52 protein-coding genes and 1 pseudogene (1 of these 53 only partly in view) are annotated in these 56,174 nt (G+C 69.3%); 20 read left to right on the forward strand and 33 right to left on the reverse strand.

Annotation, left to right across the window (positions count from 1 at the left end):
• Positions 1 to 65: 65 nt before the first annotated feature.
• From LCL61_RS32490 to LCL61_RS32515, 6 genes are all read right to left on the reverse strand, one after another.
• On the reverse strand, positions 66 to 1,388 hold the full coding sequence (locus LCL61_RS32490; protein WP_340688734.1) for an MCE family protein: 1,323 nt from the start codon (positions 1,386 to 1,388) through the stop codon (positions 66 to 68).
• Positions 1,389 to 1,396: 8 nt separating this feature from the next.
• The gene (locus LCL61_RS32495) at positions 1,397 to 2,245 is read right to left on the reverse strand and encodes an ABC transporter permease (protein WP_340683278.1); all 849 of its coding nucleotides are present in this window, start codon (positions 2,243 to 2,245) and stop codon (positions 1,397 to 1,399) included.
• 1 nt (position 2,246) lies between these two features.
• Positions 2,247 to 3,032 carry an MlaE family ABC transporter permease gene (locus LCL61_RS32500; protein ID WP_125688226.1) on the reverse strand — a complete coding sequence of 262 codons (786 nt, stop codon included), beginning with the start codon at positions 3,030 to 3,032 and terminating at the stop codon, positions 2,247 to 2,249.
• 92 nt (positions 3,033 to 3,124) lie between these two features.
• Positions 3,125 to 3,886 carry a glucose 1-dehydrogenase gene (locus LCL61_RS32505; RefSeq protein WP_340683279.1) on the reverse strand — a complete coding sequence of 254 codons (762 nt, stop codon included), beginning with the start codon at positions 3,884 to 3,886 and terminating at the stop codon, positions 3,125 to 3,127.
• A gap of 16 nt (positions 3,887 to 3,902) precedes the next feature.
• Entirely contained in the window at positions 3,903 to 4,787 is an 885-nt protein-coding gene (locus LCL61_RS32510; RefSeq protein ID WP_340683280.1) for a 3-oxoacyl-ACP reductase, read from the reverse strand.
• Positions 4,788 to 4,858: 71 nt separating this feature from the next.
• Complete coding sequence (locus LCL61_RS32515; RefSeq protein WP_340683281.1) at positions 4,859 to 5,050, reverse strand: ferredoxin; 192 nt, start codon at positions 5,048 to 5,050, stop codon at positions 4,859 to 4,861.
• A 103-nt stretch (positions 5,051 to 5,153) separates the two neighbouring features.
• Between LCL61_RS32515 and LCL61_RS32520 the strand changes: the two genes are divergently transcribed.
• From LCL61_RS32520 to LCL61_RS32535, 4 genes are all read left to right on the forward strand, one after another.
• Positions 5,154 to 6,335, forward strand: coding sequence for an acyl-CoA dehydrogenase family protein (locus LCL61_RS32520; protein ID WP_340683282.1), 1,182 nt, complete (start codon positions 5,154 to 5,156; stop codon positions 6,333 to 6,335).
• A gap of 9 nt (positions 6,336 to 6,344) precedes the next feature.
• The gene (locus LCL61_RS32525) at positions 6,345 to 7,418 is read left to right on the forward strand and encodes an acyl-CoA dehydrogenase family protein (RefSeq protein ID WP_340683283.1); all 1,074 of its coding nucleotides are present in this window, start codon (positions 6,345 to 6,347) and stop codon (positions 7,416 to 7,418) included.
• A complete protein-coding gene (locus LCL61_RS32530) occupies positions 7,415 to 8,977 on the forward strand; it encodes a long-chain-fatty-acid--CoA ligase (RefSeq protein ID WP_340683284.1) in 1,563 nt (520 codons plus the stop codon). The genes LCL61_RS32525 and LCL61_RS32530 overlap by 4 nt, the downstream gene beginning before the upstream one ends.
• 89 nt (positions 8,978 to 9,066) lie before the next feature.
• Positions 9,067 to 10,164 (forward strand): alpha/beta hydrolase, encoded by a 1,098-nt coding sequence (locus LCL61_RS32535; RefSeq protein ID WP_340683285.1) that lies wholly within the window; start codon positions 9,067 to 9,069, stop codon positions 10,162 to 10,164.
• Here LCL61_RS32535 and LCL61_RS32540 read toward each other — a convergent pair.
• Positions 10,116 to 10,721 (reverse strand): helix-turn-helix domain-containing protein, encoded by a 606-nt coding sequence (locus tag LCL61_RS32540; RefSeq protein ID WP_340683286.1) that lies wholly within the window; start codon positions 10,719 to 10,721, stop codon positions 10,116 to 10,118. The genes LCL61_RS32535 and LCL61_RS32540 overlap by 49 nt on opposite strands.
• Before the next feature lie 65 nt (positions 10,722 to 10,786).
• On the opposite strand from LCL61_RS32540, the gene LCL61_RS32545 reads away from it, so the two are divergent.
• Positions 10,787 to 11,212 carry an SgcJ/EcaC family oxidoreductase gene (locus tag LCL61_RS32545; protein WP_340683287.1) on the forward strand — a complete coding sequence of 142 codons (426 nt, stop codon included), beginning with the start codon at positions 10,787 to 10,789 and terminating at the stop codon, positions 11,210 to 11,212.
• 6 nt (positions 11,213 to 11,218) lie between these two features.
• On the opposite strand, the gene LCL61_RS32550 is transcribed toward LCL61_RS32545, so the two are convergent.
• From LCL61_RS32550 to LCL61_RS32560, 3 genes are read right to left on the reverse strand one after another with little or no spacing between them, the layout of a single operon-like run.
• Complete coding sequence (locus LCL61_RS32550) at positions 11,219 to 13,912, reverse strand: GNAT family N-acetyltransferase (protein ID WP_340683288.1); 2,694 nt, start codon at positions 13,910 to 13,912, stop codon at positions 11,219 to 11,221.
• A 1-nt stretch (position 13,913) separates the two neighbouring features.
• A complete protein-coding gene (locus LCL61_RS32555) occupies positions 13,914 to 15,086 on the reverse strand; it encodes an acetoin utilization protein AcuC (RefSeq protein WP_340683289.1) in 1,173 nt (390 codons plus the stop codon).
• Between the two features lie 55 nt (positions 15,087 to 15,141).
• Positions 15,142 to 15,990 carry a sulfurtransferase gene (locus LCL61_RS32560; RefSeq protein WP_340683290.1) on the reverse strand — a complete coding sequence of 283 codons (849 nt, stop codon included), beginning with the start codon at positions 15,988 to 15,990 and terminating at the stop codon, positions 15,142 to 15,144.
• Positions 15,991 to 16,098: 108 nt separating this feature from the next.
• Here LCL61_RS32560 and LCL61_RS32565 point away from each other — a divergent pair, with 108 nt between their 5' ends.
• The 3 genes from LCL61_RS32565 to galE all read left to right on the forward strand — a co-directional run bounded on the left by LCL61_RS32565 (position 16,099) and on the right by galE (position 19,160).
• On the forward strand, positions 16,099 to 16,818 hold the full coding sequence (locus LCL61_RS32565) for a metal-dependent transcriptional regulator (RefSeq protein ID WP_016332755.1): 720 nt from the start codon (positions 16,099 to 16,101) through the stop codon (positions 16,816 to 16,818).
• Positions 16,815 to 17,996, forward strand: a complete 1,182-nt coding sequence (gene galK, locus LCL61_RS32570) for a galactokinase (protein ID WP_340683291.1) — start codon at positions 16,815 to 16,817, stop codon at positions 17,994 to 17,996. Before LCL61_RS32565 ends, galK begins: the two co-directional genes overlap by 4 nt.
• Positions 17,997 to 18,206: 210 nt before the next feature.
• Complete coding sequence (gene galE, locus LCL61_RS32575) at positions 18,207 to 19,160, forward strand: UDP-glucose 4-epimerase GalE (RefSeq protein ID WP_425342074.1); 954 nt, start codon at positions 18,207 to 18,209, stop codon at positions 19,158 to 19,160.
• Here galE and LCL61_RS32580 read toward each other — a convergent pair.
• From LCL61_RS32580 to LCL61_RS32590, 3 genes are all read right to left on the reverse strand, one after another.
• Entirely contained in the window at positions 19,135 to 20,199 is a 1,065-nt protein-coding gene (locus LCL61_RS32580; RefSeq protein ID WP_340683293.1) for a DUF4192 domain-containing protein, read from the reverse strand. The genes galE and LCL61_RS32580 overlap by 26 nt on opposite strands.
• 150 nt (positions 20,200 to 20,349) lie before the next feature.
• Positions 20,350 to 21,204, reverse strand: coding sequence for a M23 family metallopeptidase (locus tag LCL61_RS32585; protein WP_340683294.1), 855 nt, complete (start codon positions 21,202 to 21,204; stop codon positions 20,350 to 20,352).
• Positions 21,205 to 21,778: 574 nt separating this feature from the next.
• Positions 21,779 to 23,590, reverse strand: coding sequence for a Xaa-Pro dipeptidyl-peptidase (locus LCL61_RS32590; RefSeq protein ID WP_340683295.1), 1,812 nt, complete (start codon positions 23,588 to 23,590; stop codon positions 21,779 to 21,781).
• 82 nt (positions 23,591 to 23,672) lie between these two features.
• Between LCL61_RS32590 and LCL61_RS32595 the strand changes: the two genes are divergently transcribed.
• Complete coding sequence (locus tag LCL61_RS32595; protein WP_340683296.1) at positions 23,673 to 25,238, forward strand: DUF4139 domain-containing protein; 1,566 nt, start codon at positions 23,673 to 23,675, stop codon at positions 25,236 to 25,238.
• 31 nt (positions 25,239 to 25,269) lie between these two features.
• Here LCL61_RS32595 and LCL61_RS32600 read toward each other — a convergent pair whose 3' ends face one another.
• Positions 25,270 to 27,933, reverse strand: a complete 2,664-nt coding sequence (locus LCL61_RS32600) for a LuxR C-terminal-related transcriptional regulator (protein WP_340683297.1) — start codon at positions 27,931 to 27,933, stop codon at positions 25,270 to 25,272.
• Positions 27,934 to 28,699: 766 nt separating this feature from the next.
• Here LCL61_RS32600 and LCL61_RS32605 point away from each other — a divergent pair.
• A pseudogene (locus LCL61_RS32605) lies at positions 28,700 to 29,221 on the forward strand (GAP family protein); the annotation flags it as partial.
• On the opposite strand, the gene LCL61_RS32610 reads toward LCL61_RS32605, so the two are convergent.
• From LCL61_RS32610 to LCL61_RS32620, 3 genes are read right to left on the reverse strand one after another with little or no spacing between them, the layout of a single operon-like run.
• On the reverse strand, positions 29,164 to 30,339 hold the full coding sequence (locus tag LCL61_RS32610; protein WP_340683298.1) for an AI-2E family transporter: 1,176 nt from the start codon (positions 30,337 to 30,339) through the stop codon (positions 29,164 to 29,166). The pseudogene LCL61_RS32605 and the gene LCL61_RS32610 sit on opposite strands and share 58 nt — an antisense overlap.
• Complete coding sequence (locus LCL61_RS32615; protein WP_340683299.1) at positions 30,336 to 30,794, reverse strand: DUF7144 family membrane protein; 459 nt, start codon at positions 30,792 to 30,794, stop codon at positions 30,336 to 30,338. The genes LCL61_RS32610 and LCL61_RS32615 overlap by 4 nt, the downstream gene beginning before the upstream one ends.
• Complete coding sequence (locus LCL61_RS32620; protein ID WP_340683300.1) at positions 30,791 to 31,324, reverse strand: DUF1269 domain-containing protein; 534 nt, start codon at positions 31,322 to 31,324, stop codon at positions 30,791 to 30,793. The genes LCL61_RS32615 and LCL61_RS32620 overlap by 4 nt, the downstream gene beginning before the upstream one ends.
• Before the next feature lie 196 nt (positions 31,325 to 31,520).
• On the opposite strand from LCL61_RS32620, the gene LCL61_RS32625 reads away from it, so the two are divergent.
• Positions 31,521 to 33,374: a glycoside hydrolase family 15 protein gene (locus LCL61_RS32625; RefSeq protein ID WP_340683301.1), complete on the forward strand. Its 1,854-nt coding sequence runs from the start codon at positions 31,521 to 31,523 to the stop codon at positions 33,372 to 33,374.
• 122 nt (positions 33,375 to 33,496) lie between these two features.
• Here LCL61_RS32625 and LCL61_RS32630 read toward each other — a convergent pair whose 3' ends face one another.
• Genes LCL61_RS32630 through LCL61_RS32640 form a run of 3 tightly spaced genes read right to left on the reverse strand, consistent with a single transcriptional unit; the run spans position 33,497 to position 35,375 of the window.
• Entirely contained in the window at positions 33,497 to 33,928 is a 432-nt protein-coding gene (locus tag LCL61_RS32630) for a CBS domain-containing protein (protein WP_340683302.1), read from the reverse strand.
• A 29-nt stretch (positions 33,929 to 33,957) separates the two neighbouring features.
• On the reverse strand, positions 33,958 to 34,458 hold the full coding sequence (locus LCL61_RS32635; protein WP_340683303.1) for a hypothetical protein: 501 nt from the start codon (positions 34,456 to 34,458) through the stop codon (positions 33,958 to 33,960).
• Positions 34,455 to 35,375 (reverse strand): neutral zinc metallopeptidase, encoded by a 921-nt coding sequence (locus LCL61_RS32640; RefSeq protein ID WP_340683304.1) that lies wholly within the window; start codon positions 35,373 to 35,375, stop codon positions 34,455 to 34,457. The genes LCL61_RS32635 and LCL61_RS32640 overlap by 4 nt, the downstream gene beginning before the upstream one ends.
• Positions 35,376 to 35,481: 106 nt before the next feature.
• Here LCL61_RS32640 and LCL61_RS32645 point away from each other — a divergent pair, with 106 nt between their 5' ends.
• Positions 35,482 to 37,488 (forward strand): prolyl oligopeptidase family serine peptidase, encoded by a 2,007-nt coding sequence (locus tag LCL61_RS32645; protein WP_340683305.1) that lies wholly within the window; start codon positions 35,482 to 35,484, stop codon positions 37,486 to 37,488.
• Positions 37,489 to 37,551: 63 nt separating this feature from the next.
• Here the strand turns inward: LCL61_RS32645 and LCL61_RS32650 are convergent, their stop codons facing one another.
• Positions 37,552 to 37,866 (reverse strand): multidrug efflux SMR transporter, encoded by a 315-nt coding sequence (locus LCL61_RS32650; RefSeq protein ID WP_340683306.1) that lies wholly within the window; start codon positions 37,864 to 37,866, stop codon positions 37,552 to 37,554.
• Positions 37,866 to 38,522 carry an FMN-dependent NADH-azoreductase gene (locus tag LCL61_RS32655; protein WP_340683307.1) on the reverse strand — a complete coding sequence of 219 codons (657 nt, stop codon included), beginning with the start codon at positions 38,520 to 38,522 and terminating at the stop codon, positions 37,866 to 37,868. Before LCL61_RS32655 ends, LCL61_RS32650 begins: the two co-directional genes overlap by 1 nt.
• A 93-nt stretch (positions 38,523 to 38,615) precedes the next feature.
• Here LCL61_RS32655 and LCL61_RS32660 point away from each other — a divergent pair, with 93 nt between their 5' ends.
• Positions 38,616 to 39,203 carry a helix-turn-helix domain-containing protein gene (locus LCL61_RS32660; RefSeq protein WP_340683308.1) on the forward strand — a complete coding sequence of 196 codons (588 nt, stop codon included), beginning with the start codon at positions 38,616 to 38,618 and terminating at the stop codon, positions 39,201 to 39,203.
• Here the strand turns inward: LCL61_RS32660 and LCL61_RS32665 are convergent, their stop codons facing one another.
• A complete protein-coding gene (locus LCL61_RS32665) occupies positions 39,204 to 39,602 on the reverse strand; it encodes an SRPBCC domain-containing protein (RefSeq protein WP_340683309.1) in 399 nt (132 codons plus the stop codon).
• Between the two features lie 55 nt (positions 39,603 to 39,657).
• Here LCL61_RS32665 and LCL61_RS32670 point away from each other — a divergent pair, with 55 nt between their 5' ends.
• The 3 genes from LCL61_RS32670 to LCL61_RS32680 are packed head-to-tail and all read left to right on the forward strand — an operon-like array spanning position 39,658 to position 41,721.
• Complete coding sequence (locus LCL61_RS32670) at positions 39,658 to 40,257, forward strand: CGNR zinc finger domain-containing protein (protein ID WP_340683310.1); 600 nt, start codon at positions 39,658 to 39,660, stop codon at positions 40,255 to 40,257.
• Positions 40,258 to 40,275: 18 nt separating this feature from the next.
• A complete protein-coding gene (locus LCL61_RS32675; protein WP_340683311.1) occupies positions 40,276 to 41,325 on the forward strand; it encodes a DUF2293 domain-containing protein in 1,050 nt (349 codons plus the stop codon).
• 39 nt (positions 41,326 to 41,364) lie between these two features.
• Positions 41,365 to 41,721, forward strand: a complete 357-nt coding sequence (locus LCL61_RS32680) for a DoxX family protein (protein ID WP_340683312.1) — start codon at positions 41,365 to 41,367, stop codon at positions 41,719 to 41,721.
• Here the strand turns inward: LCL61_RS32680 and LCL61_RS32685 are convergent.
• Positions 41,709 to 42,371 (reverse strand): hypothetical protein, encoded by a 663-nt coding sequence (locus LCL61_RS32685; RefSeq protein ID WP_340683313.1) that lies wholly within the window; start codon positions 42,369 to 42,371, stop codon positions 41,709 to 41,711. The two genes, LCL61_RS32680 and LCL61_RS32685, sit on opposite strands and share 13 nt — an antisense overlap.
• A gap of 67 nt (positions 42,372 to 42,438) precedes the next feature.
• Here LCL61_RS32685 and LCL61_RS32690 point away from each other — a divergent pair, with 67 nt between their 5' ends.
• Complete coding sequence (locus tag LCL61_RS32690) at positions 42,439 to 43,257, forward strand: phosphoribosyltransferase (protein ID WP_340683314.1); 819 nt, start codon at positions 42,439 to 42,441, stop codon at positions 43,255 to 43,257.
• Positions 43,258 to 43,316: 59 nt separating this feature from the next.
• Here the strand turns inward: LCL61_RS32690 and LCL61_RS32695 are convergent, their stop codons facing one another.
• From LCL61_RS32695 to LCL61_RS32705, 3 genes are all read right to left on the reverse strand, one after another.
• Positions 43,317 to 46,133 carry a vitamin B12-dependent ribonucleotide reductase gene (locus LCL61_RS32695; RefSeq protein ID WP_340683315.1) on the reverse strand — a complete coding sequence of 939 codons (2,817 nt, stop codon included), beginning with the start codon at positions 46,131 to 46,133 and terminating at the stop codon, positions 43,317 to 43,319.
• Positions 46,134 to 46,167: 34 nt separating this feature from the next.
• Positions 46,168 to 46,656: a transcriptional regulator NrdR gene (gene nrdR, locus LCL61_RS32700; RefSeq protein ID WP_034311932.1), complete on the reverse strand. Its 489-nt coding sequence runs from the start codon at positions 46,654 to 46,656 to the stop codon at positions 46,168 to 46,170.
• Between the two features lie 297 nt (positions 46,657 to 46,953).
• The gene (locus LCL61_RS32705; RefSeq protein WP_340683316.1) at positions 46,954 to 47,448 is read right to left on the reverse strand and encodes a LysM peptidoglycan-binding domain-containing protein; all 495 of its coding nucleotides are present in this window, start codon (positions 47,446 to 47,448) and stop codon (positions 46,954 to 46,956) included.
• A 318-nt stretch (positions 47,449 to 47,766) separates the two neighbouring features.
• Between LCL61_RS32705 and lexA the strand changes: the two genes are divergently transcribed.
• Positions 47,767 to 48,483 (forward strand): transcriptional repressor LexA, encoded by a 717-nt coding sequence (lexA, locus tag LCL61_RS32710; protein ID WP_037343289.1) that lies wholly within the window; start codon positions 47,767 to 47,769, stop codon positions 48,481 to 48,483.
• Between the two features lie 75 nt (positions 48,484 to 48,558).
• On the opposite strand, the gene LCL61_RS32715 is transcribed toward lexA, so the two are convergent.
• The 3 genes from LCL61_RS32715 to LCL61_RS32725 form a co-directional block, all read right to left on the reverse strand.
• The gene (locus LCL61_RS32715) at positions 48,559 to 49,572 is read right to left on the reverse strand and encodes a hypothetical protein (RefSeq protein ID WP_340683317.1); all 1,014 of its coding nucleotides are present in this window, start codon (positions 49,570 to 49,572) and stop codon (positions 48,559 to 48,561) included.
• A 191-nt stretch (positions 49,573 to 49,763) separates the two neighbouring features.
• Positions 49,764 to 51,194, reverse strand: coding sequence for a GTPase HflX (hflX, locus tag LCL61_RS32720; protein WP_340683318.1), 1,431 nt, complete (start codon positions 51,192 to 51,194; stop codon positions 49,764 to 49,766).
• A gap of 43 nt (positions 51,195 to 51,237) precedes the next feature.
• The gene (locus LCL61_RS32725) at positions 51,238 to 51,735 is read right to left on the reverse strand and encodes a winged helix-turn-helix domain-containing protein (RefSeq protein WP_340683319.1); all 498 of its coding nucleotides are present in this window, start codon (positions 51,733 to 51,735) and stop codon (positions 51,238 to 51,240) included.
• Between the two features lie 61 nt (positions 51,736 to 51,796).
• Between LCL61_RS32725 and LCL61_RS32730 the strand changes: the two genes are divergently transcribed.
• The gene (locus LCL61_RS32730; RefSeq protein ID WP_340683320.1) at positions 51,797 to 53,041 is read left to right on the forward strand and encodes an MFS transporter; all 1,245 of its coding nucleotides are present in this window, start codon (positions 51,797 to 51,799) and stop codon (positions 53,039 to 53,041) included.
• Here LCL61_RS32730 and dapF read toward each other — a convergent pair.
• From dapF to LCL61_RS32745, 3 genes are read right to left on the reverse strand one after another with little or no spacing between them, the layout of a single operon-like run.
• Positions 53,038 to 53,862: a diaminopimelate epimerase gene (gene dapF / locus LCL61_RS32735; protein WP_340683321.1), complete on the reverse strand. Its 825-nt coding sequence runs from the start codon at positions 53,860 to 53,862 to the stop codon at positions 53,038 to 53,040. The two genes, LCL61_RS32730 and dapF, sit on opposite strands and share 4 nt — an antisense overlap.
• Before the next feature lie 10 nt (positions 53,863 to 53,872).
• Positions 53,873 to 54,775: a tRNA (adenosine(37)-N6)-dimethylallyltransferase MiaA gene (gene miaA, locus LCL61_RS32740; protein WP_340683322.1), complete on the reverse strand. Its 903-nt coding sequence runs from the start codon at positions 54,773 to 54,775 to the stop codon at positions 53,873 to 53,875.
• A complete protein-coding gene (locus LCL61_RS32745) occupies positions 54,772 to 55,461 on the reverse strand; it encodes a hypothetical protein (protein WP_340683323.1) in 690 nt (229 codons plus the stop codon). The genes miaA and LCL61_RS32745 overlap by 4 nt, the downstream gene beginning before the upstream one ends.
• Before the next feature lie 235 nt (positions 55,462 to 55,696).
• Between LCL61_RS32745 and LCL61_RS32750 the strand changes: the two genes are divergently transcribed.
• Positions 55,697 to 56,174: the 5' portion of a DUF349 domain-containing protein gene (locus LCL61_RS32750; RefSeq protein WP_340683324.1), read on the forward strand. The gene runs 836 nt beyond the window's last position; only the first 478 of its 1,314 coding nucleotides appear in the window; the start codon lies at positions 55,697 to 55,699; its stop codon lies off the right edge, out of view.

Raw genomic sequence — 56,174 nt, forward strand, 5'->3', positions numbered from 1 at the left:
CTTCCCTACACTCAGGGTAGGGAAGGAGGCCTTCACGGCCCCGGAACCCGAGTTCGGCACAGTCCTCATCGCAGTTCCACCTCCGCCCCGCGGTACAGCGGCCCCACCAGCAGACTCCCCCAGTTCGGCACCTGATCCGGCGCCGTGCCCATCGCCGGCGACACGAGGAGGTCGATCAGCCGCTGCTCGTCCGGCGTGTTCACCACCGAACCGCCCGCGCTCCCGCCCGAAGGCACGGTCCCGTTCGAGGGCAGGGTGCCGTCGGGATCGCGCGGCGGCGCGGGCTTCGAGGACCCGTCGTCGATGGCGCCGTCCGGCGGGTACTGCGGCCAGCGGCCCGGCGGCGGCACCTCCGGGTAGCACCGCGGGCCGCGTTTGTCGTTGTACTTCGGTTCGTCGACACCGGGCAGGTACTTGCCCCGGCTCGGCGTGAACTCGATCGTCACCCGGCTGACCTCGGGGTGCGCGGTCCCCTTGCCGAACGCGAGTTCCGCGCGCGGCACCGATCCGGCGAGCTGTTTGAGCAGGCACGGGTACTCCGGCGCGTACTTCGCGAGGACGTCCAAAGTGGGCTGAAGGTTGGTGGTCAGGCGGATCAGGTTGTCCTGGTTCACTTTCAGGAAACTCGTCAGGTCGATAGACGCCGCCGTCACGGTCGAGTACACGTCGGCGAGCCCGCGCTGGCTCTCGACCAGGGTCTTGCTCGTGGTGGTCAGGTCCGAAAGCGCGGCCAGCAGATCCGGCGCGGCCTTGTCGTAGACGGCGGCGGCGTCGGCGACCCCGGTGATGTCGGCCTTGAGGTCCGGCAGCGACGGGTTCACCTTGCCCAGATACTCCGAAAGTCCCGCCATCGTCGCGCCGAGCTGCTTGCCCTGACCGTCCAAAGCGGACGCGACGGCGTTGAGCGTGCTGGCCATCTTCTCCGGCTGGACGGCCTGCAGCAACGGCATCACATTGCCCAGCACCGTTTCCAGCTCGATCGCGCTGCTGCTGCGGTCCTGCGGGATGACGTCGCCCTCGGCGATGTGCCGCTCCGGCTTCTCCGGTACCTGCAAAGCGACATACCGCTCGCCGAACAACGTCTTCGGCAGCAGCCGCGCGGACACGTTGGACGGGATGACCGACGTCTTGTCCGGCTGCAGCGCCAGATCCATCGTCGCCCGATCACCGTGGGCCTGAATCGACCGGACTTCGCCGACGACCATCCCCCGCACCTTCACGTCCGCGCCCTCGCGCATCTGGTTGCCGATGCGGTCGGTCTCCAGTTTCACCAGGGTCACCGTGGTGAAGGCCTTCTGGTAGAACGCGATGGTGGTGACGAAGAACAGCACGACCACCACGAGGAAGATCAGCCCCAGCACCTGGTGCCGGAGCCGCTGCAGCAGCATCCTCCTGTTCACCCGGAAATCCTCACCGTCGTCGTGGCGCCCCAGATCGCGAGGCTAAGGAAGAAGTCGAGGACCGAGATCAGCACGATCGACGTCCGCACCGCGCGCCCGACCGCGACGCCGACCCCGGCGGGCCCACCGCTGGCGGTGTAGCCGTAGTAGCAGTGCGACAGGATGACGAGCACGCTGAAGATGATCACCTTGAGGAACGACCAGAGCACGTCCTCGGGCGGCAGGAACAGTGTGAAGTAGTGGTCGTAGGTGCCCGACGACTGGCCGTAGAGCCAGATCGTGATCTGCCGCGAGGCGAGGTACGACGAAAGCAGGCCGACGGCGTAGAGCGGGATGACCGCGGTGACGCCGGCGATCACCCGCGTCGTCACCAGGTACGGCAGGCTCGGCACGCCCATCACTTCGAGCGCGTCGATCTCCTCGGAGATCTTCATCGCGCCGAGTTGCGCGGTGAACCCGCAGCCGACGGTGGCCGAAAGCGCCAGCCCGGCCGAAAGCGGCGCGACCTCACGGGTGTTGAAGTAGGCCGAGATGAATCCGGTCAGCGCGGCGGTGCCGAGCTGGTTCAGCGCCGAATAGCCTTGCAGGCCGACGATGAGACCGGTGAACAGCGTCATCCCGATCATCACGCCGAGCGTCCCGCCGATCACCGCGAGCGCGCCGGTGCCGAAGCTGACTTCGGTCAGCAGGCGGAAGATCTCGCGGCCGTAGCGCCGGATCGTGCGCGGGGTCCAGGCCAGCGCGCGGAAGTAGAACGACAGCTGGCCGCCGAAGCCTTCCAGCATCGCGCCGGGACGCGCGATGATTTCGAGCGTCCGGTCCGAAACAGCGGGTTCGCCTGCCATGTCACATCGCCTTCGGCGGGACGATCCGCAGGTAGATCGCGGTCAGCACGACGTTGATCAGGAACAGCAGCAGGAACGTGATGACCACGGCCTGGTTCACCGCGTCGCCGACGCCCTTCGGCCCGCCCGCCGGGTTCAGCCCGCGGAACGCCGCGACCACCCCGGCGACGAAACCGTAGAGGAACGCCTTGATCTCGCTGATCCACAGATCCGGCACCTGCGCGAGCGCGTTGAAACTGGCGAGATACGCGCCCGGCGTGCCGCCCTGCATGACGACGTTGAAGAAGTAGCCGCCGAGCACGCCGACGACGCTGACCAAACCGTTCAGCAGCACCGAAACCACGATCGCGGCGAGCACGCGCGGCACGATCAGGCGCTGGATCGGGTTGACCCCGAGTACCTCCATCGCGTCGATCTCTTCGCGGATCTTGCGGGCGCCGATGTCGGCGCAGACCGCGCTACCGCCCGCACCGGCCACCAGCAGCGCGGTGATCAACGGGCTCGCCTGCTGCACGATCGCGAGCGCGCTCGCCGCGCCGGTGAACGACTGCGCGCCGATCTGCTGCGTCAGCGAACCCAGCTGCAGCGCGATGACCGCGCCGAACGGGATCGCCACGAGCGCCGTCGGCAGGATGGTGACACTGGCGAAGAACCAGCACTGCTGGATCCATTCGCGGAACTGGAACGGTCGCTTGAAGATCGCGCGCAGCACTTCCCACGACAGGGTCGCGAGCCTGCCGACCTGTGTGAGCGCACCCGTACCGGGGACGGACACCGTCGCTCCCACAGAACCTCCCACCTCGCCTGCCCCGAGTCTTACTCCACCTGTCAACGCCCCAGTGCGTTAGCGGTGTTCACTTTGCTCTCGGCACCTCCGCGTCAGAACTTGAGAGCATGCGTGGCCGTGGCGCCGCCGTCGGCGACGAACTCCGCGCCCGTGCTGTACGAACTTTCGTCACTGGCCAGGAACAGCACGAGCTTCGCGATGTCTTCCGGCTGCCCGACACGGCCCAGCGCGACCTTCTTGCCCACCCACGACATGTCGACTTTCTGCCCGCCCGCGGCGGCGGCGACCATCGGGGTGTCGATCGCGCCGGGGTGGACCGAATTGACCCGGATGTTCTTCGCGCCGAGTTCGAGCGCGGCGACCTTGGTCATCCCGCGGATCGCGAACTTGCTCGCGGTGTAGGCGACGAGGAACGGCATCCCGGCGAGCCCTTCGACTGAGGACACGTTGACGATGGAGCCGCCTCCGGCCCCGGTCATCGGTTCAACGACCGAACGCATCCCGAGAAACGCGCCGATCTGGTTGACTCGGATGACGCGTTCGTAGTCGGCGAGCGTGGTCTTGCCCAGTTCCGAGAAGTGCAGGATGCCCGCGTTGTTGACCAGTACGGTCGGCGGGCCGAACTCAGCGCGGGCGCGTTCGATCGCCGCGTCCCATTCGGCCTCGTCGCCGACGTCGAGGTGCTGGTAGACGGCCGATTCGCCGAGATCGGCGGCGAGTTTCTTGCCGTCGAGGTCGTTGATGTCGGCGATCACCACGCGCGCGCCCTCGGCGACGAACAGCCGTGCGGCCGCCTCGCCCTGCCCGCGGGCGCCGCCGGTGATCAGCGCTACCTTGCCGTCGAGCCTGCCCATCGTCATCTCCTCTGATTCACGGCAGCGACATGATCTCGGAGGCGGAGAACATCCGTTCCGGGTCGCGGTCGGCGAAGTAGCCGCCCACGCTGGTGGCGAGTTCTTCGGCGGTCCAGGTGCCGTTGACGGTGTCGAACCGCTGTTCCACCGACGGCGGCCGCATCAGCGCGACCATCCCGCCGTAGACGAGGAACACCTGGCCGTTGACGCGATCGGCGTCCGGCGAGCAGAGGAAGGACACGAACGGCGCGACGTGGTCGACCGAAAGCGGGTCGATGCCCTCCGGCGCGTCGGCGCCGAAGACGCCTTCGGTCATCGCCGTGCGGGCGCGCGGGCAGATCGCGTTGGCGCGGACGCCGTAGCGGGAGAGGCCGCGCGCGGTGGAGACGGTCAGCGCGGCGATGCCCGCCTTGGCCGCGCCGTAGTTCGGCTGACCGGGGGCGCCGAGCAGGAACGACTCCGACGCGGTGTTGACCACCCGGCCGTACACCGGCGCGCCGTCCACTTTGGACTTGTCGCGCCAGTACGCCCCGGCGTTGCGCGAAAGCAGGAAGTGCCCGCGCAGGTGGACGCGGAGCACCGTGTCCCATTCCTCGTCGGACATCGAGAAGAGCATCCGGTCGCGCAGCACGCCCGCGTTGTTGACCAGCACGTGCAGCCCGCCGAAGTGGTCGACGGCGGCGGTGAGCAGCGCGTCGGCGGTCGCGGATTCCGACACGTCGCCGGTGACCGCGATGGCCTTGCCGCCCTCGGCTTCGATCTCGTCGGCCACCGCCTGCGCGGCGGCGGACACGTCGTTGACCACGACCGACGCTCCCGCGGCGGCCAGCGCCAGCGCCTCGGCCCGGCCGAGTCCCGCGCCGGCGCCGGTCACGATGGCCGTCTTGCCGTCCAAACTCACTCCGGGCCTCCTTGCCTCTCCACACACACTAGAATCTGTTCTTGGTCGATGCAAGCATTAAATGAACGGTGCTAACCACGTATGAGCAGGGCGTTCTTCGGACAGCTCGCCACAGCTTGAGTAACACGTTCTACTTGGTTCTGTGGAACTTCCCCCGATGCGAGGACAAGCTCCTCGTCGTCGTCGAGATCGAAGACCTCGGGCGCGAAGCCGACACAGATCGCGTTCGCCTCGCAGAGCGAGCGATCGACGTCGATCTCCATATTCCCTCCTCGCCGCCATACCTGGTACAACTAGAACAGGTTCTACCTTACCGCCGCGAGCGGCCATGGCACCAGTAACGAGCACCGACGGCAGAGGTGACGGATGCGGATCGACTACACGCCGGAGCAGCGGGCACTGGCGGGCGAACTCCGGGAGTACTTCGCCGGGCTGATGACCCCCGAACGCCGTGAAGCCTTGGCCGGTGACGGTGGCGAGTACGGCAACGGCCTGGTGTACAAGGAAATCGTCCGGGACCTCGGCAGCGCGGGCTGGCTCGCGATCGGCTGGCCCCGCGAGTACGGCGGGCAGGACCGGCCGATGCTCGATCAACTCATCTTCACCGACGAGGCGGCCGCGGCGGGGGTGCCCGTCCCGTTCCTCACGGTGAACACCGTCGGGCCGACGATCATGCGCTACGGCACCGAAGAACAGAAGGCGTTCTACCTGCCGAAGATCGCCGCCGGCGAGCTGCACTTCGCGATCGGCTACTCCGAGCCCGGCGCGGGCACCGACCTGGCGTCACTGCGCACCCGCGCGGTCCGCGACGGCGACGACTACGTCATCAACGGCCAGAAGATGTGGACGAGCCTGATCGAGTACGCCGACTACGTCTGGCTGGCCGCCCGCACCGACCCCGACGCCCGCAGGCACAAGGGCCTGAGCATGCTGATCGTGCCGACCTCGGCCCCCGGTTTCTCCTGGACGAAGGTGCACACGGTCGCCGGTCCTGGCACGAGCGCGACCTACTACGACGACGTGCGCGTCCCGGTGACCTCCCGGGTCGCCGGGGAGAACGAGGGCTGGCCGCTCATCACGAACCAGCTCAACCACGAGCGGGTCGCGCTGACCTCGGCCGCCCCGATCCAGACGTCGCTGCGCGAGGTGAGGAGCTGGGCGCAGACCACGAAACTGCCCGACGGCTCGCGCGTCATCGACCAGCCGTGGGTGCGGCTGCACCTGGCGCGGATCCACACGCACGCCGAATACCTGAAGCTGCGGAACTGGCGGATCGCCTGGGCGGCCACGAGCAGCGAGCTCGGCCCGGCGGAGGCGTCGGCGACAAAGGTCTTCGGCACGGAGTTCGCGACCGAGGCGTACCGGCTGATGATGGAGATCCTCGGCGCGGGCGCCGTCGTCCGCGAGGGCTCCCCCGGTGCCCAGTTGCGCGGCCGGATCGAACGGCTGCACCGGTCTTCGCTGATCCTCACCTTCGGCGGCGGGACCAACGAGATCCAGCGGGACATGATCGCCGCGACCGCCCTCGGCCTGCCCGTCACGCGCTAGGAGACACCCATGGACTTCACGCTCACCGAAGCGCAGCAGGATCTCGCTTCGCTCACGCGCCGGATCCTGACGGATAAGGTCACCCCCGACGTGCTGGGGCCGCACGGTTCCGGCGGCTTCGACGCTCCACTGTGGACTTCTCTGGCCCAGGCCGGGGTGCTCGACGCCGCGTTGCCGCAGTCGGTCGGCGGTGGCGGATTCGGGCTGCTGGAGCAGTGTTCCGTGCTGGCCGAAATCGGCCGCGCGGTCGCGCCCGTTCCGTATCTGACGTCGGTCGTGATGGGCGCGGCGGCAGTGGCCGAATTCGGAGACGGGCGGCTCGCGGAGCGCTGGGTCGTCCCGGTCCTGCGCGGTGACCACGTCCTCGCGGTCGCGCTGCCGGACTACGGCGTGCCGTCCGGGTTCACCGCCGAGGCCGACGGCGACGGCTGGCGGCTGACCGGTGCCCAGACCGCGGTGGCTTCGGGCGCGTTCGCGCACGGATTCCTCGTCGAAGCCGCCATCGACGGCGGCCGTCAGGTGTTCCTGCTCGACCGGGACGCCGTGACGGTCTCGCCGCAGCGGACCGTCGACCACGCCGACGCGGCCCTCGTCGAGCTGTCCGGCGCGAAGGCCGCCACGTCCTTGGGCGACATCGGCGAATGGCTGCGGCTGCGGGGCACGGTCGGCGTCTGCGCGCAGCAGCTCGGCGTGATCGAACGGGCGCTGGAGCTGACCGCGGCGTACGCGCGGGAACGCAAGCAGTTCGGCCACCTCATCGGGAGTTTCCAGGCGGTGCGGCAGCGGCTCGCCGACGCCTATGTCGATGTCGAAGCCGTCCGGCTGACGCTGTGGCAGGCCGCCTGGCGGCTCAGCGAAGGGCTTCCGGCGGCCGAAGAGGTCGCGACGGCGAAGTTCTGGACGGCCGAGGCCGGGCACCGCGTCGCGCATACCGCCGTGCACGTCCACGGCGGGGTCGGCATCGACGTCGACCACACGCTGCATCGTTACTTCGTCGCGGCGAAACGGCTCGAGTTCACCCTGGGCGGAGCGACCGCGCAGCTGCGGGGACTCGGCGACCTGCTGGCCGCGGACCCGGCATGACCCCCACGGTCACGGAACTCCTGCTCGCGCGGGCGGAGGACCGCTCGACCGGCCTGCTGTTCGAAGACCGGCGCTGGACGTGGGCCGAACACGTCCGGGCCTGCGCTGGGCACGCCGCCGCGCTCGCCGCGATCCTTCGGCCCGGCGGGCACTTCGGGCTGCTGGCGGACAACGTCCCCGAGTTCTCGTTCCTGCTCGGCGGGGCGGCGCTTTCGGGGCGCGTGCTGGTCGGCCTGAACCCGACGCGCCGGGGCGCGGCACTCGCCCGCGACGTCGCACTGGCCGACTGCGAGCTGGTGTTCGCCGAGGAAAAATACCTTCCGCTGCTGTCCGACACCGATGTACCGGTGCTGCCGCTGAGCGAGCTGGAGCCGGCGCGGGAGGCTGCCGACCCCGTGGCCGCGAAGCCGGAAGACCTGCTCATGCTGATCTTCACGTCCGGCACCAGCGGTGACCCGAAGGCCGTCCGGTGCACGCACGGCAAGATCGCCTACCCCGGCGAGATGCTGGCCACCAGGTTCGGTCTGTCCACAGAGGACACCGTGTACGTGTCGATGCCGATGTTCCACTCCAACGCCATCATGGCGGGCTGGTCGGTCGGGCTCGCCGCGGGCGCGGGGATCGCGGTGCGGCGGCGGTTCTCGGCCTCCGGTTTCCTGCCGGACATCCGGAAGTTCGGGGCGACATACGCCAACTACGTCGGCAAGCCACTGTCCTATGTGCTCACCACTCCCGAACGGGACGACGACGCCGACAACCCGCTGAAACTGGTCTACGGCAACGAAGGCGCGGAAGCCGACCTCGCCGCTTTCGGCACGCGATTCGGCTGCCACGTGGTCGACGCCTTCGGTTCGACCGAGGGCGGCGTGAACTTCGGACGGGACGCCACCACCCCGGCCGGTTCGCTCGGCCGCCTGCTCGACGGCGTCGCCGTCCTCGACCCGGAGACCGGAAAACCCTGTCCCCCGGCGGAGTTCGATGAAGGCGGAAGGCTGCTCAACGCCGCCGAGGCGGTGGGCGAACTGGTCAACACCGGTGGCCCGGGCTTCTTCGCCGGTTACTACGGCGATCCGGCGGCCGAGGCCGAGCGGATGCGCGGCGGGATGTACCACACCGGTGACCTGGCGTACCTGGACGCGGACGGCTACTGCTACTTCGCGGGACGGCTCGGCGACTGGCTGCGCGTCGACGGCGAAAACCTCGGCACCGCCCCGATCGAACGCGCGCTCCTGCGGCACCCCGCCGTCAGCGAGGCCGCCGTGTACGGCGTGCCGGATCCGCGGGTGGGCGACCAGGTGATGGCCGCGTTGGTCTGCCGGTCGCCGATCGACGCCGACGAGCTCGCCGCTTTCGTTGTCGCGCAAGGCGATCTGGGACCGAAGCAGTGGCCCCGGTTCGTGCGGGTGCTCGACGCACTACCACGGACGGCCACCCATAAGGTGCTCAAGCGAAACCTGGCCGCGGACGGTTCCAGCGCGGCGTGGGAGCTGCGCTATCCCCGCGTTCAGTCCTCTGAATGCGGTAGTTCGCGCTGGCAACTACCGCATTCAGAGGGCTGAACGCGGCAGGGGCCCGGGGCTGATCCCAGGGTCGGCACCGGTGATCTTCCCGATGTCCCGGCACCGGCCCGCTGCCTACGTTCGGTGCCATGAAACGAACAACGCGCCGGATCGGCGTACTGGCGACCACTCTCGCCCTGCCCGCCGTCCTCCTCGCGCCGCCCGCGTCGGCGGCACCCGTCCGCTTGAGCCTCCCCGCGCCGACAGGTCCGTACGCCGTCGGCAGCACCGACCTCCACCTCGTCGACCACGCCCGCCAGGACCCGTGGGTTCCCGGTGCGACAAGGGAATTGATGGTCACCGTGCGGTACCCGGCATTGCCGAGCGGAAAGCCGAAAGCGCCGTACATGGCGCCAGGTGTCGCGAAGGTCGTGGCCGAGGGCGACGCCGTCAAGCTGGGCATGACGGCGGACCAGCTCGACTACCGCTTCCCCACCCACTCCCGGATCGGCGCGCCCGCGATCGGTGGCAAGCGACCCGTCGTGCTGTATTCGCCCGGCGGCACCCTGTCGCGTTCGCACGGCACCACCCACCTGGAACAGCTCGCGAGCGAAGGCTACGTCGTCGTGGCCATCGACCACACCCACGAAGCGGAAGCGGTGGAGTTCCCCGGTGGCCGTGTCGCGAAGAAGGCCTTGCCGCCGTCGAGCATCGAGGTGTCGAAACGCGTGATCGAGACCCGCGTCCGTGACACGCGCTTCGTCCTCGACTCGCTCGGACTGACCGAGGCCGGCATGTTCGGCCATTCCGCCGGCGGGTTCACCGCGGGCGAGACGATGGTGAGCGACCGGCGCGTCGTCGCCGGAGCGAACCTGGACGGCAGCATGGCCCACTCGCAGTCGCAGCGGATCTTCGGCCGCGTCGCCGCCGAAGGGCTGGACCGGCCGTTCCTGCTGATGAGCGCCGGTGACCACAGCGCCGCGTCGGACGCGTCCTGGCAGGAGTTCCTCCGCAACCAGCGCGGCTGGACCCGCGAGGCGCGGCTGCCGGACGGTGAGCATTTCAGCTTCACCGACTACCAGACGCTGTTGCCGCAGCTGGGCAACGCCCCGGCCGCCTTCGTCGGCACCATCGATCCGGCGCGCAGCGTCGCCGAACAGCGCACCCGGCTCTCGGAGTTCTTCGGCAAGACCCTGCGTCACCGAAGCAGCGCCGTGACCAAGGTGTCCTTGAGCCAGGCTTCGTAGTCGTCGTGACTCCACCCGGCCTCGGCGACGAGGCTGGTGTGGACGTCGGCGCTCATCAGGGCCACGGCGATGTCCGCGGCCCTGGGTACCACGGCGCGCCCGCTCTCTCGGACGCGGCCGACGACCATCTCGACGCCGAGCCGGTTACGCCGGGCACCTTCCGCCTGGGTCGCGGCGATGTCCGGATCGACGGCCGCACCGGAGCCGAGCATCGTGACGATGTCGCCACAGCGTTCCCGGACCTGGCGGGCGACCGTGGCCAGCAGGCCGAGCAGCGCCACCGGATCGTCGGTCCGCTGCGCCTCGGCGACGAGGTCGGGAATCCCGGCCTCGTCGTCGAGGAGGTCGACGAGACCACCGAGGACACCGGCCTTCGAACCGAAGTGGGCGTAGATGGTCTGCGGGGCGACTCCCGCTTCCTGGGCGATGAGGCGGATCGGCGTCCGCGCGTACCCACGCTCGGCGAACAGGCCGCGGGCCGCCGTCAGGATCGTGCGCAGCGTCAGCGCCTCACGTCGATCGCGCAACCGGACGATGCCGGGAAGGTCCGCCGACATGTATGCTCCTCGAAACTTGGAACGTTGTTCTAACCAATGGATCGTCGTTACAGGAAAGGATAGCGATGACCACCGAGGAGATCATCACCGCGCTGGAACGCGCCTGGAACGCGGGCGACGGCGAGGCGTGGGCCGCGAACTTCGCCGAGGACGCGGATTTCGTCGACGTCGTCGGCCGCATCCAGCGCGGCCGCGCGACGATCGCACGCGAGAGCCAGAACATCTTCGACACCATCTACCGGGGCAGCACGCTGCGGATCCGCCAGGTGTCGAGCCGTCCGCTCGGCGGCGGGTTCGATCTCGTGCACACCGCCACCACGCTGACCATCCCCGCCGGTCCCCTGGCCGGGGAAGCACGGGCGGTGCAGACGAAACTCGTCCACGACGGGCGGATCGTCGCGTTCCACAACACGATCCGGGGCGATATCGCGGCGTTCACCGGCCACGACGCGGATCTCGCGGCCCGCTCGCCCCAGGAGTGGGATTCCTGACGGGGCTCAGGCAGGGGCGTTGATCGGCCGCAGCCGTCGCGGTCCCGTGTCGGGCCGGGACGGTGGCGGGCCCAGCACGATCCGCGCGTTGGCGACGAAGGCGCCGTCCGGCGAGGCGAGGATCGGGTCGAGCGTCATCGAGCGGACCTCGGGGTTGTCCTCGGCGAGCGCCGCGACGCGCAGCACGATGTCCTGGAGCGCGGCCAGATCCGCCGGTTCGTCGCCGCGGTACCCGGTCAGCAGCGGCGAGGTCCGCGGTTCGCGCAGCAGGGTGGCGGCGTCGACGTCGGTGAGCGGGACCGCACGGTAGGCCCTGTCCCCCAGCAGCGTGCTGACCAGCCCGGAGAGACCGAACGACACGAGCGTGCCGAACGACGGATCGTCCTGCAGCCCGACCACGCACGAAATGCCCTTGGGTGCCATCCGCTGGACGTAGACCTCGTCGTCACCGGAAATCTCCCGCAGGTCGAGATACGCCCGGCGTACTCCGTCCACAGAGGACAGATCGAGCCGCACGCCCGCGAGGTCCGGCCTGCCGCGCAGCCGCTCGTCGACGGCCTTGAGGGTGACCGGGAAGCCCAGATCCTCGGCCGCCGTCACCGCTTCGTCCGCGGACGTCACGACCCGGAACGGGACGACATCGATGCCGTAGCAGCCCAGGAGCCGGACCACGTCGTCGTCGGACAGCAGGGTCGTCTTGCCGTCCTCGGCCGCCAGCAGTTCGCTGACGATCACCTGCGCCTGCTCGGCATGCAGACCCGCGGGCCGCACCAGGTTCCCCTGCGGCCGCTGCCGCCAGGCGGCGTAGCGCACGACTCGCGCGAGCGCGTTCACCGCACGTTCGGGGCTGGGGTACGACGGGACCGAACCCCGCGTCGGCACGCCGTCCTCGGACAGCACGGCCAGCTCGTCCGGCACCCCCTCGACGGCGAGGAAGGTCGACACGATCGGCTTGTTCTTGTCCATCTCGACGACGACCTCCCGCAGCGCGCGGGCGTACGCGGTGCCCGGGATCGCGAGCGGCGGCACGAAGACCACGACGAGCGCGTCGGTCTCAGGCGAGTTGAGCGCCTCACGCACGGCCGCGGCGAATTCCTCCGGGCTCGCCTGCGGCCCGACGTCGACCGGATCGGCGGCCAGCCGGAGGCCGTGCGCCCGCGCGGTGTCGGCGGCGAGCAGCCCGATCGCGCTGGAGTTGCCCACGATCGCGACCCGTGGGCCGGCGGGCAGCGGCTGATGCGCGAAGACCAGCGCGGTGTCGAAGAGCTGCGCGAGCGTGTCGACGCGGACGACACCCGCCTGTTCGAACAGGGCCTGGACGCTGGACTCGTCGACCTCCGCCGACGTCGCGGCGAGCTGCGGACGGACCGCGTGCCTGCCGGATTTCACCGCCACCACCGGTTTCGTCCGCGCCAGCCGCCGCGCGAGCCGCGCGAACTTACGCGGGTTGCCGAACGATTCCAGGTACAGCAGGACGAGGTCGGTCGCCGGATCGGTCTCCCAGTACTGGAGCAGGTCGTTGCCGGAGACATCGGCCCGGTTGCCCGCCGAGACGAACGTCGACAGCCCGAGACCTCGCGCCTCGGCGTCGGCGAGGATGGCGGTGCCCAGCGCGCCGGACTGGCAGAAGAACCCGGTGCGGCCGCGCGCGGGCAGGCGGGGCGCGAGGGTGGCGTTGAGCCGGACCGACGCGTCGGTGTTGAGCACACCCAGGGCGTTCGGGCCGACGACCCGCATCCCGTGCGCCCTGGCCTCCCCGACCAGCCTCAGCTCGGCGTGCAGCCCGTGCGGCCCGGCCTCGGCGAACCCGCCCGAGACGATCAGGAGGGTTTTGACCCCCTTGGCCAGCGCACCGTCCAAAACGGACTCGACGGCCTCGGCGGGCACGGCGACCAGCGCGAGGTCGACGTCCTCGGGGATGTCCACGACGGACGGATAGGCACGGACGCCGCGGACGGACTTGTGCTCGGGGTTGACCGGGTACACGGTGCCGGCGAAATCGGCGCTGAGGAGGTTGGTGAGGGCGACGTAGCCGATCTTCGTCGGATCTGTGGACGCGCCGATCACCGCGACCGACTTCGGGTGCAGCAGATTGTGCACGCTGCGCGCCTCGGCGGCCTGCTCCCGGGAACGGGCGACGGCGAGCGACTCCTCGGTCGGGTCGATGTCGAACTCCAGGTGCAGCACGCCTTCCTCGATCTCGCGGCTGACCTGGTAGCCCGCGTCGCGGAAAACGCGGACCATCGCCGCGTTCTCGGCGAGCACCTCGGCGACGAAGCGGCGAAGTCCGCATTCCGAGGCGGCGGCGGCCAGATGTTCCAGCAGGATCGACCCGAGCCCGCGGCCCTGGTGGGCGTCGTCGACGACGAAGGCGACCTCGGCCGACGGCCCGTGTTCGAGCCGTTCGTACCGGCCGACCGCGACGATGTCGTCGCCCAGCAGCGCGACGAAGGCGACCCTGTCGTGGTGGTCGACGACGGAGAACCGTTCGAGGTCGCGCTGCGGGATCCGCGGATAGGCGCCGAAGTACCGGAAGTACCGGGTGCGTTCGGACAGCCTGCCGTGGAAGGCGACGAGCCCGTCGGCGTCGCTGGGGATCACCGGGCGGAGGTGCACCGTGCCGCCGTCGGAGAGCAGGACGTCGGCCTCCCACTCGCGCGGAAAGTCGTAGGGGTCGCGTTTGGTGTCCTCACTGGCCATGTCAGTCCCTCGGATCGTCCGGATCGAGGCCGTGCAGCGGGAAGATCGCGCGGCGGGTGTCACGGATGGCGATGTCGACCGGCTCGTCCTCTCCGTCTCCCCACGGGACGAACGCGGTCTCGCGGCCGTCGGACATGCCTGCCGGGAGCTCGGCTTGCGGCGCCGCCCTGGAGATCGACGCGACCCAGTTCGGCGGCAGCGCCGTCGCCGGGTCGACGTCGCGCCCGAGCACGGTGGCGAGCAGATGGGTCCAGGAGCGCGGCACCACCCGGATCAGCTGGTAACCACCGCCGCCCACGGCGAGCCAACGGCCACCGGCGTGTGCTTCGGACAGTTCACGCAGCCGCCGGTAGATGGCGCGATGGCCGTCCACCGACAGCGAGAGGTCCGCCAGCGGGTCCTCCTCGTGCGAGTCGACGCCGCACTGGGTGACGAGGATCTGCGGCCGGAACTGTTCCAGCAGCGACGGCACCACCGCCTCGAACGCCCGCAGCCAGCCGGTGTCGCGGGTGCCGGGCGGTAGCGGGAGGTTGACCGCGGTGCCCTCGGCCCCGCCCTTGCCGATCTCCGCCGAATACCCCGTTCCCGGCCACAACGTGAAGGGGTGCTGGTGCAGGGAAACGGTCAGCACGCGCGGATCGTCGTAGAAGGCCGTCTGCACGCCGTCGCCGTGGTGCACGTCGGTGTCGACGTAGGCGACGCGGTCGAAACCGTGGTCGAGCAGCCACGAGATCGCCACCGAACAGTCGTTGTAGACGCAGAAACCCGACGCCTTGCCCGGCATCGCGTGGTGCAGCCCGCCGGCGATGTTGACCGCCCGCGTCGCCTCACCCTCGGCGATCTTCCGCGCGGCCAGCAGCGTCGAGCCCACGACCAGCGCGGAAGCCTCGTGCATCCCGGTGAACACCGGGTTGTCCTCGGTGCCGAGCCCGTGCGCGAAGTCGGCACCGGTCATCGGCGCCTGCCGGACGGCCTCGATGTATTCGGCCAGGTGCACGCGGCGCAGCTCGTCTTCGCCCGCCGGGCCGGGGACGAGCAGGTCGACCCCGTCGAGCACGCCGAGCTCGGTGGCGAGCCGGATCGTCAGTTCGAGCCGCACCGGATTGAACGGATGCTCGCCGCCGAGGTCGTAGCCCAGCAGCGAGGAGTCCCATACGACGGCCGGTGCTCGCATGGTCCGAACTCTAGTGCCCGGACGCGGCTCGTGCGTCGTTCCGGACGCCCGCGGGTCAGCCGGGCAGATCCCCGGTGGCCACCGGGCGCTCCGGATCGCGCGACCAGTGCGACCACGAACCCGCGTACAACGCCGCGGGCGCCGGGTGACCGGCGACCTCGAGCGCGAGCACGACGGACGAGGCGGTGACGCCCGATCCACAGTAGACACCGACCGGGGTCTCCGGGGTCACGCCGAGACCTTCGAACCGCTCGGCCAGTTCCGAGGCGTCGCGCCAGCGCCCGTCCTCCCCGAGATGCCCGGAGAAAGGCGCGTTGACCGCACCGGGGATGTGCCCGGCGCGCGGGTCGATCGGCTCGGTCTCCCCCGCGTACCTCGGCCTCGCCCGCGCGTCGAAGAGCAAGCCGTCCCTGGCGAGCGTGGCCGCCTCGTCCGCGTCCAGCACCGGCATGCCGCCGGGCTTCACGACGATGTCCCCCTCCTCGGGCGAAGGGGCCTCGGCGGTGACGGGGCGCTCCTCCTCGGTCCAGGCCGCGAACCCGCCGTCCAGCACGGCGACCTCGGCGTGCCCGGCCCAGCGCAGCAGCCACCACGCCCTGGCCGCGACCGAACCGTCGGCGTCGTCGTAGACCACGACCGGGTGACCGGCGCGGACCCCGGCCGTCCGCAGATGCCGCTGCAGCGTCTCCGGTTCGGGAAGCGGGTGACGGCCGCCGTCGCCCGGCTCCCCGGCGAGCGCCGTGTCGAGGTCGACGTACACCGCGCCCGGGAGATGCGCCTCACGGTAGGAATCGGCGCCGGGCGGGCCGGCGAGCCGCCAGCGGACGTCGAGTACTACGGAGCGTGCCGATTCCGGCCCGGAGAGCTGCGCGGCGAGTTCGCTGGTGGTGATCATGGGGCGCATGGGCCCATCTTTCCGTGCCGCACGGCTCCCTGCCCAGCTTGGGGGACTTTTCCCGCCTCGGTGCTTGTTCTCCCCACGCCTGCGTCGCTGTCAGTGCCAGCGACTACGATGAGCAACGCGGACGAAGGGGACAGCGTGAACGATCTCATCGACACCACAGAGATGTACTTGCGTACCATCTACGAGCTCGAAGAAGAAGGTGTCGTCCCGCTGCGGGCCCGGATCGCGGAGCGGCTGCAGCAGAGCGGCCCGACCGTGAGCCAGACCGTCGCCAGGATGGAGCGCGACGGACTGGTCGTGGTCGCGGACGACAGGCATCTGCAGCTGACCGAGCACGGTCGCGAACTCGCCATCGCGGTCATGCGCAAGCACCGGCTGGCCGAGCGCCTCCTGGTCGACGTCATCGGCCTGGAGTGGGAGCACGTCCACAACGAGGCCTGCCGCTGGGAACACGTGATGAGCGAGGCCGTCGAGCGCAAGCTGGTCAAGCTGCTCGACCACCCCACCACGTCGCCCTACGGCAACCCGATCCCGGGGCTCGACAAGCTCGGCGACGGCGATCCCGCTCCGCCCGCCGAAGCCGACCTCGTGCGGCTCGACGAGTTCGCCCGCATGGGCGGCGGCGAGGTCGAGATCCGCCGCATCGCCGAGCACGTGCAGCTGGACGAGACGCTGATGACGGAGCTCAAGTCGGTCGGCATCGTGCCCGGCAGCCGAGTCAAGGTCGGCAAGACGGCGCCCGGCGGCACCATCGAGGTCACCGGCGGGAGCAGCACCGCGCAGGTCCCCGTGTCGGCGCTGCACGCCGTGCTGGCGCAGGCCAGGTGAGCGCCGCGTCCGACGCCGCGGAGACCTTCCTGGCCCTCCACGGCCGGGCTCCGGCCGGGGTCTGGTCCGCGCCGGGCCGGGTGAATCTGATCGGTGAGCACACCGACTACAACGACGGTTTCGTGTTGCCGTTCGCCCTGCCGCACCGGCTCGCCGCCGCGGCGACGCCGCGCGAGGACGGTGTGCTGACCGTGGCCACCCTCGGCTCGGACGGCCGGGTCCAGGAATCCGGCCCGCTGGCCGTCGCCGACCTGCGGCCCGGCTCGGTCGAGGGGTGGGCCGCGTACCCGGCGGGGGTCGCGTGGGTCCTGCGTGACCAGGGCCTCGGCGGCGGCGCGGACGTGGCTATCGCGGGGAACGTGCCCTCGGGGGCGGGCCTGTCCTCCTCCCACGCGCTCGAATGCGCCGTCGCGCTCGCCTTGCTGGGGCTGGCGGGCACCACTCCGGGCACCGGCGGGGGTTCGCCGAGCCTGCACGAAGTGGCCCGCTGGGTGCAGCGTTCGGAGAACGACTTCGTCGGGGCGCCGACCGGTCTGCTCGACCAGACCGCTTCCCTGTGCTGCACGGAATCGAACGTGCTGTTCCTTGACGTCCGCTCCGGCGAGATGGAACAGGTGCCGTTCCCGCTGGAGGAATCCGGCGTCCGGATCCTGATCATGGACACCCGCACGAAGCATTCGCACGCCGAGGGCGGCTACGGCGAACGCCGCCGGGGCTGTGAGCGTGCCGCGGAACTGCTCGAGGTGAAGGCGCTGAGGGATATCAGCGTCGATGGGCTGGACGCCGCGCTCGGCAGCCTGCCGGACGACCTCGTACCGCTGGTGCGCCACGTGGTGACCGAGAACCAGCGCGTCCTCGACACCGTGGACCTGCTGCGGGCGGGCCGCATCACCGAGATCGGTCCTCATTTGGACGCCTCGCATGTGAGCATGCGCGACGACTACCGGATCTCCACCCGTGAACTCGACCTCGCCGTCGATTCGGCCCGCGAAGCCGGGGCCCTCGGCGCGCGGATGACCGGCGGCGGCTTCGGCGGTTCGGCGATCGCGCTGGTCCGCGAGTCCGATGTGGACACCGTCGGGCGAGCGGTGAAGGCCGCGTACGAAGCGGCGGATCTGCGCCACCCCAGGCTGTTCACCGCCGTGCCATCGCGTGGCGCGGGTCGCGACGAGCTCTAGCGCGGGTTCGGCCCCGCTTTGGCGTGATTCGCGTGTCCAGGCACGGGACACGCGTGCTTGGAGACGGAACACGCCGAGGCCGGACTCCGTGGGCCGCACCCGCACCCCGGGGCGCGGCCGGTGCCCGGGGGCGAGGACACTGGGCCGCGACCGCATCCGCTGCAGAAAGGCGCGAACGTGACCGACGAACCGACCAAGACCCTGAAGCTGATGGTGACGGGCGGAGCCGGTTATGTGGGCAGCGTCTGCGCGGCCCGCCTCATCGAGGCCGGGCACGACGTCACCGTGGTCGACGACCTCTCCACCGGGCACGCCGACGCGGTGCACCCGGACGCCACCTTCGTCGAGGGCGACGCCGCCGAGGTCGCCCGGCGGCTGCTCGGCGACGGCTTCGACGGTGTCCTCCACTTCGCCGCCAAGTCCCTGGTCGGCGAGTCCATGACGGATCCGGCGAAGTACTGGGAAGGCAACGTCCTGACCTCGCTCCGCCTGCTCGAAGCGATGCGCGACCACGGCACGAAGCGGCTGGTGTTCTCCTCCACCGCGGCCACCTACGGCGAGCCCGAGTCCTCCCCCATCCCGGAGACGGCGCCGACCCAGCCGACCAACACCTACGGTGCGACGAAGCTGGCCATCGACCACGCGATCACCTCGTTCTCGCGCGCCCACGGCATCGCCGCCGTCAGCCTGCGCTACTTCAACGTCGCGGGCGCCTACGGCTCCTTCGGCGAGCGGCACACCACCGAAACCCATCTGATCCCCCTCGTGCTCCAGGTCGCCACCGGGGACCGCGAGCGGATCCAGATCTTCGGTGACGACTACCCGACCGCGGACGGCACCGCCATCCGCGACTACATCCACGTGGTCGACCTCGCCGACGCGCACCTGCTGGCCCTGCGCCACGCGGCCGACGGCGAACACCGCATCTACAACCTCGGCAGCGGCACCGGGTTCTCGGTGCTCGAGGTGATCGAGGCGTGCCGCCGCACCACCGGCCACGAGATCCCCGCCGTGGTGGCCCCGCGGCGGGCGGGCGACCCGTCGGTGCTGGTGGCCTCCAGCGAGCGGGCCGGTGACGAACTCGGCTGGAAGCCCGAGCGCACCGACCTCGACGGCATCGTCGCCGACGCCTGGGCGTTCACGCGGTCCCGCCAGAACGCCTGAGGCCGATCTCTTGCGTTCCTTCGGCTCGCTGCCGAAGGACCACGTCGGCGACGTCGGACGGCGGAACCATCGCGTCCAGAGCCCTGGCCAGGAGTTTCGTCAGCCCGTGCCCGGGGTCGGCTTCGCCTGCCCTGGCCAAGGCGATCCCGGCGGTCGCAAGGTCGCCCCGCACATAGGCGGCGTGCGCCTTCAGGGCGAGCGCCTCGGCCGCTTCCGGTGCCGGGATTTCGCGGGCAAGGGTGAGCCAGAGATCCTCCGCCGCGCGGGCGAGCGCTGAGTCCGCGGGGGCGGCGGTGAGCATGCAGGCACCGCGGACCTCGACCAGGGAAAGCGCCCAGGCCAGCCGGACGGCCTGGTCGTCCGTGATCGCCGGGTCGCCGCTGTCCGCGCGGGCGAGCGCGGCGTTCACCTCGGCGATCCCGGCCCGGACGAGGTCCGGGTCCCTCCATGGTGGATCGTCCAGCCCGGTGAGGAGATCGGCGCGTCTGGCGAGCGTCTCCGGCGCGACGGGGTCGAAGAGTCGCTCGAGTTCGTCCCGGCTCGCGTGGGTGATCTGCCCGGCACCGGTGACGACCGCGGCGGCCACCGAATCACGCGGATCCGGCAGCAGACCGCCACAGGTCCTTTCCCGGTAGCACGCCCAGCGCACCTCGGCGGCGATACGCGGCGCCCATACCGAATGCAGCAGCGGGATGCCGTACTCGGCCAGCGAGGCTTCCACGCGCCGGACGAACCGGCGGCGCGGGGGCCGTCCCGCCTTGTTCGCGGGACCGCCACCGACCACCGCGACGATGGCGCCGGTGTGGCCGGTCAGGGCGAGCCTGACCGCGAGTTCACGCGCCTGGTCTTGTTCCAGACCAGGCGGCGGCAGGTCCACACGCATGAGGAGGCCCTGACGCTTGCGGTCCTGGTCGCGGAGGCCGAAGACGACGACGGAGTCCTCGGGGTGGAATCCGAGGAGGTACGGGATCGCGGCGAGCAGGTCCGCCGGATCCGTCAGATTGACCTTGGTCCTGCCGGTCGGAGTCGATGTGGTCATGCCCCCACCTTGCGGCGGGAATGGGGCCGCCGGGTGGGGGCACGACACATCTGTGGACAGCCAGGACCGTTGTGGACAACCGCCGCGGGACCGAGTGCGGGGACGCCGATCCCGTCGGTGGGGTGGTCTACAGTGCCCGGCCCCGCGGGGTCAGCCGCAGTGTTCGAACGGGCTCTCGTAGGCGTTCGACCCGACCGAGCCGCCCCACTTGACGCAGGTCGCGGCGGCCGTCTTCTTCACCGGGCCGGCGTAGTAGGTGAAGCTGCCGGAGTCGGTCACGCGAGCGGAACCCTGGACTTCGAGGAACGCCGACACCGGCGACGCGGTGCCGAGCGAAACCGCCTTCAGCGTGGTGACGCAGTTGGCCTTGGTCGACGCGTTGTAGAGCAGGTACGCGGTACCCGAACCGTTCGCGAGCCCCTGCGAGTCGACGACCGAGAACCCGCTGCCACACACCTCGGTGGCCTCGTACGGGTTGCCGCCGCACGAGTTCTTGCTGGTGAAGTTGGTGTGGCCGTAGTACGGCACGGCGACCCCGTTCAGCACCGCCTTCTGCGCGACCCCGTTGAGCCGCTGTTCGAAGTGCAGGTGGGGGCCGGTCACGCCGCCGGTCGCCCCGGCCGTGCCGATCTGCTTGCCGAGGCTGACGGCCTGGCCGACCGAGACGGACTGGGTCGACAGGTGCGCGTATCGGGTACGCCAGCCGCCGCCGTGGTCGATCTCGACCCAGCGCCCGTAGCTCGTGCTGCCCTCGTTGGCGACCCTGGTGACGGTGCCGCCCGCCGACGCCAGCACCGGCATCCCGGTGATCCCCGACTTCTGGAAGTCGACCGAGTTAGCCGGGCTGTGCCCGCTGAACGTCGCCGCCGTGACCGTGACGCCGCATTTGAACGGGACCTGGAAGTTCGGGGCGGCCGACGCCTGCGTCGTACCGGCGAGAGTCAGGCCGAGCGCGGGGATGACGGCGGCCGCGGCGAGCACTGCGAAACGGCGCAACCTGGACATGGAGACCTCCATCAGGTGGGGAAGCCGGACAGCCCGAAGCAAAGCCGGGGGAAATACATTTTCCGTACAAGCCCGAGGTCGGGTCGGGGTTTTCCACCCGAAACGCCGGACCCCGTCCCGCCCAGCGCCGCCATCGCGTGCCGCGAAAGCCACTTTCGCAACACGCCCTCGGCCTCGGCGTCACCACGGCACATCGATGACGTAGCGAAGGCCTCCTTCCCTGCCCTCAGGGTCAGAGTCCCGGCAAAGTCGGCTATCGGCTGGTCAAGCGGGTGCCGGATGGGGCTCGTCACAGTGGCCGGGCACCTTCTCGACTGTCCACGGGGGCCACTTTCGAGGCGATTGTGCCCGATCCGGGCGTTTTGTGCGGGGTCGTGAGCGGCAAAGAGGGTTAGAACCCAAGGTCACGTAGCTTAAGTTGATCTTGGGCGAGGTTGACAGGTGGGGCGAAGGCTCCCTTCGCTGCGCCTGATGCGACGAAGGGCGCCTTCGGCCCTGGTCGTGGGTCGGGTTGGTCGTGAGTGGTGATTCGCAGTAGGACGACACAACACACACGACCGGACCACGGCCCCGCTCAGCCGAAAGCGGCTCGCAGCGCGGGTTTGCCACCCGCCACCGGCAGCACCAGCGAAGTACGGTTCAGCTCGACCGAGACACCGGCGCCCGGCTTCGGCCGGAGCGTGTAGTCGTGGTCGCTGGAGGCCACCAGGAACTCGATCTTGTGCCCGGCCGCGAGCAGGTAGTCCTTCGCGACCAGTTCCACCTCGACCTTGTAGTTCTCACCAGGGGTGATCGAGTCGGTGCGGGCGGGGTCGCGCCGGTTCTGCGGGTCGGTCCAGCCGCGGGTGATCACCTTCGCCGTCCCGTCCGGAGAGCGGTCGAGGAGCACCGCGGTCACGTTCGCGGCCGGCTTGTCGAAGGACAGCGACAGGTCGGTCTTCACGGTCCCGGAAAGCCGCACGGGCTGCTTCGCCGCGGTGGTCGAGTACAGCAGCCGGTGGCCCGACGACGCCGCGGCCGCCAGCTGTTCGATCGTCTTGCTCGCGTCGTCCGCCAGCGTCTCGACGGCGGCCTTGCCCGGAACGGGGTTGCGCGTGTCGAGCTTGCCCTTCGAAGAACCGCCGGGCCACGGGTAGAGCTTGACGTCCTGGGTGCCGGGCAGCGGCCACTCCGGCTCGTCCACCCACGACTTGTCCTCACGCTGGATGGTGGCCTTCGGCTCACGCTCGATGCCGTTGTCCACGTCGTAGAGGTAGTGCGACATCCACTTGTTCAGCGTGGCGAGCCAGACGTCGCGGCGGAGGCTGTACGGGTCGGCGTGCCCGGCCTGGTGCAGCCAGATCTTGTGCTCGACGCCGCGCGCCTTGAGCATCTCGTACCAGCGGGTGCCCTGGTCGGTCTTGACATTCCAGTCGCCGAAGCCGTGCACCACGAGGACCGAGGCCCGCACCTTGTTCACGTCGTTGCGGTAGTTCCGCGCGTCCCAGAAGCGGCTGTAGTCACCGGTCACGCGGTCCTGATCGACCGCGATGCCGTCGATCAGCGGACGGCAGACGGCGCGATCCTGGCGCGTGTAGACGTAGTCCGCGAGCACGTCCGCGTCCTCGCCCTGGAATCCGCCGGCCGCGACGACGGCGCCGTCGTTGCGGTAGTAGTCGTACCAGCTGGAGATCGCCGCGATCGGGACGATCGTCTCCAGCCCCTCGACGCCGGTGCCGGCCACGGCGTTGGGCAGCGTCCCGTTGTAGGAGACGCCCATCATGCCGGTCTTGCCGGTGCTCCAGTCCGCGACCGCGGCCTTGCCCGCCGCGTCCCGCGCCGTCGCGCGGCCGTTCAGCCAGTCCACAATGGACTTCGCGCCGATGGTCTCGTTGACGTCGCCGCTGCTCGGGCAGCCGGTGGACTGGCCGCTGCCGAGCGATTCGCCGTACACCACCGCGAACCCGCGGGCGGTGAAGTAGTCCTGGTAGCGCCAGCTGATCGGGGCGGCGTTCGGGCCGACGGTCTTCGTCGCGATCCGCGGGCCCGCCGGGGCGCGCTTCGCGCCGGGCACGTGCAGCTCGACGTCGACGTTGTGGTTCGCGACGTCGTTGCCGCCCGCGTAGTACGGACTGGCCTGGTAGACGACCGGGACCTTCATGCCCTGCTGCGTCGCGCGGGGCCGCACCACCTCCGCGTGCACGAGGTCGTCCTTGCCGTCGCGGTCACTGTCGACCGGCGCGGTGACCCAGACGTTCTCCCGGATGACGTCCGCCGGGTCGAACACCGGCTGGGCTTGGCCGTCCTTGAAGACCGGTGTCGGCGGCGCGTCGGCTTGAGCGGGCAACGCCGTCGCCGGAAGGACCAGAACGGCGGTGAACAGGGCAGCGAGCCTGGCGACTCTCACAGGACCCCCAATGGCGGGCGGGCAAGACCCAGCTGAGGTTTCCGGCCACCCGAACAGGTGTCAAGAGACTAACGTCGGAGGCATGCCGAGCGCACTGGAAGCACCGATCGTCGCCGTCACCGTCTACCCGCACCACGCCCGGATCACCAGACGGGCTTCGGCTGCGCTCGACGGCGAAACGCGCTTCGCCTTCGCGGGCCTGCCGTGGAACCTGGACGCCGACTCGGTCCGCGTCACCGGTTCCGGCCCGGCGGTCATCGCCGGGGTCGACGTCGCCGTCGAACGCCATCCCTCGCCCGCGGACGCCTCCCTGCGCGCGCTGACCGAGCAGCGGCGCGCCGATCAGGCGGTGGTCGACGAGGTCGCGGACGCCGTCACCGCGGAATCCGCGAAGGTCGATCTGCTGACCGGGCTGGCGACACGCAGCGGCAAGAGTTTCGCGAAGGCGCTCGCCGCGGGTACGGCGGAACCGCCCCGGGTCGCCGAAGTCACCGACGCGCTCGGCACGCAATTGGCCGAGGCGCTCGGGAAACGCCGCGAACTCGGCATCCGCCTCGCGCGGCTCCGCGACGACCTCAAGGCGCTCGACCGCGAGATCGAGGCGAAACAAGGAACGGCCGAAGTGGACAGCGCGACGGTCACGGTCGAGCTGGAGAGCCAGGAGGACGGCGCGGAAATCGGCCTCGAACTGTCCTATGTGGTCGCGAACGCGAGCTGGGAGCCGGGTTACGACGTACGCGTCCGCGGCGAGGACGTCTCGCTGACCTGGTACGGGCGGATCACCCAGCACACCGGTGAGGACTGGCCGGAATGCGAACTGGCCCTCTCCACCGCGCGGCCGGCGAACACCGTGGAGGTGCCGGAACTCGATCCGTGGTTCCTCGACCGCGTGCGGGAGTACAAGCCGTTGATGGCACGCATGGCGTACGGCAGCGCGTCGCCCGCGGGCGGCGGGATCCCGGAGTCGGTGGGCATGCCGGCCCCCGGCGCGCCCCCGATGGCGGCGCGGACCGCGTCCGTCGAACAGGGCACCACCGCGGTCACCTACCGGCCCGGCCGCCCGGTGGCGGTCCCTTCGGGAGCGCAGGGTCACCGCACGACGCTCGCGCAGCTGGAACTGACCGCGAAACTGGGTTACGTCACCGCTCCGGTGGTGTCGCCGGAGGCATTCCTGCGGGCGACCGTCGTCAACACCTCGCAGCACACCCTGCGGCCGGGCAAGGCGTCGGTGTTCCACGAGACGGAGTTCGTCGGTACCACCCGGCTCGACGTGTGGGCGCCGGGCGAAGAGCTCGAACTCGCCCTCGGCGTGGACGACCGGATCCGGGTCGAGCGGGAACTCGCGCACCGCACGGCGACGAAGGCGACGCTGTCCGGGGTACGCAAACGGGAGGCCGCCTACAACACGACCATCGGCAATCACAGCCCGCGCGAAGCCGTCGTGACCGTGTTGGACCAGGCGCCGGTCTCCCGCGACGAGGCGATCACGATCCGGGAGGTCCGCGCCGTACCGGAACCGGCGGAGCGGACCGAGCTGGGTGAGTTCACCTGGCGGCTCACACTCGCTCCGGGGGCGAAGGCCGTCGTGACGCTCGGGTACCGGGTGGACGTCGCGAAGGGGGTCGAGCTGGCGGGCTGGCGGGAGTAGACGGTTCACCGGCCACCCCGGGCGGCGGAACTCACAGCAGGCCGCGCCGGCGTGCGGCGACGACGGCGTCGCGGCGGTGGTTGACGCCGAGCTTCCGGTAGATGCCGCGAAGATGGGTTTTGACCGTGTTCACCGACACGAAGAGCGAATCGGCGATCTGCTCCGCGGTGCGCATCGACGGCAATTCGGTGAGGAGTTCGAGCTCGCGTGAGGTGAGGGGTTCGACCGGGGGCGCGGGGCCGGCCGGTAGTGCCTGCAGCACGGTACCCGCGAACTCTTCGATACGCCCGAACCTCCCGCTGCCGCACACCAGTAGTTCCCGGATGTGCTGCCCGGCGTCGTGGAAGGGCCGTAACGCCTGCTGGGGTGCCGCGAGATCGAGTGCACGGCCGACGGCGTTGTGCGCCCGGTTCTGTTCACCGGCTTGGTCGGCGAGAACGGCTTCGAGGAGCCAGCTGTCGATCAAGGTACGCGCCACCAGAGGGCTGGTCTGGCACTCGATCACCGGCTGCAGGCGGCGGCGTGCGGCGCCGGTTCTGCCGCGGTGAACGTGCATGAGCGCGGTGAGCAGCGCGTGCTCCGCGTAGGGGGTCAGCAGGTGCCGATTCTGTTCGGTCACGTCCGCCGCCCAGGTGGGTTCTCCGACGCGAAGGGCCAGTCGTTGTTCGATCGGAGCCGTATAGGCGACGAGCCAGGGAGTACTCGGCTGCGCCGCGAGCCGTTGCCGGTGCCCCCGCAGCGCTTCGACGACCGCGTGCGGATCGGCGGCGAGATCGAATTCGACGGCGGCGCTGAGTGTCACCGTCAGCATTTCCACGGCCGGCTCCACGGCCGCGGGCGAAAGGTGAGTCGCCAGTGCGGAGAACCGGCGGGCGCTCTCCTGGTCCAGCCTCTGATAGGCCGCCAGCCCGAGAACCGCATACAGGAAGGCGGTCCGCGCGGTCTCCTCCCAGCCGCGAGCACGGGCCAGCTCGAGGGCGGCATTGGTGTGCACCGCCAGCCCGGCGAGGTCACCCTGTACGCACGCGATGGCCGCGAGGTGGGTCCTGCACTGCAGGCTGACTGCGTCACGCCGCTCCGGAGTGGCCATCCGCAGCGCGCGTTCCAGATCGCGGGTGGCGTTCGAGAGGCCACCCAGCCACAGAGCCGCGGTCCCGCGGGTGAGGAGGGCGAGCAGGTCGAGGTCGAAATCGCCGGAATCGCCCGCGCTCGTGGCGCGGAGTTCGGCGAGCGCTTTCTCCAGGTTCCCGCCGAATCTCGCCCGATAGAGGACGGCCACGGCGTTCAACGCGCGCAGACGCCCGGAACGAAGGGGCTGCGCCGAATTGTCGACCCTGCCGAGGTATCGGTCCGCGGTCACGAGGTCATGAGAGTCGAGGGCGGCGACCGCCGCGGTGAGTGCCACCTGAGGCCGGGCCAGGATGTGCTCCGGAATCGCGCCGAGCAGCGTGTGCAATCGCGATCCTTGTCCTTTGAGGACGGTTTGCAGCCCGAACCGCTGGATGTACCGGGTGACCTGCTCTTCGTCCTGCGCGGCGACACTGTGCTCCAGCGCGGTGAGCACGTCGCCGGAGTCGGTGAACCATTCGGCCGCCGAACGGTGGAGCCTGCGGTAGGCCCGCGGGTGACGGCGAGTCAGTTCGGCACGCAGGTAGTCGCGGAACAAGGGGTGGCAGCGGTATCGAGGACGGTCTCGGCCGTGCCGGGTGACCAGCGCGTTGGTGCGGACGAGCGTGTGCAGAATCTGCCCGGAGTTCTCCTGCCCGGTCAGCCGGGTGGCCAGCTCGTCGGTGACGTCGGTGCACACCGAGGTGCTCAGCAGGAACTCACGGATGTACGCGGGTTGCGGGCCGAGGATCTCCCCGGACAGGTATTCGGCCAGCAGGCGGTCGTCGCCGGTGAAGGCTCGAATCGTCTCGCTCGCGTCCGATGAGGCGGCCAGTGAAAGGGTGAGGAAACGCAGGCCCGCCGCCCAGCCCTCCGTTCGTTCCGAGATCTTGTCCAGATCCGCCTTCGTCAGCGCGAGGTTCTGCCTGGCGAGCAGACTTCCGGTTTCCTGCTCGGTGAAGTTCAGCTGGTGCGCCGTGATTTCCCGCAGCCTGCCTTCCAGCCGGAGCCGGGGCAGGATCAGCGGTGGCGGGAACCGGGTCGCGATGACGACCCGCACTCCGGACGGCAGGTAGCGCAAAAGCATGTTCACGTTCTTGACCGCGGCCGGTGCGGACAGCTCGTGTGCGTTGTCCAGCACCAGGATCACCGGCCGCGAGAGCCGGTCGCACATGTCGATGAAGGCGGCGATGCCTTCGTGAGCGGAAGCGTCCCGCGCCGGCGTCAGTTCGGAGACGGCGTCGTCCTCGACGCTTCGGTCAAGCGCACGGAGGATCGACGACCACAGCGAGAATACCTTGTTGTCGTTGGCGTCCAGCGAAATCCACGCTACATGTTCGTCGGTGGCGTGGTGGCGTGCTCTTCGCTCCAGCCAGCTGCCGAGCAGCACGGTCTTGCCGGATCCCGCGGGTGCGTTGATCAGCGTGACGCTGGGGGTTTGGCCGGCGGTGGCCTGATCGAGAACGTCCAGCAACCGGTCCCGCTCGAGAATGTCGCAGGCGGACGGTGGTGGTGCGAGCTTCGGCGACGGCACCACGACCGGGTCTTCGTCGTGCGCGCCCGGTTCCGCACCTTCGGCAGGGGTCACCGACCGGTGCATGACATCGCCGCGCTGGAAATGACATGCCAGACGAAGGCGAAGACCCGAGAAATCCCGGTGAAGACGAAAGCGAGACCGGAAAGAACGGCGTCCACTGTCCCCGAGGACCGGCTGGCCCCCGGTTGCGCCGAAAGAACCAGAACGAATGTCATTCCCACCAGGACGAGTTTTGCTCTGGACCGAAGATGCGGCGCAGTGCTCACCGGTTTACTCCCTTCGATTCCCCAGAACGGGTGAGGGATCCGATTTTGCTCACCCCCAGCGGCGGTCACCTCCTCCTTTGCGGGTGAGTCGGGACCGGTGACCGCGGCCCCTCGTCCAAAAGGGTGGCCCCCGCTAGAATCGATTTCCAGTGTTGGGTAACGAAGCCGATGGCTCGTTTTCACCCGCCATGAAGGAGGAGCTCCGTGCCCCAAGGGCGCATTCTGGAGTCAGCGGATCGCGAAGCCTGCCCCAGTCCAAGGTTCCGCCGTCCGCATGCGGTACCGGGTAGCAGCTCCCCGTTGGCCCGCAGGAGCTGCGCGTGTCGGGGCGTCGGAGGGCGTGGCGAGTGGGCCCTGAGGAAACGCGGAGGCGAACTCCACCCGGTACCGCATCCGAACTTCCGGCGGTGAGACCGCCGTGCGTGCGTTGCCCGTCACCGACAAGCGAAGCGTTGGCGGGCAACGCGATTCGTTGCCGAAGAGCGATCTCGGACGGGAGTCACGGAATGACGGAAGGCTCGCTCACCGTGCTCCCGCTCGCGATCACCATGATGGCCGGGCCGCAGTTCGTGTCGGCGTTGATCCTGATCACGACGGCGCGCGCGGTGCCGACATCGCTCGCGTTCGTGGCGGGCGTCGCGGCGGCCGCCACGGCCGGAACCGCGCTCACGACCTGGCTCGCGGGGCTCCTGCCGCCGGCTCCCCTCGTCTCCGATTCGGACGGCTCCCTCTACACGATCATCGAGTACGTACTGGTCGCGATCCTGGTGGGGGTCGCGATCTGGAACTGGACGCACCGCGAAACCGCGGAACCGCCGAAATGGCTCGGATCGCTCATGTCGGCGGGTCCCGGGCGCGGGTTCCGCACCGGATTCCTGCTCATCGCGTTCTTCCCCTCGGACGTGCTCGTCATGTGCGTGGTCGGCCTCGACCTCGCCCGCAGCGGGGCGGGTTTCAGCGCGGCCATCCCGTTCCTCCTGACCACCACCCTGATCGCCGCGCTGCCGCTGCTGGCTTACCTGCTCTTCCGGCGGCGCGCGGCGCGGGTCATGCCGGACATCCGGGACTGGACGAACGCCCACGGCTGGCTGCTGAACATCCTGGCGTGCCTGTTCTTCATCGTGCTCATCCTGTTCTGACCGTCGGCCGATTCCCGGCGAGGCGAACCCACCAACGCCGTGACCCAGCTGCTGGCCGGGTCGTCGACGAGCATGGCCAGCGCCAGCAGAGTCGCGGGAACCGAAAGCAACGTCCCGAGTGGCCCGAGCACCCAAGCCCAGAACACCAGCGCGACGAAGGTCGCCGTGGCGGACAACCCGACGGCGTTGCCGACGTAGCGCGGCTGGATCAGTGACTGCATCACGAAGTTGATCACCACGTAGACCACCACCACCGCCAGCATGGCCTGCCAGCCGCCGTCAAGGACCGCGAGCGTGGCAGGCGGGGCGAGGCCGAGCAGAAAGCCGATCGTCGGTATGTAGTTGGTCACGAACGACAGCAGGCCCCACAAAGCCGCGAGCGGTACCCCGAGCAAGACCAGCGCGATGACGTCCATTACCGCGACGACGAGGCCGAAGGCCGTGGTCACCGCCAGGTACACCCGGACACGACGGCCGAAGTCGCGCAGCGCTTCGGCCGTCCGCGCCCGCTCGCCCGCGATACGGGCGATCCGGCTGTCGATGTCCGCGGTTTCGGCGCTGAGGAACAGCAGCAATCCCAGCAGGAAGACCAGGCTCGTGGTGACACCGGTCAGATCGGCGAGCAGGGAGCCGAGATACGAAACGAGCCTGCCGGGGTCGATGGACTTGAGAATGTCGCGCAACTGCGCCTGCCCGGCACCGAACTCCGCCAGCGCGTCGGCGATTTCGGCGTACAGACCGGTGATCCGGTCCGCGTAGCGTGGCAGGAGCGCGGCGAGCTGGGCGACCGAAACGATCACCGCTACGCAGAAGGCGATGAGTATCCCGTAAACGAACACCACGAGCGCCGCCGTCGCGGCCCAGCGAGGAAAGCCGAGGCTCCGCAACCGGCCGTGTGCGGGGCTGAGCGTGATCACGATGACGAGCGCCAGCAACGTCGGCGCCACCAGCCACGCGACCGCCCTGATTCCCGCGATACCGACCACGATCGCGGCCGCGCCGAGCAGGACGACGAGCGCTCGCGGTGTTCGAGGTGCGGGCCGATCTGTCACCACAACCCGCGATTCGGGGCTTCGTCACCGTGGACGATGACCGCCCAGATGACCGTCACGCACAGGGCGATCACGATCGTCGACCACAGCGGATGCGCCGCGAGGAACACCAGATGGGTCAACGCGTTGCCGGCGGCGAAGAGCACCGCGATCACCCTCGCCCAGATGGCGCCCGAGACGAGGACGCCGCCGGCGATCGCCACCAGCACACCACCCACCAGATGGGCCCACGCCCAGCCGGTCAGGTCCAGGACGAGCGTGTACTCCGGACCCGCGATGTAGTAACCGCCCTCGACCAGGGCCACGATTCCCGCGATGGCGTTGAAAACGCCGAGGATGACCATGATCACGCTGGCGAAGAAGATCCACCCGGTCCACATCGGCCGTAGCCCGGACCGGTGCTCTCCCTGGCGTTGGTCGGTGAGATCGGCGTCGGCACTCCAATGCTGACTCATTTCGGCCCCGTTCCCGGTTCGTCGGCGGTCTGGAATTCCTGTTCCATCAGAAAGGTTTCGCGAAGTGCCTTCTCCTGTTCAGAGGTCAAGTTCGTGAAGAACAGCTCTGGCGTTTCCTGGCCGCTGAAGGCTTGTCGCACCTTGTCCATGACGGCGCCCGAGCTGAGCAGGAACAGGGCCGACGTGCCTTCGGTGACTTCTCCCCTGATCCGCCGGATCAGGTCGTCGTCGATGCCGTAATCCGACGCCAATCCGCCGACGGTTCCCGCGGCGGCCCCGAGCGCCGCGCCGAGCAGCGGCACGAGGAAGATCAGCCCGAAGAGCATTCCCCAGAACGCCCCGGTCAGCGCGCCGCGACCGGCCAGATTGCGCAACTGGCGGAGTTTCGGCTTGGACGCGCCTTCCGGCCACGTCACCGTCGCGGCGTCGTGTATCGAGATGAGCTGGCTTTTCGCCAGGCTCTTCAGCGTCTCCGCCGCGCGGTCCGCGCCATCGGCCGAGCGGAACATCCAGATGGTCAACGTGTCCACGTCTCACCGTCCCTTTCTGAAAGCTGGTGATACGACCACGGCCATCGCACAGTGACGACGGGAGCGCACACATCACCTGAGACGGATGAGCGTCGTACTCCCCTCCCAGGCCGGGAACTCATCCGCCCGAGGTGATGCCCGGCTTTCCGGGAACGGGCCAGATTGGTCGAAAAGCCCGTCCGGCAAGGAGTTGCCTGTGGACCACCCATCGCTGATCGCCGACCATGGATTGATCGGGGACCTGCAGACCGCCGCGTTGGTGAGCACCGACGGCACGATCGACTGGTTCTGCAGTCCCCGATTCGATTCTCCGAGCGTGTTCGCCAAGCTCCTGGATCCCGGCGGCGGCCACTGCCGTGTCCGTCCCGTCCAGGAGCCGTACACCTCGCGTCAGTTCTACTTTCCCGGCACCGCCGTACTGATCACCCGGTTCATGACCAAGCTGGGTACCGGCGAGGTCATCGACTTCATGCGCCCGGTGCACGCACCACACGCGACCCCCGGCCACCGGCTGATCCGGATGATCCGCTGTGTGCGCGGACACATCGAGTTCTCCGTGGACGTCGTCCCGCGCTTCGACTACGGGCGCCGACCGCACACCACCACCGTCACCGATGACGGCGCGCTGTTCGACAGCGGGCTGTCCGCCTTGACCTTGCACGCGGTCCGGGAACCCGGAGACGCACAGCTGGCGCACATCCACGTCATCGAAGGCGGCGTCTACGGCTCGGTCGCCTTGGAAGCCGGGCAGGTCCGCGGTTTCATGTTCGAGTCGGACGGTGGGGAGCCGCGCTCGATCCGGGTCACCGAGATCGAGAAGGTCTTCGAGGACACCGTTCGCTATTGGCGCGACTGGCTGAACCGCTCGACATACCGGGGACGCTGGCGCGAGATGGTCGAGCGATCGGCGATCACCCTCAAGCTGCTGACTTACGCACCGACCGGGGCGATGGTCGCCGCACCGACCACGAGCTTGCCGGAGCAGATCGGCGGCGAACGGAACTGGGACTATCGCTACACCTGGGTGCGGGACGCGTCCTTGGCCGTCTCTTCGTTGCTGGCAATGGGATTCACGGATGAGGCGATCGCTTTCGCCCAGTGGCTCCGGGAACGCCATCTACGCGGCGATGGACGACTGAAGATCATGTACCGCGTGGACGGGTCATCGGACCTGCTGGAGGAATCCTTCACGCACTGGTCCGGGTACCGCGGGTCGGTGCCGGTGCGGATCGGCAACTCCGCGTCCGATCAGCTCCAGCTCGATGTCTACGGCGAACTGCTCGACGCCGTGTATCAGGCCGATCGACGGGGTGCCGAAGTCGGGCAGGAGGGCTGGAAGGCGCTGGCGGGCCTGCTCGATTGGCTCGCGGAGAACTGGGATCAGCCGGAGGAGGGGATCTGGGAAACACGGGAAGGAAAGGCCGACTTCACCTATGGCCGGCTCATGAGCTGGGTCGCCTTCGACCGGGGCATTCGCCTCGCGACGGCAAACGGCCGTCCCTGCGCCCTCGACTCCTGGCGGCACGAGCGCGACCGCGTCTACGAACAGATCTGGGAGCACGGCTGGAATCCGCTCAAACAGGCCTTCGTCCAGCGGTACGGTTCCGACTCCCTCGACGCGTCGCTCCTTCGCATGGCCGACGTCGGTTTCATCACCCCTTCCGACCCCTGCTGGCGGGCGACCTTGACCGGCATCGAGAAGGATCTGGTCACCGATAGCCTCGTCTACCGCTACGACCCGCGCGTCTCCCCTGACGGCCTTCGAGGGAACGAGGGCACCTTCTCGCTTTGCACGTTCGGATACGTCACCGCTCTCGCCCGCGCCGGGTACCTGGAGAAGGCACGGCTGACGTTCGAGAAGATGCTGACCTACGCCAACCACGTCGGTCTGTACGCCGAGGAGATCGGCCCGACCGGCGAGCAGCTCGGCAACTTTCCGCAGGCGTTCACTCACCTCGCGCTCATCGACGCCGCGCTCACGCTCGACAGCGCCATCGGCGACGGAGCGCATAGGGAGGCGGAGCCGCCGCTGACCGCGCGGTACAGGTGATCGTGAGCGGTAAGGACGGTTCTGGTGGGCCCGCGTTCAGTCACCCACCGGCGTGCGCTCCAACCGTCCTTACCGCCCACGAGACCAAGCGCCCGGAACGACCCTCATGGCACTTGCGCGGCTCAACCCTGCGAGATGTAGGCCTCGAGATGCTCTTGGCTCTTCTCCAGTTCTTCCATCCGGGTCTTCACGACGTCGCCGATGCTCACGATGCCCGCGAGCCTGCCGTCGGCCACGACCGGGACGTGCCGGATACGGCGTTCGGTCATCAGCACGGACAGCTGGTCCACCGAATCCTCGGGGCCGCAGCTGGCGACCATCTTGGTCATGATCGCGGACACCGATCCGTCGAGCAGCTGGGGCCCGCGCTCGTTGAGCCGGCGCACCACGTCCCGTTCGGAGACGATCCCGACTATCCCGCCATCGGCGTCCACGACCACCAGGGCACCGACGTTGTGCTCCGCGAGTCTTTCGAGCAGCTCGGTGACGTTCGTCTCCGGCGAGACGGTCGCGACGGCCGTCCCCTTCTTCCGCAACAGATCGGAAATCCGCATACGCGCTCCTCCCGGACAGGTGACCTGAATCACTCCAGGTTATGGCCTGAGGGCCCCGGGCGAAAGTCCGGAGAGTCCGGTTCGACGCCCAGCCTGTCCGCGAGCGCGCCGTACGCCTCGATGATCCCCAGGCCGTACGGGTCGTCGCCGAGCGCGCCGAGTGTGTCCCGCCCCAGCCGCCACTGGGCCTTCGCGGCCTCGTGATCACCGAGTTTGCGGTAGTCCTCGGCGAGGTTCAGGTGCAGCGACGGGTAGAACCCGCGCACGGCCAGCGTCGCGTGGTACTCCTTGGCGCGTTCGTCGGTGAGCGAATCGGCCGCCGCGAGAGCGCGCAGATCCCAGGCGAGTTCGTCGGCCGGGTCTTCGCACACGTCGGCCATGTAGTGCGCGAGCGCGCACCGGTGGAGCGGGTCGCCGTCCTCGCCGATCCGTTCCCACAGCCCCGCGAACTTCTCGCGCGCGCCGGCGCGGTCACCGGAGATGTGCAGCTGGAGGCCGGTGTTGATCTCGGCCATCACTTCGTCGGTCATTTGACGTCCGAGGCCGGGGCAGCCCAGGTGTTGCACGCCGAGGTCGTCTTCCCGGAGAACCCGGCCTTCGCCCATTTCAGCTGGTTACGACGGCTGCCGTGGGTGTCGCTGTCGTCGGCGCGGCCGTAGTCGTCGAGGGCGGCGTTGGCCAGCGACCTGCTGATCGACCCACGCCCCGCGCCGGCGGCGAGGGCGAGCGCGCCGAAGCAGTTCGCCTGCAGTTCGATGCGGCGGACGACTTCCTTGTCGGCCGGGCTGTCCTCGTTCGGTGACGACATCTTCTCCGCGGCGGCCGACAGGATCCCGCTCGACCGCTGGATGTGATGCCCGTACTCGTGGGCCATCGTCGCGAGATGACGCGACCGCTCGAGACCCGCGTCGCCCAGCATCCACTGCGTCGGCGCGTAGATCGTGGTGTCGCCGCCGCAGTAGTAGGCGACGGCCTCGTTCTCGCCCGGTGCCTTCCCGCAGGCGCTGCTCTCGGGCAGCGTCACCTGCACGGTCACCGGCAGCGCGGGCTCGTTCGCCTGGTCCAAGGCAGGCTTCCAGGCCTCGGCCAGGCACGACACGAACGTCTTGTAGTACGTCTCCAGTTTCGACGGCTCGCGGCTGATCGCGGGCAGCCGGCAGGTGACCGCGCCGAGCGCGATCCCGTCCGCCAGCAGCGGGTTCGTCTCGAGTTCCCGCACCTCCTTGGGCGCGGGCTTCGCGTTCCCGGCCGGCGCCTTGGCCCCTTCCGAGGTGTACACGCCGGGCACCGGGAGGGCCTGGCCGTCGACCGTCCGCGGTCCGCCCGCCATCGCCATCCCGGTGGCGGTCAGCACGGCGACGATGAGCAGACCGACCACGGCGGCCCCCGGGTTCCGGCGAGGCGGCGACGACGTGAACGGTCTGGGTACCTCGTCGGTGCCGGTCATGGTGTCCCCCAAACGTGCGAGTCCACAGCATACGGAGCAGAAGCGGGCCAGGCGAAGAACGGGCACCTGGTGGCGCGAGGGCAGCGGCCCCGGCGAGACTGTGGGTATGAGTGACGAGGACCCGTACCTGTGGCTGGAAGACGTGACCGGCGAAGAAGCGCTGGGCTGGGTGCGAGCCCGCAACGCCGAGGCTCTCGCGGAACTGGCGGGCGGCGAACGGTTCGGCGGGATCCGTGACGAGGTCCGCGAGGTCCTCGACGCCGACGACCGGATCCCGTACATCCGGCGCCGCGGCGAATACCTATACAACTTCTGGCAGGACTCGGCCAACCCGCGGGGTCTGTGGCGCCGCACCACCCTGGAGCAGTACCGCCTCGACACGCCGGAGTGGGAACTCCTCCTCGACGTCGACGCGCTGGCCGAGGCCGAGGGCGAGAACTGGGTGTGGCAGGGCGCTGCCGTCCTCCGCCCGGGTTATGACCGCGCGCTGGTCGAACTGTCGCGGGGCGGCGCCGACGCGACGGTCGTCCGCGAGTTCGACCTCGACGAGCGCCGGTTCGTCGAAGACGGGTTCTTCGTGCCCGAGGCCAAGACCAGGATCGGCTGGATCGCCCGCGACCGCGTCTACATCGGCACCGATTTCGGTCCGGGGACGCTGACCGATTCGGGCTATCCGAGGCTGGCCAAGGAATGGCGGCGCGGCACCCCGCTCGAAGAGGCGACGGTGGTCTTCGAGGGCAAGGCGGACGACGTCTCGGTGTCCGCACACCACGACCCGACCGAAGGCTGGGAGCGTGACTTCGTCTACCGGTCGATCGACTTCTACCGCACGGAAAGGTATGTCCGGACGGCCGCCGGGCTCGACCGCGTCGAGGTCCCCGAAGACGCGCAGACGTCCTCGCACCGCGAGTGGCTGCTGATCCGGCTTCGCTCGGACTGGACCATCGAAGGCACGACGTACCCCTCCGGTGCTCTGCTCGCCTCCGGATTCGACGCGTTCATGGCGGGCGAGCGCTCCTTCACGACCCTGTTCACGCCGGACGCGCACACGTCCCTGGAGTACTGGGTGTGGACGCACAACCACCTGCTGCTCTCGACCCTGTCCGATGTCCGGACGGACCTGCGCGTGCTCACGCCGTCCGACGGCTGGACCTCCCGCCCGCTCGCCGGCGCCCCGGAACTGGGCACCGCGCAGATCACCGGCACCGACCCCGACGTCAGCGACGAGTACCTGCTCGATTCCAGCGGCTACACCCAGCCGTCGACGCTGAGCTACGGGCACGTCGGAGGCGACGTCGAGGTCCTCAAGCGCGCTCCCGCGTTCTTCGACAGCGAGGGCATGACGGTCTCGCAGTACTTCGCGACATCCGAAGACGGCACGAAGATCCCGTACTTCGTCGTACGCCCCTCCGATGCCGAGGGCGGTCCGACCCTGCTGACCGGCTACGGCGGCTTCGAGGTCTCCCTGACCCCCGGCTACAGCGGCATCATCGGCCGCGGCTGGCTCTCGCGCGGCGGCACCTACGTCGTCGCGAACATCCGCGGCGGCGGCGAATACGGGCCGGACTGGCACACCTCGGTGACGAAAGCCAAGCGGTACAAGGTGTACGAGGACTTCTCGGCCGTCGCCGCCGACCTCGTCGAGCGCGGCATCAGCGAGCCCGCGCGCCTCGGCATCCAGGGCGGCAGCAACGGCGGGCTGCTGATGGGTGTCATGCTGACGCGCTACCCGCATCTGTTCGGCGCGGTCGTGAGCCAGGTGCCGCTGCTGGACATGAAGCGGTACCACAAGCTCCTCGCGGGCGCGTCGTGGATGGCCGAGTACGGCGACCCCGACGATCCGGCGGAATGGGACTTCATCTGGAAGTACTCGCCGTACCAGAACGTCCACGCTGGACGCGAGTACCCGCCGGTCCTGTTCGTCACGTCCACGCGGGACGACCGCGTGCATCCCGCGCATGCCCGCAAGATGGTCGCGCGGATGCTGGAGCAGGGACACGACGTGCGGTACCACGAGAACATCGAGGGTGGGCACGGCGCCGCGGCCGACAACGAGCAGCTGGCGTTCAAATGGGCGCTGATGCTCGAATTCCTGTGGGAGAAGCTCTCCTGACGTGTCAGGAAAGGGTCGTTCCGGACAAGAAATGTCCTGAACGACCCTTTCCTGACACTCGGCTCACTCCGCCACCTTCGCCAGCACCACCCCTCCGACGATCAGTGCCATCGCCGCGAACCGGCCGAAACCGATCGGGTCCTTGTGGATCACGATGCCGAACACGATCGCGCCCACCGCGCCGATACCGGTGAAGACGGCATACGCGGTCCCGACCGGGAGCGAGTCCATCGCCTTCGACAGCAGGTAGACCGCGGCGACACCGAGCACGAAGCACAGCACGGTCGGCCAGAACCGGGTGAAGTTCTCCGTCGGCTTGATGCTCTGCGACCAGGCGACCTCGACGACTCCCGCCAGCAGCAGGATTCCCCAGCCCATCAGGCTTCCTTTCCGACCGAAGCCAGCTTTTCGACGCCGAGGAGCGCCTGGTCCCGCGACGCGATCCGTTCGGGATCGCGCGGGCTCAGCCGCGGGTCGACGAGGGCGTTCGTCAGTTCGGAGTTCAGGAACGTGACGTCCCGGACGTCGTAGTGCCCGGCGAAGAAGTCGCGCAGGTAGCGCTCGTGGTGGTCGACAGGCTCCCGCGGCGTGCCGGGCAGGTAGGTTCCGCCGCGCGCTCCCGCGACCACGAAAGCCCTGCCTGCCAAGGACATCTTGGGGAACGTGACCTGGTCGATCCACAGCTTGAGCGTCGCGGGGATCGAGAAGTTGTACATCGGCGCCCCGATCAGCACGACGTCGGCGGCGAGCAGTTCGGCCAGCAGCGGCTCGATGACCGCCCAGGCCTCGCGCTGCTCCGGTGTCTTCACCACCGAGGCGTAGCCGGCCGGGTCGGTGATCCCGGCCTGGAGGAGGGCGTCGCAGATCTCGGTCCAGGCCTGGCCGATCGGCGGCACCGGGTCGGCCGCCACGTCGCGGTAGGTGTAGCCCGCGCCCGGGTTCGCGGCGCGCCAGACCTCGGCGAAACGAGCACTCAGCTCGCGGGAGAACGACGCGCTGCGGGCACTGGAGTCGAGGTGGAGAAGGTGGCTCATCGGGGCCTCTCGGACCAGGAAGTGGACACGGTGTCCACTTACTTCGCCGGGTACAAGTGGACACCGCGTCCGGATATTCCTTAGGCTGCGAACATGCCGACGGAAGATCTGCTCGCGAACGGCACGGGACGGGAACGCTCGGACGCCGCTCGCAACCGAGCGAAGATCCTGAAGGCCGCCGAAGAGCTCTTCGCGGCGCGCCCGGCCGCGGACGTCTCCATGGAGGACATCGCCCAAGCGGCCGGAGTCGGCCGGGCAACGCTGTACCGCCGCTACCCGGACCGCTCGGCGATCGCCGTCGCCCTGCTGGACGAGCACGAGCGGGAATTACAGGAGCGGCTGCTCACCGGCCCTCCCCCGCTGGGCCCCGGCGCACCACCCGCCGAGCGGCTGGCCGCGTTCTACGCGGCGATGATCGGGCTGCTCGCCCGGCACGCACATCTCGTCCTCGGCACCGAGGTCGGACATTCACGGTTCACCAGCGGGCCGTACCGGCTGTGGCGCACCCACGTCCACCACCTCGCCGAGCAGGCGGAAGCGAAGGACCCGGACGCGCTCGCCGACATCCTGCTGGCGCCGCTCGCCGCGGACGTGTTCCTCCATCAAACGGGCGAACTCGGCCTGAGCGCGGAACGGATCACCGACGCACTGGCCGAACAGGCCCGGCGAGCGCTCGCCTGATCAGCCGGCGAGGCCGTCGACGACGAGCTTCATCACGGCCTGCCAGTGCTCGCGCTGCGCGGCACGCTCTTCCGGGCCGGTGAGCCGCTCCTGATGGAAGACCACGACCGTCTTGCCCGGCCCGGCCGGACGGAGCCCCACCTGGACCGTGCTCTCGTGATCCCAGTCCTTCGGACGCCAGGTGAGGCGGATCTTCTCCTGTTCGCGGTAGCCGCGGACCTCGCCGACGGTGCCCTCGGCCGTCTCGTACGGCGCGCCCTTCTCCGGCTCCAGCCGCACGTCACCCAGCCAGGCCGCCAGGCCCGGACCCGAGATGTATTCCCAAACCTGCTCCAGCGGATACGCCACCGTCTTGGACACGCCGATCTCCCAGCCCGCGTCCTTCGTCTTGCCGATCATCACGCCTCCACCGTAACCGTCTTACCTGGTTTCTGAAACTGACTATAGTGGTTACATGACTCCGGGAACAAGACTGCTCGTCAACGCCCAGGGTGAGCGGTACCGGTTCGATCCGGGCAGCCTCAGCCTCGAACTCATGCTGACCGGCGGCCCGGGCCCGTACGAGCGCTACGAAATCGCGCACACGCCGTCCGCCCTCGCCGAGTGGTTCAGCGGCTCACGGCTGGCGCTGACCGCTCCCCTGACCGACGTCCGGATCCGGCCCGCCGAACTCACCGCGCTCAAGGAACTCCGGGACACCCTTTACCGCGTCGCACCCGCCCTCTCCCGTGGCGAAGCGCCGTCGGACGACGACGTCGCCCTCCTGAACAGCGGAACCGCGGAGACCCCGAGGCCGCTCGTCGACCCGAAGACACGACAGCTCGCCTGGGCGCCGCCCGTCACCGGGAAACAACTCCTCGGCGCCGTGGCCCGCGACGCCATCGGCCTCGTCGCGGGCGAGCGATCCGGCCGCGTCCGCGAATGTTCCGCCGATGACTGCTACCTGTTGTTCTTCGACACCTCCCGTTCGGGCAACCGCCGCTGGTGCTCGATGGAGCGCTGCGGCAACCGCGCCAAGATCCGGGCCTACCGGGCCCGCACCGAAACCGCGTGATCGCTAGGATTCCCGGCGATGCAAGGTGAGACGAAATTGGAACAGCGCGTCGTGGAGACGGCGGAGAAGCTGCTGGCCAAACGGAAATCGGTAACCGCGCTCGACGTCCTTGGCGGAATCGGCTGGCTGCCGGAGAACGTGCTCAAAAGCTGGCAGCAGGGCCGGATCCCCGACCTGTCCACGGCCTTGCCGGTGAGCGCGGAGAAACTGGAGTTCGCGCTCGGCGCGCTTCATCGGTGGACGCGGGAAAAGGCCCTCGAAAGCTCGGAGATCGAGCATGTCGGCGCGACCCGCGACCGGGCCGTCCTCCGGGTGACTTCGGGTGAACTGGCCGGTCTCGAACCGCTGTTCCGGACGCAGTGGCTCCTGCCGGGACTGTCCGAAGCCAAACGTGCGCAAGCGCTAGCCCGGCAACGGAAAACGCCGGATCTCGTCGTCTCCGTGGCACTGAAGGACTGGACGTGCGCCGACTGCGGCGGCACCGGCGATCTGCTGTTCATGGAGAACGAAAAGCCGCACTGCCTCGACTGCGCCGATCTCGGTCACCTGGTCTTCCTGCCCGCCGGTGACACCGCGCTGACCCGCCGGGCAAAGAAGGCGAGCCGGCTCGCCGCCGTGGTCGTCCGCTTCAACCGGTCACGGAAACGCAGTGAGCGGCAAGGACTCCTGGTCGAGGAAGCGGCGCTGCGCAGCGCCGAGGAACAATGCCTCGCCGACGAGGACGTCCGGGAACGGCGCCGCGACCGGGATCGCGAACGCCGCGTCCACGAAGACGTCGAGTTCACCGCCCGGTTCCACACCGCGATCACGGAGCTGTTCCCCGGCTGCCCGCCGGAGCGGGCACGCGCCATCGCCGAACACGCCGGCCAGCGAGGCAGTGGCCGAGTGGGCCGGTCGGCCGCCGGGCGGGAACTGGCCGAACGAGCGGTGTTCCTCGCCGTCGTCGCCTCGATCCGGCATCTGGACACCGAGTACGACGACCTCCTCATGGCGGGCGTGGACCGGCAGGCCGCCCGCGACCGCATCCGCACCACCATCGACGCGGTGCTCGAACGCTGGCGTTCCTGACCGCTGTCACGTTCCGGGCACGGGCCTCGTCCAGTGCGCATGTTCACCGCATATCTCATCGTGGCCATCGTCGCGATCGCGAGCAACGCCGGGATCGCCGCCGCCGACTTGGCACGTGCCCCGTTCGTCCTCAAGAACTCGGCCGAGGTCAACGTGCCCGAATCCTGGATCCCGGCGCTCGCCTCCCTGAAGGCCGCGGGTGCCGCAGGGCTGCTGCTCGGCCTGCTCGGGGTGCCGTTCCTCGGGACCGCGGCCGCGGTCGGGCTCGTGCTGTTCTATCTCGGCGCCGTCCTCACCCACGTGCGGGCCCGCGTCCTCTACAACATCGCCTTCCCCGCCGGTCTCTTCGCGCTGGCCGTGGCGACCCTCGTCCTCGATCTCGCTCAGGCGAGGTAGGGACCGAAGTGCTCGGCGACGACGTCCGCGACCGCCTCGGCGTCTTCCGAACCGTCGACCCACAGCACCCGGATGCCGAGTTCCTTCGCGGTACGGACGGCGTCCTCGGCGACGAGCCGATCCCGCTCGATCCGGTTGCGCTGCGCGCGTTCGGGATCGCTGACCCGGTGCGCCACCGCGGCGGCCCGGGGCAGCGCGCGAAGCTGGTGCTCACGGAAACCGTCGGTGGGCACCATCACGATCATCCGCCGCGGTGAGTCCAGCAGCGGCGCGACCAGGTCCGGGCGCAACCCCCAGCCCTCGGCGAGGATCGGGCGTCCGGAGACCAGCGCGCGCAGGTCGTCCAGCGCCCATTCGAACCGCACCGGGAAACCGGCGATCGTGTCGGCGGCCATCCGTTCGGGAGTGGTGTCCACCCATACGGTCTCCGGGTCAGGATCCGTGGTGGGCAGACCATCGCGGACGCGGTGCGCGATGCGGCGGTCCTGATGGCCGCGGGCGTCGTGGAAGTCGTAGTGGTAGACGGTGATGCCGTGGCGGTGCGCCAACAGCCGGGAAACGGTGGACTTTCCCGCCCACTGGCCGCCGCAGATCCAGAGCGCCTGCTTGACCGTGCCGAACGGATCGCCGATTTCGCCGTCGATGATCACTGATTCCCTTCCTGACGCGATCGTACGTGCCAAGCTTGAGGGGTTCACGATTTCAGGGGGAGCCACTGTGACAGCACCACGTTACCGACCCGACCGCCGCGGCAGGCATCTCGAGGACTGGCGACTGCTGCCGTCGGATTCCGCACGATTCCTCGAATACCGCGGCATCCCGGCCACCGCCGATCACGTACTCGGTGTCCTGCCCAGAGCCAGGAAGGTCGGGACCTTGAAACACGACGCCGAGTGGCCGTACCGGATCCGCATGGACTTCGAGCCCGACCGTTCGCTGAACGATTTCATGGACTTCCTGAAAGAGGTCCTAGTCATCCAGATCGAGCAACAGGGTTACGTCGACGCGGCGATCGCGCTGGACTTCTACCGGCGGCCGGTCGAAGAAGAATCGTCAGGGACCGTCCACACCGAGACGGGAAGCCTGCTTCGGAAGATCAAGGATTACGCCCCGACCGAGCAAGAAGAGTGGAATCTTGCGGGACAAGCGCTGTGCGACTCTTTGAGTGACGTGGTGGTCCGGCACGAGTGGTTCAACGAAGCCACTCGTATTCTCGCCGTCCCCGGCCACACCCGGGCCAAGCGCTCGGTCAGCGTCATGCTCGGCGCACTCCTCTCTCAAGAACTCGGCATTCCGCTGACCACCGTCGAACCGAAGAGCGACGATCGGAAACCCGCCAAGAACATGACGCCTGAAGAACGTAAAGCGTTGCTCCACGAATTCCGGGTCGAGGAAGACCTCGAAGGCCGGACGGTTCTCGTTCTCGACGACATCTATCACACCGGATACACGATGGCCGGAGTCGCCAACGCGGCCAAAAGAGCTGGAGCCACCACGGTCCTGGGCCTGGCCGCTGCCAGGAACCTCCGCCGTTAGATCGACGACGCGAGCCTGTGCGGGGACGGCGAATCGCCATCCCCGCACAGCTCGTGAACCTAGCTGCAGCCGGACGTCGCTCCGCACCCTTCGCAGGCGTAGCAGGAACCGGCGGGCCGCATCTTGGTGCCGCAGGTCATGCAGAGCGGCGCGTCGGAGGCGGTGCCAAGGTTCAATTCGACCAGTTCCGCCGTCGAATGCGCCACCTTGGCCGGCTCCGCGGATGACGAGTCCACAGTGGACCGAAGGGCGTCGAGGTCGACGTTCTCCGGTTCGGCGGCGGGTGCCGCGCCGTAGTTCGCCTCGACCTGTGCCGAACGTTCGCCGGCGGTGAAGATGCCGAGCTGCGAACGCTTTTCGTACGGCAGGTAGTCCAGCGCCAGCCTGCGGAACAGGTAGTCCATGACGCTGGTGGCGATGCGGATGTCCGGGTCGTCGGTCATGCCGGCGGGCTCGAAGCGCAGGTTGGAGAACTTCGAAACGTAGAACTCCAGCGGAATCCCGTGCTGCAGGCCGACGGAGATCGACATCGAGAACGCGTCCATCACGCCCGAGAGGGTCGATCCCTGTTTGCCGAGCTTCACGAAGATCTCGCCGAGGCCGTCGTCCGGGTACGAACCGGCGTGCAGATAACCCTCGGCGCCGCCGACGGTGAACGACACCGTCTGGCTGGGGCGCTTCTTCGGCAGGCGCTTGCGGACCGGCCGGTACTCGACGACCTTTTCGGCCTCGGGCTCGGCCTTCTCCTTCTTGCCGGTGGACAGCGGCTGGCCGACCTTGCAGTTGTCGCGGTAGATCGCGAGCGCCTTGAGGCCGTACTTCCAGCCCTGGAAGTAGATCTCCTCGACCTCTTCGACGGTCGCCGACTCCGGCATGTTGACCGTCTTGGAGATCGCGCCCGACAGGAACGGCTGCACCGCGGCCATCATCCGGACGTGCCCCATCGGCGCGATGGACCGCTCCCCCACCGCGCAGTCGAACACCTCGTAGTGTTCCTGGCGCAGGCCGGGAGCGTCGACGACGTGGCCGTGCTGGGCGATGTACTCGACGATCGCCTCGATCTGCTCGGCCTGGTAGCCGAGTGAGGCCAAGGCGCGCGGGACTGTCTGGTTGACGATCTGCATCGAACCGCCGCCGACCAGCTTCTTGAACTTGACCAGCGAGAAGTCCGGCTCGATGCCGGTCGTGTCGCAGTCCATCATGAAGCCGATGGTGCCGGTGGGGGCGAGCACCGAGGCCTGCGCGTTGCGCCAGCCGCTGGTCTCGCCCAGTTCGATACCGCGTTTCCATTCCTGGGTCGCGAGCGCGCGGACCGCGGCGTCGTTCGAGTGGTAGGTCCGCACCAGTTCATTGGCGGCGGCGTGCTTGCGCATGACCCGCTGGTGCGCCTCGGCGTTGCGCGCGTAGCCCTCGTACGGCCCGACGACCGCGGCGAGTTCGGCGGAACGCCGGTACGAAACACCGGTCATCAGCGACGTGATCGCGGCGGCGAGCGCGCGGCCGCCGTCGGAGTCGTACGCGTGCCCGAGCGCCATCAGCAAGGCGCCGAGGTTCGCGTAGCCGATGCCCAGCTGGCGGAACTTGCGGGTGGTGTCGCCGATCGCCTCGGTCGGGAAGTCGGCGAAGCAGATCGAGATGTCCATCGCGGTGATGACCAGCTCGACGGCCTTCGCGAACAGCGGCGCGTCGAAACCGCCGTCCTCGGTGGCGAACTTGAGCAGGTTCAGCGAGGCGAGGTTGCAGCTGGAGTTGTCCAGGTGCATGTACTCCGAGCACGGGTTGGACGCGGTGATCCGGCCCGACTCGGGGCAGGTGTGCCAGTCGTTGATCGTGTCGTCGTACTGCAGGCCGGGGTCGGCGCATTCCCAGGCGGCCCGCGCGATGGTGCGGAACAGCTTCTTGGCGTCGACCCGGTCGATGACCTCGCCGGTCGTCCGGGACCGCAGGCCGAAGTCGCCCTCTGTCTCGACGGCCTGCATGAACTCGTCGGAGACGCGGACCGAGTTGTTCGCGTTCTGGTACTGGACGGAGGCGATGTCCGAGCCGGAAAGGTCCATGTCGAACCCGGCGTCGCGGAGGACCTTGATCTTCTTCTCTTCACGGGCCTTGGTCTGCACGAACTCCTCGACGTCCGGGTGGTCGACGTCGAGCACGACCATCTTCGCCGCGCGCCGGGTGGCGCCACCGGACTTGATGGTGCCCGCGGAGGCGTCGGCACCGCGCATGAAGGAGACCGGACCGGAGGCGGTGCCGCCGGAGGACAGCAGCTCACGCGAGGAACGGATGCGGGAGAGGTTCAGGCCGGCGCCGGAGCCGCCCTTGAAGATCAGGCCCTCTTCGCGGTACCAGTTGAGGATCGACTCCATGGTGTCGTCGACCGAGAGGATGAAACACGCCGAGACCTGCTGCTTCGACGTCGTGCCGACGTTGAACCACACCGGCGAGTTGAAGCTGAACACCTGGTGCAGCAGCATCCAGGTCAGCTCGTGCTCGAAGATCTCGGCGTCGGCGGGGCTCGCGAAGTAGCCGTGTTCGCGACCGGCGTTCACGTAGGAGTGGACGACGCGGTCGATCAGCTGCTTGAGGCTCTGCTCCCGCTGGGGTGTGCCGACGGCGCCGCGGAAGTACTTGCTGGTGACGATGTTCGTCGCGTTGACCGACCAGAAGCCGGGGAACTCGACACCGCGTTGTTCGAAATTGACCGTACCGTCACGCCAGTTCGTCATCACGACGTCCCGGTTCTCCCAGGTGACCTGGTCGTACGGGTGGACGCCCTCGGTGGTGAAGACACGCCGCACGGTGAGCCCGCCGGCCTGTTTCTTCTTCCCGCTCGTCCGCGTTGTGGCCGGGTTGCCTGTTCCCACGGTCTCGGTCATGGGTCTTTCCCTCACTCCCACGCGGGAGGCGGCATCAGCCGTCTTTCGCGTCTTGATCGCTCTCGTCCGGTGTGGCAGCCATGGCCTCACGAAGGTCCGAGATCTCCTTCTCGAAGTCCTCGACCGAGGAGAAGGAGCGGTAGACACTGGCGAACCGGAGATAGGCGACGCCGTCGAGTTCGCGCAGGGGGCCCAGGATCGCCAGGCCGACCTCGTGACTCGGAATCTCCGCCAGCCCCGCCGACCGGATCGATTCTTCGACCCGCTGCGCGAGCTGCTGCAGCGCGTCGTCGTCGACCGGCCTGCCCTGACAGGCGCGGCGCACCCCCCGGACCACCTTGTCCCGGCTGAACTGCTCGGTGACCCCGGATCGTTTGACGACGGCGAGCACCATCGTCTCCGAAGTGGTGAAGCGCCGGCCGCAAGCGGCGCACGAGCGCCTCCGCCGGATCGCCTGACCCTCATCCACCTCTCGGGAGTCGACGACCCGAGAGTCCGCATGCCGGCAGAACGGGCACCTCATCCGCCGATCACCTTCCCCTCCGCGCCGACCGGTCCCGAATGGACGCCCACTCCGCCGCCACGCAACGACGAAAGATCGACATGTGGATCGATCTGTGGACATCCGGTGGGTGAACACCGGCCAGCTGTGGACAACTGATACCGAGTCTACCCCAAGCTATGGACCAACTACAGCCATGTAACTACTACATATAGCGGTGGAGACTAGAACGCAGGTGGGGCGCACGCAAGCGCAACGGCCGAGCCGGTCAGACACGAATGAGGGGCTCACCCACGAGGGGTGAGAACGACATCAGGATCACCTCCCGCCTTCCGCGACCTCGGCCGCGACCGGCACCGCGAGCGGCAATCCGGGGACGAGAACGGCGTCTTCCAGGGAGTTGAGTTCCTTGATCTTGGCGACGACCGCACCGGTGTCACTTCCTGGCGCGAAACGTGCCGCGAGATCGGACAGGGTCTCCCCTGCGGAAACGGACACCGTCGTGGTCCGTTCGGGCACCGCGGCGCCGGGAACACCGGCCAAGAACAGACCCAATCCGGTGATGACTCCGGCGACGAGCAAGGCCATCCCGACGAGCGACGGCCACCTGAGCGGGAGCCGACGCGGAGCCGGGCAAGCCGGGGAGACGGTGGCGACACCGGGGCGGCGGCCCGCCACGACCCGCGCCCTGGTCGGCGGGCGCAGGGGCTCGGCACGCCCGCCCCGCACCACCCGCACGGGCCGGGTCACCCCTGCCGGAACGGACCTGGGGGAACTGGGCCGCACCAGTCCTCGATCGGCCAGAATCGACATCGGAACCTCCTCGCAACTCCTGCTGCGCTCGCACCGGGCCGGGACCCGGCGATCAAGATCGAACAAGCGTTCTATCGAACGCCCGTGCGAATGTGTACCACCTCCCACCGACAAAAATCGAGCGACACGGCGTGTCCATCGAACAGATGTTTGAAATCGTCGTCCCGGCGGGCTAACGTCGTTGACCAGGGCGTCTGCTGCGCGGACGCCGCCGGTGCCGTGGGCGGGGAAGATCGTCCGCCACCGGCGAAGACACGCGAAGTCGGTCCGGGCGACCGGACGTACTGGGAGGCGACGCAGAGATGAAGGAGCGATACGGTGGCTAAGGAGAGCAAGGCGGGGAACGCGCCTAGGGGCTCGGGCAAGGTGCGCGCCTTGCCCGAGGTCTACGAGGTGGACGAGACCCTGACCGTGCGACAGCAGCAGGTGCTCGACGTGATCAAACTGTGGGTGAGCCGGTTCGGCTACCCGCCGAGTGTGCGTGAGATCGGCGAGGCGGTCGGGCTGACCTCCACTTCGTCGGTGTCGCACCAGTTGCAGGCCCTGCAGCGCAAGGGTTATCTGCGACGCGACCCGAACCGCCCGCGTGCGGTGGGGGTGCTCGCCACGACGGACGACAACCCGATGGGCATCGACGTCGAGCAGCCCCAGTCGGCCGCGAAGGCCGCGTACGTGCCGCTCGTCGGCCGGATCGCCGCCGGTGGGCCGGTGCTGGCGGAGCAGGCGATCGAAGACGTCTTCCCGCTGCCGAGGGAGATCGTCGGCGAGGGTGAGCTCTTCCTGCTGAGCGTCACCGGTGACTCGATGGTCGACGCCGCGATCACCGATGGCGACTGGGTCGTCGTGCGCCAGCAGCCCACGGCCGATCCGGGCGAGATCGTCGCGGCGATGATCGACGGCGAGGCGACGGTCAAGACGTTCAAGCGCAAGGACGGCCACATCTGGCTGATGCCGCACAACGAGGCGTACGAGCCCATCCCGGGTGACGACGCCACGATCCTCGGCAAGGTCGTCGCCGTTCTTCGCAGGCTGTAGTCCGGAGCCGGAGCACGCCGGGATCCCGGGTCACCCGACCCGGGTCAGACTCGGCAGCTTCGGCAGACTCTTCGGTCAGGCGCGCCGCTTACGCAGCCTGCCGACCAGGAGAAGGCCGCCGATCACGACGACCGCGGCGATCCCGGCCTGCACGTACGGGAAGTCGGCCCCCTGGCCAGAGCCACCGGCCGCGGAGGTCCCGCCCGACGTGCTGCCCTCGGACTTCGCCGCGTCCACGGCGAGTGCGGCCGCGCCCTTCACCGCACGGATCTGCTCGCCGACGCCCTCCCCGCCGGACAGCAGCGTCCCGTCCGGATCGAAGGCGATCGCCTCGCCCTGCTTCTCGTTCGGCAGGGGCACGCGCACGGGTTCGCGCTGCAGCGCGCTCTTCAGGTCTCCGTCGGTGACGGCGTAGAGGTAGGCATCCGTGTAGGTGCGCAACGCGACCACCGAGCCGTCGGCCATCGAGGCCGCGCCGGTCACCGTCATCGAGCCGATCGACCCGACGGGTCCGCCCGGCGTCGAAGTCTCCTTGATCTGCAGCGACCCCACGCTCTCCAGCGGAGTCGGGCCAGGGCTGGCGAGCGGCCCCGTCGGCCGGTACACCTTCGCGTCACCGAAGACGTCCTTGGTGATCAGGTACGGCGTGCCCGAACGGTCCATGATCAGCGCTTCGACGTCGTGCTGCCCGTCGGGATAGGTGAGCCGGTGCAGCGTGGCCTTGCCTTGGGGGGTCAGCGAGATCAGCGCGACCGTGTCCCGCCGCTTGCGGTTGTCGCCGGTGTCGGAAAGCCAGAAGGTGCCGTCGGCGGTGCGGGCGAGATCCTCGGGGTCGTACGGGTCCGTCGCGGCCGAGATGACCTTCTGGACCTTGCAGTCGCGGCCGAGGACGAAGACCTGCGTCTTGGTTCCGCCGTCGTTGAGGGCGTACAGGTGCTCTCCGTCGGAGACCAGGCCGGAGAGTTCGCTGAGCCGGGAGTCGCTGTTCTTGCACACCGGCTGCGGCGCCGGGACCTCCTGCGCCAGGGCGGGAGCCGTCCCGCCGATGAACGCCGCCAGCACGACCGCAGCCGCGACAATCCCCCGCACATCCACCTCCGTACCGTGGAACCCCTGAAGCCCCACACTACGGAGACGTCCGGGACGGCGCGCAGTTCGGTGCGGATGCCGAGATGGGGCGGAATGTCGCGAAGGCCACTTTCAGCGGCGGGCCAGACCCCAGTACGTGAAGGCCCCCTTCATTGCGCCTAACGCAAGGAAGGGGGCCTTCACGTACTTGCTTACAGAGCCGAGTTCGTCTGGAATTCGCTCAGCGCGGAGGCCAGCTCGGGCCTGCCGCGGACGACCAGGCGCGTACCGGTCTCGACGTGCTCTTCCTCCAGCACCTCGCCGTCGGCGTGGGCTCGGGAGACGAGCTCGCCTCGCGAGTACGGGATCAGCACCTCGACCACGACCTCGGGCCTTGGCAGCTTCTCCGCGATCACCTCGGCCAGCTCCGTGATCCCGGTGCCGGTCCGCGCCGAAACCTGCACCGAACCGGCCATCTGGTGCCGCAACCGGGCCAGCGACACCTCGTCGGCGGCGTCGGCCTTGTTGATCACCAGCAGCTCCGGTGGGAGCGGCTCGGAACGGCGCTTCGTGATCTCGGCGAGCACTTCGCGCACCGCGTTGACCTGCTCTTCGGGCGTCGGGTCGGAACCGTCGACGACGTGCACGAGCAGGTCGGCGCTCGCCGCCTCCTCCAGCGTCGAGCGGAACGCGTCCACCAGCTGGTGCGGCAGGTGCCGGACGAAACCGACCGTGTCGGTCAGCGTGTAGGTGCGGCCGTCGGGGGTCTGCGCCCGCCGGGTCGTCGGATCCAGCGTGGCGAACAGCGCGTCCTCGACCAGCACACCGGCGCCGGTCAGCGCGTTGAGCAGGCTCGACTTGCCGGCGTTGGTGTAGCCGACGATCGCGACGCTCGGCACCTCGTTGGCCACCCGGCGACCGCGTTTGGTCTCGCGGATGGTGTCCATCGCGGCGATCTCGCGGCGCAGCTTCGACACGCGCTTGTTGATCCGCCGCCGGTCGGTTTCGAGTTTCGTCTCACCGGGACCGCGCAGACCCACACCACCGTTGGCGCCGCCCGCCCGGCCACCGGCCTGCCGGGACAGCGCCGCACCCCACCCGCGAAGCCGCGGGATCAGGTACTGCAGCTGGGCCAGCTCGACCTGCGCCTTGCCCTCCTTGGAGCGGGCGTGCTGCGCGAAGATGTCGAGGATCAGGGCGGTGCGGTCGATGACCTTCACCTTGACCTTCTCCTCCAGCTGGCGCAGCTGGCCGGGTGAGAGCTCACCGTCGCAGATCACCGTGTCGGCACCGGTGGCCGCCACGATCTCGCGCAGTTCCTTGACCTTGCCCGAGCCGATGTAGGTGGCGGGATCCGGGCGGATCCGCCGCTGCACCAGGCCTTCCAGCACCTCGGAGCCCGCCGTTTCGGCCAGGCGGGCGAGTTCGGCGAGCGAGGCCTCGGACTGGAGGGCGCTGCCCTCGGTCCACACGCCGACCAGAACGACGCGCTCCAGGCGCAACTGCCGGTATTCGACCTCGGTGACATCCGCGAGTTCGGTGGACAGGCCCGCTACCCGGCGGAGCGAGGCGCGGTCCTCGAGCTCCAGTTCGCCGGTCGATGGGTCCATGTCGTTCAGATCGTTGTGTGTCAGTTCCGTCATCGTGCCTCCATGGTCCCACGTTTCGGCGGCGGGACCGAATTCATTACCTGCTGGGATACTTCGACAGGTAGATGGCCGTGCGTTTCGCGTCCGGGTCGACCGGCCGCGAGATGAAGTCGTCGACGAGCTCCATCAGCCTTGTTTCGAACTCGGCGATCTGCTCGTCCGGTACCTGGACGACCATGCGCGTCTGTTGCACCTCGTCGAATCCCACGTCGGCGATCTCGGCCAGGTAGGCCTCGAAGATCGCCTGATCGATCCCCCTGTCGCGGGAATCAAGATGCCAGGACAACCCGGTCGAGCGATACGGAATTTCTTTCGCGCCGCGCGTGCCGCGTCTCGGCGGGAGCGCTTCGAGGAAGCCGGCGTCGACGAGCTTGCGCACGTGGTGCAGCGTCGTCGCGGGGTCGCGATCGAGCCGTTCGGCGAGTTCCTTGTTGGTCAGCGCCTCCGAGTACGTCAACCGGATGATGCGCAGCCTTATTCCGGAGGCCATCGCGGCGATCTCGGCCTCGGTGGCGGCACGTCGTGGAGTGGGCACGGGGACAGCCTAGAGGCGAAAGTGATTGACAGTTTCCAATCACTCGGGCCAAGGTGTCGTCGTGCGCAGAGACTCCCTCTTCTTCCACGCGGACTTCCGGCGGCTCTGGGCGGGTGACACCGCCAGCCAGGTGGGCGCTTTCGCCGGGCACACCGTGATCCCCCTGCTCGCGGCCACCGTGCTGGCCGCGACGCCGTTCGAGATGGGGCTGCTGACCGCCGCCGAGACCATCGCGTTCCTGATCATCGGGCTGCCCGCCGGGGTGTGGGTGGACCGCATGCGGCGGCGGGCACTGATGCTGCGGGCCGACTTCGTCCGTGCCGCGCTGCTGCTCACCATTCCGATCGCCTGGTGGGCAGGCGTGCTGTCGCTGACACAGCTGATCGTGGTCGCCACGCTCGTCGGCGTCGCGACGGTGTTCTTCGACGTCGCCTACCAGTCGTATCTGCCGTCGCTGGTCGGCCGGGAGCATCTGCTCGAAGGCAACGCGAAACTCCAGGCGAGCCAATCGGTCGCGTTCCTGACGGGTCCCGGTATCGGCGGCGGGCTCGTGCAGCTGGCGGGCGCGGCCAACGCCGTGCTGATGACCGGGGTGGGTTTCCTGACCTCCGCACTGTGCCTGCTGCGGATCCGCACCGTCGAGGAAGTTCCCGAGCAGCATGAAGACGCGAAGCTGCTCCCCCAGATCGTCGAAGGACTGCGGTTCGTGTTCACCGACGCGGCCTTGCGCTCGATCGTCGCCTGCACCGCGACGGCCAACCTGGCCAACGGCGCCTTCACCGCCGTGCAGATCCTGTTCCTGAACCGGGAACTCGGCCTGTCACCGGCGATCGTCGGCGTCGTACTGGCGACCGGTGGCATCGGCGGGATCATCGGGGCGATCCTGGCCGGTCGTATCACTCGGAGGATCGGGCAGGCGCGGTCGATCTGGTTCGTCCCCCTGCTGACCTCGCCGTTCCACCTGCTGCTCCCGCTCGCCGCGCCGGGGTGGCGGATCGTGCTGTTCCCCGCGGCATTGGCGATCGCGGGGTTCGGGATCATCGTCTACAACGTCGCGCAGGTGTCCTACCGGCAGGCCGTCTGCCCGGACCGGCTACTCGGCCGCATGAACGCCAGCGTCCGCTTCGTGGTGTGGGGGATGCTGCCCCTGGGCGGGGTGGTCGGCGGTGCGCTGGGCGAGGCGATCGGGATCAGGGGAACGCTGTGGTTCGCCGCGGTCGGCGAGGCGGCCGCGGTGTTGTGGGTGGTCTTCTCGCCGATCCGGAAGCTTCGCGACCTTCCCAAGGAGCCGATCGCGGTCGGTTAACCGAGCCCGGCCCACCAGGTTTCGTCGAGTTCTCCGCGGGCGACGATCTCCGCCGGGCCGGTCAGCGTGGACCCGCCGCGATGGACCTCGACCACCACGCGGCCGCCGGGGATGTCGACGGTCGCTTCGCCGGTGTCGGTGCCCGCGAGATGAAGGGCGGCGGCGACCGCGGCGACCGTGCCGGTGCCACAGGACCGCGTCTCGCCGACGCCGCGCTCGTGGACGCGCATCTTCAGCGCGTTTTCGCCCAGCAGGTTGATGAACTCGAGGTTCACGCCGTCGGGGAACACGTCGGAGTCGAAGTCGGGCTGGTCGCGCAGGTCGAGCACGTCGACGTCGTCCTCGACGACCGACACGAGGTGTGGATTGCCGACGTTCACCGCGACACCGGAGAACGGCTTCCCGGCGACCACGGTGACCGAAGTACCGGTGATGGTCGCGGGCCCCATCCGCACGGTCACCGATCCGTCCGCGTGCATCCGGACCGGCCGGTCGCCGGCGCGGGTGCCGATGACGAAGTCGCGCTCGGACACGAGCCCGGAATCGACCAGGTGGCGGACGAAGACCCGGACGCCGTTGCCGCACATCTCCGCGATGGACCCGTCGGCGTTGCGGTAGTCCATGAACCATTCGCCGCCGGACTCGACGCCCAGTGCGGACGACCGCACGATCCGGAGCACACCGTCGGCGCCGAGACCACGCCGGCGGTCGCACAGCGCCGCCACCCGCGCCTCGGTCAGCTCGAGGCGGCCGTCGGGGTCGGGAAGCAGCACGAAATCGTTCTGTGTGCCGTGTCCCTTAAGGAATTCGATGCCGCCCATGCCCGCAAGATTACTGGGCCGCCGCTTCGAGGACGCGCTCGGCCAGCCGCTCCGAACCGCCGTCGAACCACTGGATGCGGTTGTCCCGCCGGAACCAGGAACGTTGCCTCCGCACGAACCGCCGGGTGGCTTGCGCGGTGGCCTCGGAAGCGGCCTGGAAGTCGCCGCCGCCGTCGAGCGCGGCGATCACCTGCTGGTAGCCCAGCGCCCTCGACGCGGTGAGCCCGTCGCGGAGTCCGCGGCCCAGCAACGTCCGGACCTCGTCGACGAGTCCGGCTTCGAACATGAGCTCCACGCGGCGATCGACGCGGGCGTCGAGTTCGGCCGGTTCGCGGTCGATGCCGATCAGGACCGTGTCGTAGCGCGCGGGTCCCGGTTTCGGCAGGTTCGCCGAGAACGGTTCGCCGGTGATCTCGATGACCTCCAGCGCGCGCACGATCCGGCGGCTGTTGGTCGGCAGGATGGCCGTGGCGGCCACGGGGTCGAGTTCGGCGAGCCGGGCGTGCATCGTGGCGGCGCCGATTTCGTCGGCTTCGGCGGCCAGCCGGGCGCGCACGTCCGGATCGGTGCCCGGGAACTTGAGGTCGTCGAGCACGGCTTGGACGTAGAGACCCGAACCGCCGGCGAGGATCGGCACGCGGCCGGCATCGAGGAGTTCTTCGACCCGCCGGCGTGCGTCGCGCTGATACGCGGCAACGGACGCCGTCTCGGTGACGTCGAGGACGTCCAGCAGGTGATGCGGCACGCCCCGCCGCTCTTCGGGGGTCGCCTTGGCGGTCCCGATGTCCATCCCGCGGTACAGCTGCAACGCGTCCGCGTTGACCACCTCACCCCCGAGGGTGAGGGCGAGTTCGACCGCCAGGGCGGTCTTCCCGGTCGCCGTGGGCCCGACGACCGCGACCGGCCGGATCACGCGTGCTCCCAGACCGCGACGTGGTAGCCGACGCCGAACGGCGCGGCGGAGTAGAGGACCTCGGCGGTCCAGTCCACGTCCGCCGCCAGTCCGGCGACGACCTGCCAGGGCGCGCGGCCGCCCGCCCCGAGTTCGGCGGCCAAGGCCAGGTCGAGTGCGGCGAGCGCGCCCGTGTCGGCCTTGGCCAGCGCGGCGCGGATCGCGGCGTCGAAATCCTCCGCGCGCGCGTCCTCGCCGCCGGGGGAACGCGGGCCGTGCCGGCTCGAACCGTCGCCGAGGACGAGCACCGCGGCGGGCTCTCCCAGCTCGCGGGCGAACTGTTCGCACTGACCGGAGGGGGTGGCGGGGTCGACGAGGCGGACTCGGACGGACGACGCGCCGCCCTGCTCACGCAGCCAGCCGGCCACGAGCGCGGGCAACGGCAGCTCGGTTTCGGGAGCAGTCACCCGGCTGAGTGAGACTCCGAGGTCGACGCCGAATCCCCGGAAGGAGCCGCTCGCGTGCTCCGGCACCTCGGGCGCCCCCGTGGCCGCGCCGATGACGACCCAATCCGGCGAAACGCTGGTCAGGCGCCTCACGGCGGTGAGGCAGGCTTCGCGCAGCTCGGCGCACTCGTCCGCCGCTCCGGCGGCGAGTTCGGGGATGAGCAGCGGGGGTTGCGGGAGCACGGCGACACGGCGGATCACGGCCGCCGACGTTACCTTCCCCGCCTCCCGGCACCGGCAACCGACCGACACGGAAGGTCCTCCGGAAGTAGGATCACTGCCCTCTGGTGGTTCATCCGGTTCCACGGTGGACGCTGAGCTGCTTGAATGCCGCAAGGGGTTGATGCCCCCGAAGCAAGACGGCAACGCATTACCCGGCCCCGCCGCTAGGCGGGGCGCCCGCGCCAGCGGGCGTACAGGCGATAAGGAGCCTGCGATGGCCCAGGAGAACACGTCCACCGGTACCCCGGCACCGCACCCGGTACCGCACGCGCTCGGTGGCGGGCACCCCGCACCCCCCGTGCCGCCCGCCGAGCCCAGCCCGTCCGCTTGGGGCAGGGTCGACGACGAAGGAACGGTCTACGTCACCACACCCGACGGCGAGCGCGCGGTCGGTGTCTGGCAGGCCGGGAGCCCGGACGAGGGTCTGCTCCACTACGCGCGCCGCTTCGACGACCTGCGCACCGAGGTCGAGCTGCTGGAAACCCGGCTGGAGTCCGGCGCGGGCGATCCGAAGCACGCCCTGGCGACGGCCACGCAGCTGCGTGACGGCCTCGCCGAAGCCGCCGTCGTCGGCGACATCGCCGCGCTGAGCGGACGCATCGAGCAGGTCATCGCCCACGCCGAGAAGGCGCTGGCCTCGGCCAAGCAGGAGCGTGAAGAAGCCCGCGCGGCAGCCGTCGTCCGCAAGCAAG

Origin of the sequence: Amycolatopsis coloradensis (assembly GCF_037997115.1) — a bacterium.
GTDB lineage: Bacteria > Actinomycetota > Actinomycetes > Mycobacteriales > Pseudonocardiaceae > Amycolatopsis > Amycolatopsis coloradensis_A.

Bases quoted from the DNA above. Each gene is read 5' to 3' on its own strand.
- LCL61_RS32490 (WP_340688734.1), bottom strand. From the start codon at position 1,388: ATGCTGCTGCAGCGGCTCCGGCACCAGGTGCTGGGGCTGATCTTCCTC.
- LCL61_RS32495 (WP_340683278.1), bottom strand. From the start codon at position 2,245: ATGGCAGGCGAACCCGCTGTTTCGGACCGGACGCTCGAAATCATCGCG.
- LCL61_RS32505 (WP_340683279.1), bottom strand. From the start codon at position 3,886: ATGGGCAGGCTCGACGGCAAGGTAGCGCTGATCACCGGCGGCGCCCGC.
- LCL61_RS32515 (WP_340683281.1), bottom strand. From the start codon at position 5,050: ATGGAGATCGACGTCGATCGCTCGCTCTGCGAGGCGAACGCGATCTGT.
- LCL61_RS32520 (WP_340683282.1), top strand. From the start codon at position 5,154: ATGCGGATCGACTACACGCCGGAGCAGCGGGCACTGGCGGGCGAACTC.
- LCL61_RS32525 (WP_340683283.1), top strand. From the start codon at position 6,345: ATGGACTTCACGCTCACCGAAGCGCAGCAGGATCTCGCTTCGCTCACG.
- LCL61_RS32530 (WP_340683284.1), top strand. From the start codon at position 7,415: ATGACCCCCACGGTCACGGAACTCCTGCTCGCGCGGGCGGAGGACCGC.
- LCL61_RS32535 (WP_340683285.1), top strand. From the start codon at position 9,067: ATGAAACGAACAACGCGCCGGATCGGCGTACTGGCGACCACTCTCGCC.
- LCL61_RS32540 (WP_340683286.1), bottom strand. From the start codon at position 10,721: ATGTCGGCGGACCTTCCCGGCATCGTCCGGTTGCGCGATCGACGTGAG.
- LCL61_RS32545 (WP_340683287.1), top strand. From the start codon at position 10,787: ATGACCACCGAGGAGATCATCACCGCGCTGGAACGCGCCTGGAACGCG.
- LCL61_RS32550 (WP_340683288.1), bottom strand. From the start codon at position 13,912: ATGGCCAGTGAGGACACCAAACGCGACCCCTACGACTTTCCGCGCGAG.
- LCL61_RS32555 (WP_340683289.1), bottom strand. From the start codon at position 15,086: ATGCGAGCACCGGCCGTCGTATGGGACTCCTCGCTGCTGGGCTACGAC.
- LCL61_RS32560 (WP_340683290.1), bottom strand. From the start codon at position 15,990: ATGCGCCCCATGATCACCACCAGCGAACTCGCCGCGCAGCTCTCCGGG.
- LCL61_RS32565 (WP_016332755.1), top strand. From the start codon at position 16,099: ATGAGCAACGCGGACGAAGGGGACAGCGTGAACGATCTCATCGACACC.
- galE (WP_425342074.1), top strand. From the start codon at position 18,207: ATGGTGACGGGCGGAGCCGGTTATGTGGGCAGCGTCTGCGCGGCCCGC.
- LCL61_RS32580 (WP_340683293.1), bottom strand. From the start codon at position 20,199: ATGACCACATCGACTCCGACCGGCAGGACCAAGGTCAATCTGACGGAT.
- LCL61_RS32585 (WP_340683294.1), bottom strand. From the start codon at position 21,204: ATGTCCAGGTTGCGCCGTTTCGCAGTGCTCGCCGCGGCCGCCGTCATC.
- LCL61_RS32595 (WP_340683296.1), top strand. From the start codon at position 23,673: ATGCCGAGCGCACTGGAAGCACCGATCGTCGCCGTCACCGTCTACCCG.
- LCL61_RS32615 (WP_340683299.1), bottom strand. From the start codon at position 30,794: ATGAGTCAGCATTGGAGTGCCGACGCCGATCTCACCGACCAACGCCAG.
- LCL61_RS32630 (WP_340683302.1), bottom strand. From the start codon at position 33,928: ATGCGGATTTCCGATCTGTTGCGGAAGAAGGGGACGGCCGTCGCGACC.
- LCL61_RS32635 (WP_340683303.1), bottom strand. From the start codon at position 34,458: ATGACCGACGAAGTGATGGCCGAGATCAACACCGGCCTCCAGCTGCAC.
- LCL61_RS32640 (WP_340683304.1), bottom strand. From the start codon at position 35,375: ATGACCGGCACCGACGAGGTACCCAGACCGTTCACGTCGTCGCCGCCT.
- LCL61_RS32645 (WP_340683305.1), top strand. From the start codon at position 35,482: ATGAGTGACGAGGACCCGTACCTGTGGCTGGAAGACGTGACCGGCGAA.
- LCL61_RS32650 (WP_340683306.1), bottom strand. From the start codon at position 37,866: ATGGGCTGGGGAATCCTGCTGCTGGCGGGAGTCGTCGAGGTCGCCTGG.
- LCL61_RS32655 (WP_340683307.1), bottom strand. From the start codon at position 38,522: ATGAGCCACCTTCTCCACCTCGACTCCAGTGCCCGCAGCGCGTCGTTC.
- LCL61_RS32660 (WP_340683308.1), top strand. From the start codon at position 38,616: ATGCCGACGGAAGATCTGCTCGCGAACGGCACGGGACGGGAACGCTCG.
- LCL61_RS32665 (WP_340683309.1), bottom strand. From the start codon at position 39,602: ATGATCGGCAAGACGAAGGACGCGGGCTGGGAGATCGGCGTGTCCAAG.
- LCL61_RS32670 (WP_340683310.1), top strand. From the start codon at position 39,658: ATGACTCCGGGAACAAGACTGCTCGTCAACGCCCAGGGTGAGCGGTAC.
- LCL61_RS32675 (WP_340683311.1), top strand. From the start codon at position 40,276: ATGCAAGGTGAGACGAAATTGGAACAGCGCGTCGTGGAGACGGCGGAG.
- LCL61_RS32680 (WP_340683312.1), top strand. From the start codon at position 41,365: ATGTTCACCGCATATCTCATCGTGGCCATCGTCGCGATCGCGAGCAAC.
- LCL61_RS32695 (WP_340683315.1), bottom strand. From the start codon at position 46,133: ATGACCGAGACCGTGGGAACAGGCAACCCGGCCACAACGCGGACGAGC.
- nrdR (WP_034311932.1), bottom strand. From the start codon at position 46,656: ATGAGGTGCCCGTTCTGCCGGCATGCGGACTCTCGGGTCGTCGACTCC.
- LCL61_RS32705 (WP_340683316.1), bottom strand. From the start codon at position 47,448: ATGTCGATTCTGGCCGATCGAGGACTGGTGCGGCCCAGTTCCCCCAGG.
- hflX (WP_340683318.1), bottom strand. From the start codon at position 51,194: ATGACGGAACTGACACACAACGATCTGAACGACATGGACCCATCGACC.
- dapF (WP_340683321.1), bottom strand. From the start codon at position 53,862: ATGGGCGGCATCGAATTCCTTAAGGGACACGGCACACAGAACGATTTC.